Here is a 56,467-nt window from a genome sequence, read left to right on the forward strand (position 1 = left end):
TAGGTATAGAAAGTTATGCAAAAAAGCATTGTTATTACGGGCAGTTCCAGCGGCATTGGCCTGGTCGCAGCCAACGATCTGCTGCGCCGTGGCTACCATGTTATCGCTGCCTGCCGTAAACCGCAGGATGTGGATCGCATGAACCAACTGGGTTTCAGCGGTGTGTTGCTGGACCTGGATGACGCCGCCAGCGTCGAACAGGCCGCCGGGGAGATCCTGACGCTGTGTGATGGCCGCCTGGCAGGTCTGTTTAACAACGGCGGCTTCGGCGTCTATGGTCCGTTGCAGTCGGTATCGCGCCAGCAGTTGGAACAGCAGTTTTCTACCAACCTGTTCGGCACCCACCAGCTCACCATCCTGCTGCTGCCAGCGCTGATCGCCTCATGTGGCCGCATTGTGAATACCAGCTCGGTGATGGGGCTGATCTCAACACCTGGGCGCGGTGCCTATGCCGCCAGTAAATACGCGCTGGAGGCCTGGTCCGATGCCCTGCGGATGGAGCTGCACAGCAGCGGCGTGCGCGTCAGCCTGATTGAGCCAGGGCCGATTCATACCCGCTTTACCGATAACGTTCAGCAGGCACAGCAGGATAAACCGGTGAAAAACCCGGGGATCGCCGCCCGCTTTACGCTGCCGCCGGAAGCGATATTGCCGAAACTGCGCCATGCGCTGGAGAGCCGCCACCCGCGTTTGCGCTATCCTGTAACGATGGTAACCCATGTCATTACCCTGTTACGTCGTATACTACCGGGCTGGATGATGGATCGGTTTTTACGCCAGAATTAGGCGCTGGACCTTGAAGCACCGCCCCCCGCCCCAATAGAGTAAGAAACTTACGTGAAAAGAGACGAATTCATGTCACCACAAGCCGCAATTGTCGAAATTAATGAAGCTAATCTGCAACAGACGCTGGAACAGTCGATGCAGATCCCGGTGCTGTTCTACTTCTGGTCAGAGCGCAGCCAGCACTGTCAGCATCTGACGCCGCTGCTGGAACGTCTGGCGCAGGAGTATGCCGGTCAGTTTGTTCTGGCAAGGCTGGACTGTGACGCGGAACACGCTGTTGCACAGCAGTTTGGGCTGCGCTCTATCCCGACGGTTTACCTGTTCCAAAATGGTCAGCCGGTGGACGGTTTCCAGGGACCGCAGCCGGAAGAAGCCGTGCGCGCACTACTGGAAAAAGTATTGCCGAAAGAAGAAGAGCTGAAAGCCCAACAGGCGATGCAGTTGATGGATGAAGGCAAGCTGATTGAGGCTCTGCCACTGCTGAAAGATGCGTGGGCACTGAGCAATCAGCGCAGCGATATCGGTTTTCTGCTGGCCGAAGTGCTGATTGGGCTGACACGCAGCGAAGAGGCCGAAGCCGTACTAAAAGTTGTGCCGTTGCAGGATCAGGACACGCGCTATCAGGGCCTGGTTGCACAGATCGAGCTGCTAAAGCAGGCTGCGGATACGCCGGAAATTCAGCAGTTGCAACAGCAGATCGAAGCCGATCCTGACAATGCCGAACTGGCCACCCAGCTGGCACTGCAATACCACCAGGTCGGGCGCAATGAAGAAGCGCTGGAACTGCTGTTCTCCCATCTGAAGAAAGATCTCGCTGCGGCCAACGGCCAGGCGCGTAAAATTTTGCAGGACATTCTCGCGGCGCTGGGTACCGGCGATGCACTGGCAGCGAAATATCGCCGTCAGCTCTATTCTCTGCTGTACTAATAGAGATAGTGTGAACAACGGGCGATCGGGAAAATGATCGCCCCAAAAGCATTGCTTAATAATAACAATCTGGAGGTTATTTTTTTATGTTGACTGTGATTCCCGTCATTATCATTCTGGCCCTGATCCTCGTCTGGTCAGGTATCAAAATCGTCCCACAGGGTTACCAGTGGACCGTTGAACGCTTCGGCCGCTACACCAATACACTCCAGCCAGGCCTGAATCTCGTGATCCCCTTTATGGATCGCGTTGGCCGCAAAATCAATATGATGGAACAAGTGCTGGATATCCCCTCGCAGGAGATCATCTCTAAAGATAACGCCAGCGTCACCATCGATGCCGTGTGCTTTATTCAGGTGGTTGATCCGGCGCGTGCCGCGTATGAAGTCAGCAATCTTGAGCTGGCGATCATCAACCTGACGATGACCAATATGCGTACCGTTCTGGGGTCAATGGAGCTGGATGAAATGCTGTCGCAACGTGACAACATCAATACCCGCCTGCTGCACATTGTCGATGAAGCCACCAACCCGTGGGGCATCAAAATTACCCGTATTGAGATCCGTGATGTCCGCCCGCCGGCGGAACTGATTGCCTCAATGAACGCGCAGATGAAGGCTGAACGAACCAAGCGTGCTGATATTCTGGAAGCCGAGGGGGTTCGCCAGGCGGCGATCCTGCGCGCTGAAGGGGAAAAACAGTCGCAGATCCTGAAAGCAGAAGGTGAACGTCAGTCGGCATTCCTTGCTGCGGAAGCGCGTGAGCGTAGTGCAGAAGCCGAAGCGCAGGCGACCAAAATGGTGTCTGAAGCGATTGCCGCCGGGGATATTCAGGCGATTAACTACTTTATTGCTCAGAAATATACCGATGCTTTGCAAAACATCGGCTCCTCCAGCAACAGTAAAGTGGTGATGATGCCGCTGGAAGCCAGCAGCCTGATGGGTTCCATCGCCGGCATTAGCGAACTGCTGGGCGAAAGCAAAGCGGAGCGTAACCGCCGATGATCGATGAACTGCTTGCCAATCCGTGGTGGCTGTGGCTGACCTTCGGCGGCCTGCTGCTGGTGGCGGAAATGCTGGGTGCCAGTGGTTATCTGCTGTGGAGCGGTGTTGCTGCCGTGCTGGTCAGCCTGCTGGTGTGGCTGGTGCCGATGCCGTGGGAGTGGCAGGGGCTGAGTTTTGCCGTGCTGACCATTCTCGCTGCACTGTGGTGGTATCGCTGGCTTAAGCACCGTGACCGACGTCATCCGCCTTCGACGTTAAATCAGCGGGGTCAGCAGATGATTGGCCGCCAGCTGACGCTGGATGCCGGGCTGATCAATGGCTTCGGCCATGTGCGTATTGGTGACGGTAACTGGCGCGTCCAGGCAGATGACGATCTGCCCGCCGGAACGCAGATCACCGTAGTGGCGGTGGAAGGGATCACGCTGCGCATTGTCCGCCGCGAGGTTTAACCCTGCTTAGCGCTGTGGCAGTATCCGGCCAGGTGATTGATTATCGGGCATTCGGCGCTGTCATCACCCGGGCAACTGTCGGCGAGATCGAGCAATGTCTGACGCATCAGCTGGAGTTCGCTGATATGGGTTTCGATCTCCCGCACTTTACTGAGCGTCCGCGCTTTCACATCGGCGCTGTGGCGTTCAGGATTGTTAAACAGGCTGACCATCTCCCGGCACTCATCCAGATTAAATCCGACCTGGCGGGCCTGGCGTAATAGCGTCAGCTCTTCCAGGTGTTTTGCACTGTAGCTACGATAGCCGTTCTCCGTGCGCAGCGGCGGCGTCACCAGCCCTTTCTCTTCATAAAAACGGATCGCCTTACTGGTTAATCCGGTTTTTTTTGCCACGTCGCTGATATTCATTCTTCCTCCTTGACCTTCCCCTTGATGGAAGGTTTAACCTCCATAACTAATGTAAAAACAGCTCCGGGTCAAACCGGATCAACAGGAGTAATGATATGACGCAAGTCACAACCCTGGCTCTGGATGGATTGTCCTGCGGCCACTGTGTTAAACGGGTTAAAGAGACGCTGGAACAGCGTGGCGATGTCACACTGGCGGAAGTCAGTATCACGGAAGCACGCATTACCGGCGATGCCAGTGCTGATGCGCTGATCGCGGCCGTTGAACAGGCTGGTTATCACGCCAGCCTCGCTGTGGACGCTACTCACCCAAAGCCTGATACGCTGACAGAATCAGAACCTCAGCCGGAAGCGCTGACAGCGTCCCTCCCTGAGCTTCCGGCACAAACCACGATTGATACGCCCGACAGCTATCAGCTCCTGATCGAGGGTATGAGCTGTGCCAGCTGTGTCAGCCGCGTACAGAGCGCGCTGCAAAACGTGGCCGGTGTCAATCAGGCCCGGGTTAACCTTGCCGAGCGCAGCGCTCTGGTGACGGGTTCTGCGTTGCCCGAGGCGCTGATTGATGCCGTTAGCCGTGCTGGCTACGGTGCTGAAATCATCGAAGATGATGTCAAACGTCGGGAAAAACAGCAGCAAACCGCGCAGTCTGCGGTAAAACGTTTTCGCTGGCAGGCCATCCTGGCACTGGCACTGGGCATTCCGCTAATGGGATGGGGGATGATCGGCGACAATATGATGCTGACCGCCGACAACCGCAGCGCATGGCTGGTGGTCGGTGTGCTGACATTGCTGGTGATGATCATCGCCGGGGGGCATTTTTACCGCAGCGCATGGCGCAGCTTGCTGAACCGCAGCGCCACTATGGATACGCTGGTGGCGCTGGGAACGGCCGCCGCCTGGCTCTATTCGATCACTGTCAATGTGTGGCCGGACCTGTTCCCGATGGCGGCCCGTCACCTCTATTACGAAGCCAGCGCCATGATTATCGGCCTGATTAATCTTGGCCATATGCTGGAACAGCGCGCCCGCCAGCGTTCGTCAAAAGCGCTGGAAAAATTGCTGGATCTGACGCCGCCGACGGCGCGTGTCGTGACGGGAAATGGTGAGCAGATCCTGCCGCTGAGTGAGGTACAGCTGGGGATGACGCTGCGCGTTACCACCGGCGATCGGGTGCCGGTCGATGGCACCATTCTGCGCGGTGAAGCCTGGCTGGATGAAGCGATGCTAACCGGCGAAGCAATCCCGCAACAGAAGTCATCGGGTGATGCTCTGCACGCCGGGACAGTATTACAGGATGGCAGCGTGCTGTTCAGCGCCACCGCCATTGGTAAAAACACCACCCTGTCGCGCATTATTCAGTTAGTGCGTCAGGCGCAAAGCAGTAAGCCGGAGATCGGCCAGCTGGCGGATAAAATTTCTGCGGTGTTTGTCCCGCTGGTCGTTGCCATTGCCCTGTTCAGCGCGGCCGTGTGGTATCTGGTCGGCCCGGCACCGCAGATGATTTACACCCTGGTGATTGCCACCACCGTGCTGATTATTGCCTGCCCTTGTGCTCTGGGGCTGGCCACGCCGATGTCAATTATCGCCGGGGTCGGGCGTGCCGCCGAGTTTGGTGTACTGGTGCGTGATGCCGATGCGCTGCAACGCGCCAGTACCCTGAGCACCTTAGTCTTTGATAAAACCGGCACCCTGACAGAAGGGGCACCGCGTGTCGTTGAAGTCCTGCTCTTTAACGGAGCTGACAGGCAAACCGTGTTGCGCCAGGCTGCAGCACTGGAGCAGGGTTCCAGTCATCCGCTGGCGCGCGCCATCATTGAGTACGCCGCCCTGGCGACGCTGCCTGAGATTGAGCAATTTCGTACAATACCGGGGCTGGGCGTCAGCGGCATACTCGCTGGCACTCCGCTGCTGCTGGGTAACCCACCGTTGATGGCACAGCAACAGATTGCGACCGGGGCGATCGCACTGCAGGTGGAACAGCAGGCGGAAAGTGGTGCTACGCCGGTCCTGCTGGCAGCCGGAGGGGAAATTGTCGCGCTGTTTGCCATTCGTGATCCTCTGCGTAAAGAGAGTGTTAGTGCGCTGCAACGGCTGCATAAACGGGGTTATCAGCTGGTGATGCTGACGGGCGATAATACGATTACAGCCAACGCGATTGCGCATGAAGCCGGTATCGATCATGTTATTGCCGGGGTTCTGCCGGAAGGGAAAGCCGATGCGATCCGCGCCCTGCAACAACAGGGCCAGCAGGTGGCGATGATTGGTGATGGCATCAATGATGCTCCGGCCCTTGCACAGGCTGATGTCGGGATCGCCATGGGTGGCGGCAGCGATGTGGCCATCGAGACAGCAGCGATCACCCTGATGCGTCAGGATCTGAATGCGGTAGCCGATGCACTGGCGATTTCCCAGGCGACCCTACGCAATATGAAGCAAAATCTGCTTGGGGCATTTATCTATAACGCCTTTGGCATCCCGATTGCGGCCGGAGTTCTGTATCCCCTGACGGGAACCCTGCTCAGTCCAGTGGTGGCGGGTGCAGCGATGGCACTTTCATCAATTACCGTGGTGAGTAATGCTAATCGCCTGATTCGCTACCGCCCACCGCAATCGTAAATCGGCCAGTGAGTGCTGCGTTTTGCCCTGTTCGTCAGCGACTTATCACGCTAGCATAGTGTGATTGACAGCATGAGGCAGAAAGCAATGGCGAATCTTATACATGGGCTTCAGACGTTGTGGCGCAGACTGTGGTCGGTCAGTTACCGCTATCCAGCCCTTGATATCACACTGGGCCAGCGCCATCTGCACCTGGTGGGCAGTATTCATATGGGGACCCGCAATATGATGCCGCTGCCAGCAGTGCTGCATGAGCGGCTTCAGCAGGCTGATGCACTCATTGTTGAGGCGGACATTACCGCCGGTGCCTCCCCCTTCAGTGAAAGTGAGCTTTGCTCGCCGCTGGCGGAACGCCTTTCCGCTGAGCAGTGGCAGCAACTGCAACGCCGCTGTGAAGAGCTAAGTATCGACCTGGAGCGCGTTGATACGCTGCCCGCCTGGCAGGTGGCGCTGATGCTTCAGGCGCAGCAGGCACAGCGTCTTGGGCTGCGTGCCGACTGCGGTATTGACTACCAGCTGTTGCAGGCGGCACGTGAACGTCAGAAAAAAGTCATTGAGCTGGAAGGACCAGAAACCCAGCTGGCATTATTGAAATCACTGCCGGAGAACGGCCTGCCGTTGCTGGAAGATACGCTACAACACTGGCAAACCAATGCGCGCCTGCTGCAAACCATGGTGAGCTGGTGGCTGGAAGCCCCGCCGGGAAACATCGGCAAACTGGCGTTGCCCAGCACCTTCAGCAGTAATCTGAACGACCTGTTAATGCACCAGCGCAATCAGCAGTGGTGCCAGTTTTTACACCAGCTGCCAGCCGGGCGCTACGTGGTTGCGGTGGGTGCGCTGCATCTTTACGGCGAGGGAAATCTGCCGGGCCTGCTGATTCAGCGATAAAAAAAGGCCGATATCTCTATCGGCCCGTCAATAAGGACATATTTATGATTTTTGTTATCGTCTCAGCGGTTAAGCTGACGCGGGCAAGATTGTCGCTCAAAGTGTAATATTTCGCCAGCATTTTTGTTCATCAATTGTTCACTCTTTCCTGGAAAATACGACAGAAGGTTAGTGGTTATGACACCTGCGGTAAAACTGCTGGAAAAACAAAAAGTCGCCTTTACGCTCCATCCTTATGAGCATGACAGCAGCGAAACCCACTTCGGTGACGAAGCGGTACGCAAGCTGAATCTGGATGCAGATCAGGTGTATAAAACCCTGCTGGTAGCAATGAATGGCGATAATAAAACCCTGGCCGTGGCGGTGACGCCGGTTGCCGGTCAGCTCGATTTGAAGAAAGTCGCTAAAGCGCTGGGGGCGAAAAAGGTCGAGATGGCTGACCCGCAGTTTGCCCAACGCAGCACCGGTTATCTGCTGGGCGGCATCAGTCCGTTAGGGCAAAAGAAGCGGCTGCCAACGGTGATTGACCACCTTGCGCAGCAGTTTGACACGATCTTCGTCTCCGGCGGCAAGCGCGGGCTGGATCTTGAACTAAAGCCGCAGGATCTGGCGCAACTGCTCAATGCCAGCTTTGCCGATATCGCTAAACGTAGCGATTAACCCTTCTTTACGCGGAGCGCTGGGCCAGCAACTGATCGATCATCCAGCGCCCTGCCGGGCCGGGTGGCGTGCGGCGCGACCAGATCACATCCACCTGAATGCTCTGCGGCCAGCCTTCTACCGGTAGCTCACGCAGCGTCTGGTGGCCAAACTGCTGGGTCAGCCAGCGCGGCAAAATACTCCAGCCAAATCCCTGTTCAGCCATTTCCAGCAGTAAGAGATAAGATGGCGCCAGCCACACTTTTCCGGTCGGCGCAGGCGAGTGATCCACCCAGGTATTCAGCCGCAGCTGCCGCAGCGCTTTCAGCTCCTGCTCAGTCACCTTATCCTGCTGCGCCAGTGGATGATCCTGATGGAGAAAAATAGCCATCTGTACTTCCACTTGCAGGCGTTTCACGCAGATATCCGACGGATAATGATCCTGTACCCGCACCACGCCAATATGTGCACGCTGGCTGTGTAACAGATCAATCACGTCGGCATCTTCTGCGATCATGCACTCGAATTCAATATCCGGGTAGCGACTGTCAAAGCGTTGTAGCAGTGACTCATGATAATCAGCCTGCCAAAAATCGGAGATCGCCAGTCGCAGGCAGGGTTCGATCTCACCGGAAAGACGAATGGCCAACTCGTCCAGCTTCGCTGATGCGTTAAGGATCTCTTTTACCTGCGCGAGCGCACGCTGCCCGTTTTCGGTTAATACCGGATTACGCTGCTCGCGGCTGAACAGCGTAAATCCCAGATCGTTTTCAAGATTCGCTATCGCTGTGCTGATGGTTGACTGGCTTTTGCGCAGCGCACGCGCCGCTGCGGAGAAGGATCCGCTTTCCACAGTTTGCACAAAAGCTTCCAGTGATTCCGGTGAGTAACGCAAAGAAGTATCGCTTTTATCGATGGATAGTCATTTTATTTTAGCAAATAAAACGTGGAAAATAGCGCCCATAGAAAATTAAGGAGGATGTATGTCTGGTCGTACGCTAAAAGAACGTTTTTTCCATGCCGCTGGTTTCGAAGTGCTGGCGATTGCACTGGTGTCACCCTTAGCCGCGTGGATTATGAATAAGCCCCTGTTTCAGATGGGCGCGCTGGCCATCCCATCATGCTGTCGACGCTGGCGATGATATGGAACATGGTTTACAACGCCGGATTTGACCGCTTGTGGCCACGCGAAAAAGTGACTCGCGGCCTCGGCCTGCGCATCATGCACGCACTGGGTTTTGAAGGGGGCTTTATTCTGATTGGTTTGCCACCCGCCGCCTGGATGCTGGGTGTCAGCCTGTGGCAGGCGCTGATGATTGAAATCGTCTTCTTCCTGTTCTTCCTGCCCTACACCATGGCGTATAACTGGATCTATGACAAAGTGCGTGAACGTATAGTGAACTCACGCCAGCAGCATCCAGTGAACAAACACGGTTAACGTCACTGCGCAGGTGTTATTGTTGGGGTCGACCGGAAAAACGTCGACCCCAGGGTAAAGCCGTTAGTGCTTCGCTGTATCCACTTTCACCGGACGCTAGTGCTTAGGTTCTGCTGGTTTCTCACTTTCTGCAGCTTTCTCCGGTGCCTTCTCTTCTGCTTTACCGTCTGCTTTCTGATAGACAATCTCCCCGGCTGGCTGATATTTCGCCACGTCGAGCGGTGAGTGGCTCTGGATATACTGTTTCAGCACTTCGGCATCCACAAAGCCGGTATTCACGTAGCCTGGCAGTTTATCCACCAGCGGATAACCGTCGCCGCCCGTGGCATTAAAACTTAGGGTCGCCATGCGATAGGTTTTATCCGCTTCAAGTGGCTTGCCGTTGATCAGGATATTGCTGACACCGGTGCCATCTGCCGTCAGGCTGATGCGCGCAAACTGTGCATAGGCACCTGAATCAACCTGCTTATTGGCCACAACACTGAGGTACTTCTCAACTTCGCTGCCTTTCATATCGACATATACCAGCGTATTACCGAAAGGCTGCACTTTCAGGACATCCTTATAAGTGATGGCGCCCCCATCAATCGAGTCACGCACACCGCCGCCACTCATGATGGCAAAGTCAGCTTTCGTCCGTTCGATCTGTCCTTCGAGGATCAGACGCGCCATGCTGGTCTGCACGAAACGCACTTTGCTGCGATCGCCCTCCAGCCGTCCGTTAACGCTGCCGATTTTCACGCCCAATTGTGCCTCACCCTTTTTCTGGAACGGGGTCAGCAGTTTTTGCATCGCCGGATTTTTGGCGATTTCAGGGGTGTAATTCACCCAGGTGGTGCTGCCGTCAGCATTCTTCACTTTATGCTTCAGGTTAATCGGCACCAGCTCATAGTGATCCAGCGTCAGCTTGCCGTTCAGGAAGGTGAAGTCAGCACGACCGATATATTTGCCCCACTCGTGGGCCTGAACAATCCAGGTACCATTCTGGCGATCTGGCGTGCAGGGCATGCCTGGCACATAGTCAGCCTGCTTCACATTCTCTTTCGCCATGCATACCGGGTCCTGCGAGTGCCCCCCCACGATCATATCGAGGTAACCTGCTGGCAGTTCACGCGCCATTTCCACATCACCCGGCGCATTAGATCCGTGATGACCGTTATCGTAATGGCCCATATGCGTGGCGGCGATAATCACATCCGGCTTCTCTTTCGCCCGCAGTTGCTCGACCACCGCTTTTGCTTCGGTTGCCGGTTTATGGAACTGGATGTCGGTGAAATTTTCCGGGTTGCCGATTTTCGCCGTATCGTCGGTGGTGAGGCCGATAACGGCGATTTTCAGTCCCATGCGGTTAAACAGGGCGTAAGGCTGGAACAGCCGATTTCCGGTGCTTTTCTGATAAATATTGGCGGAGAGCAGCGGGAATTTGGCCCACTTCTGCTGCTGACGCAGAACGGAGAGTGGATTATCAAACTCATGGTTACCAATCGCCATCGCGTCATAACCAATCAGATTCATACCGCGAAAATCGGGTTCCGCATCCTGCAGGTCAGATTCCGGTACACCGGTATTAATGTCGCCGCCGGAGAGGATCAGCACAGCACCGCCGTGAGCCTGCACCTCATAACGGATCTGGTCCATCATGGTTTTTTGTGCTGCCAGGCCATATTCGCCCTGTTCGTTATTCCAGAAACGCCCGTGATGATCGTTGGTGTGAAGCACCGTAAACTTATAGGTCCGGTCTTTCACCCACGCCTGGGCCATCAATGGGGTGCTTAATAACGCCACCGTCAGCACGCTGGCGAGACTTCTTTTAAATAATGGCACTCTGACCCTCCTTGTTGAACAACTCTGCAACGGAAAAATGATTGGCTGATACCCAGAATATTTGACGGGTATGATAATGCCGCAGGCTTAACGCTAAAAGATAATTACTGTACCTTATGTTATTAGCAAGCTAAGGGCTTTCTGCACCCTATAAAAACACAAGACAATGACAGGTTAACTTAATGGCAAGCGATCACACCCTTTCCTCCTCAAAGACGCCGGTCCGGCGCACTGCATTCGGCATACTTGGCGCGATCAGCGTGGCTCATTTGCTTAATGATATGATTCAGTCGCTGATTCTGGCGATTTATCCGCTGTTACGCGAAGACTTTTCACTCAGCTTCGTGCAAATCGGCATGATCACCCTGACCTATCAGATGACGGCTTCACTGCTACAGCCACTGATTGGCCACTTTACCGATAAACACCCGCAGCCCTGGTCGCTGCCTGTTGGTATGGGGTTCACCCTTTGCGGGCTGGTGCTGCTGTCGATGGCCACTACCTTCCCGATGATCCTGGTCGCAGCGGCGCTGGTGGGCACCGGCTCCTCGGTGTTCCATCCTGAATCTTCGCGTGTGGCACGCATGGCCTCCGGCGGACGACATGGGCTTGCGCAGTCACTGTTTCAGGTAGGTGGCAACTTTGGCAGCTCTCTTGGGCCGCTGCTGGCTGCGCTGATTATCGCCCCTTACGGTCGCGGTAATGTCGCCTGGTTCTCGCTGGCCGCCCTGTTGGGAATTGTCGTGCTGTTGCAGATCAGCCGCTGGTATCAGAACCAGAACCGCGTTGCCAAAAGCCAGACGGCTCCGGCCGTGAACCTGCTGCCCCGCCGTCAGGTAGCCTTTGCCATCACGATTTTGTTGGTGCTGGTTTTCTCGAAATACTTCTATCTCACCAGCCTGAGCAGCTACTACACCTTCTATCTGATGCACAAATTCGGGCTTTCCGTGCAGAATGCCCAGTTGCATCTGTTTATGTTCCTGTTTGCGGTGGCGGCAGGCACGGTCATCGGCGGCCCGATTGGCGATAAAATCGGTCGAAAAAGAGTGATTTGGGTGTCTATTCTTGGCGTTGCCCCGTTTACGCTGATGTTACCTTACGTCAACTTATGGTGGACCGGTGCGCTGTCCGTAGTGATTGGTTTTGTGCTCGCCTCCGCGTTTTCCGCCATTCTGGTCTACGCACAGGAATTGATGCCGGGCCGTATAGGTATGGTTTCCGGGCTATTTTTCGGTTTTTCCTTCGGGATGGGTGGGCTGGGTGCCGCCATTCTGGGCGTGGTCGCCGATCACCAGGGTATTGAACTGGTCTATCAAATCTGCGCTTATCTACCACTTCTCGGTATTTTGACGGCTTTCCTGCCTGATAACCGACATAAATAGTCCCATCCCGGTGCTGATGAATGCATTTAGCACCGGGTCATGCTCCTGTAACGTCTGCCCTGCAATCTGATAACTGTCTAAAATCGCACTCTTTGACAAATTCCCCTCAATGATTCAGTTTTTTGCCATTTTTGATAATAATGACAAGCGTCATCCGGTAATATGCCATACACTGAAAACTTACAACTGGACACATATACACTCTGGATAATTTAAGTTGCTGGAAAACGGCAAACCTGCGGGCCTCCTGGAGCATCGTCAGCCCTGTGAGCCAGCACTGCCGACATCTTTACAACTTGAAGTCTCTTGGGTATATACACAAAAGGAGACAGGCATGCCCCACACCACCCCGCTTATCACTACCATTGTAGGAGGCTTAGTTCTCGCCTTCCTCTTCGGTATGCTGGCTAATCGCCTGCGCATTTCTCCCCTTGTTGGTTATCTGTTAGCTGGCGTGCTCGCCGGGCCTTTTACCCCAGGTTTTGTTGCTGATACCAATCTGGCACTTGAACTGGCCGAACTGGGGGTGATCCTGCTGATGTTTGGCGTGGGTCTGCACTTCTCTCTGAAAGATCTGATGGCCGTAAAGTCCATCGCCATCCCGGGTGCCATTGCACAAATCGCCGCTGCCACACTGTTAGGCATGGGGCTGTCGTGGGCGCTGGGATGGCCAATGATGACGGGTCTGGTATTCGGACTCTGCCTTTCAACCGCCAGTACCGTGGTGCTGCTGCGTGCGTTGGAAGAGCGACAGTTAATTGACAGTCAGCGCGGTCAGATTGCTATCGGCTGGCTGATTGTGGAAGACCTGATGATGGTGCTGGCGCTGGTGCTGCTGCCTGCGATTGCCGGGCTATTCGAAGAAGGTAAAGCCAGCGTCACGATGGTGCTGTTCGACCTGCTGATTACCATCGGCAAGGTGGCGGCGTTTATGGTACTGATGATGGTGGTGGGGAAACGCGTGGTGCCGTGGATCCTTGCGCGCAGTGCGGCGACCGGTTCGCGCGAACTGTTCACCCTTTCCGTGCTGGCACTGGCGCTGGGTATTGCCTTCGGTGCCGTCGAGTTATTCGATGTCTCCTTCGCACTGGGGGCTTTCTTTGCCGGTATGGTGCTGAACGAATCGGAACTGAGCCACCGGGCCGCGCACGATACCTTGCCACTGCGCGATGCTTTCGCAGTGCTGTTCTTCGTGTCCGTCGGCATGTTGTTTGACCCGATGATCCTTATCCAGCAGCCGCTGGCGGTACTGGGTGCGCTGGCGATTATCGTCTTTGGTAAGTCACTGGTGGCACTGTTCCTGGTGATGCTGTTCGGCCACTCCAAACGTACCGCATTGACTATCTCCGTCAGCCTGGCGCAGATCGGTGAATTCGCCTTTATTCTCGCGGGCCTGGGCATCTCCCTGAATCTGCTGCCTGACAGTGGACGTAATCTGGTACTGGCGGGGGCGATCCTGTCGATTATGCTGAATCCGATTCTGTTTGCGGTGCTGGAACGCTATCTGGAAAAAACCGAAACCATCGAAGAGCAGACGATGGAAGAAGCCATCGAAGAAGAGAAGCAGATCCCGGTGGATCTGTGTAATCACGCGGTGATTGTCGGCTTTGGTCGCGTGGGCAGCCTGCTGGGCAGCCGTCTGATGGAAGCCGGTATTCCGATTGTGGTGGTGGAGAACAGCCGTCCACGTGTCGAGGCCCTACGTGAGCAGGGGATCAAATCGGTCCTGGGCAACGCCGCACGCGGCGACATTATGGAACTGGCGCGCCTGGACTGCGCACGCTGGCTGCTGCTGACCATTCCTAACGGTTATGAAGCCGGAGAGATTGTTATTGCTGCTCGCGAAACGCGCCCGAACATTGAGATTATTGCCCGTGCGCATTATGACGATGAAGTGGATTATATTATGGAGCGCGGTGCGGATCGTGTGGTGATGGGCGAGCGGGAAATTGCCAACAGTATGCTGAACTTGCTGCTGTTGAGTCCGGTGGAAACCCCGGCGGAATGCCCGATTTAAGCCTGATACGAATGCAATTACGGGCTGGCCAAAAAAGAAGGTCAGCCCCTACGTCAATCGAGACAACCCGCACAACCGTGGATGCGGCGGCGATACGTAGGGGGCGACCCTTTTTTCCGGTCGCCCCGTGCCAATGATTAGCACAACCTGACATCCTGTCCCTTACCGCTCCCAGTATGACTCTTCCAGACTGTCTTCCCGTTCCGGCAATCCGCGCGTTAAACGCGGTGAATGCTGATTAAGCACCTGATAACTCACTCGATTCGCATACTTGCACACCTGCGCCAGCGAGGAGTAGGTGAGATAATTGCGCCCGTGCTTACTGGAGTTCGGCACGTTCGAGCGATGGAAGTTGTTGGCGGTAATATCGTGCAGCAGCGCCGCCAGTGCGCCATCCCCTGCCCCATTGGTATTCATGATCTTTTCCGGCCCGCCCATATAAGGTGCGATATGGGAGAAAATACGCAGCGGCTGGGTGCAGTCCTGCTGGCGCATGGCACGGCTGAACTCATACTGGTTAAACTCCGGGATCGCCCCCGGCAACAGCGGATGCTGCGTGATACGTTTGCCGGACTCTTCAGTGAAGGCCGCCATATACAGACCGTTTGGCCCGGCAGTACACAGCACCAGATCGACCCAGTCGAGGGCAATATTCGCGGCCTGCAACGGATCGCGCTCACCGGTCAGCTCGAAAGCTTCATCTTCATTCATTGCCACCACAGAAACGTGCTCACGCAGGAAATCACGCCAGAACTGTGGATTATCGGCAATCACATACTTGGTCCCCAGCGTCAGGACGACCGGGACGTTGTGCTTCTTCGCCCAGTGAATCGCCTGCATGGTCGCCTCAGGCATCGGTTCACCCGGCTTACAGCGCACCAGGTAAGAGGTCAGCACCAGTGCCGATGCCCCGGCAATCACCTCTTCAGGGATACTCTGAGGGCGTAACTGGTTCATCATCCCCGGACTGATGGCGAAGGTACGTTCACCGTTATCACCGATCAGCGTGAAACAGCGGCCAATCGCCCCGTCCACACCCTGCAAATAGTTCAAATCGGTTCGGCTGGAGGTATTACACAGGTAACGGTAAGCGTAACCACCAATCTGCACGTTATTACACATCACGCCCAGCAGCACTGAACGGTCATCCGCCAGTACCGAATAGTTGTGCAGCGTATTGCCGATGGTGCCGCCCGCGAACTGATGAGTAATCAGTTGATTATCGAGCAGCTCGGCATACAACGCCTCTGCAATGTCATCCTCAATGACCAGCGAGTGCCCGAGACTCAGGCCATAACGCGCCACAAAGTCATCATCCACTTTCGCTTCAATGTCGACGAGGATCTGATCGATACCAACAATCCAGCTGTTAGCCGCATCGTTTTCCGGCTGAACCGGCTGTAGTAAGGGATCACGCGCACTGACGGGGAAATAGTGTTTGGATTTACGTTTACCGGGGAATTTCATCATTGCAGGCTACAGAAGGGGTTCAGAGCGCAATTATAGCACAATTGCGCTCTGTGACGACGACCAGGAGACGTCGCCTCCCGGTGTTTTAGCGGTACTGGTTTACCAGCTCCAGCATCATGGTGATGTGTTCTTCATCATCATTCAGCGCCGGAATGTATTCAAAACGCGTCCCCCCCGCGTGGAGGAAAATCTCACGGTTCTCACCGTTAATCTCCTCCAGCGTCTCCAGGCAGTCAGATGAAAAGCCCGGGCTCATAATCTGCACATGCTTCACGCCTTTGGCCGGCAGGGATTTCATGGTTTCATCGGTGTAAGGCATCAGCCACGGCTCACGTCCAAAACGTGACTGGAACGTCAGCATCGCTTCACTGCTGCCCAGCCCCAGTGAGGCCGTTAGCGCGTTAAAGGTGTCATAGCAGCGCACAGGATAGTCATCGCCTTCATCGGCGAAGCGTTGCGGGATGCCGTGGAAAGAGGTGACCAGCAGGTCGGGCTTGCCGTGCTGCGCAAAAGAACGTTCAACCGACGCTTTCAACGCCGCAATATAGGCCGGATGCTCAGCATAATCACGGATAAACTGCACAGACGGCAGGCTGCGGTAACCGGCGAACACGTCGGTAATACCGTCCCATACCGCCGCGACGGTCGAGCAGGAGAACTGCGGATAAAGCGGCAGGACGATGAGGCGATTAACGCCCTGCTGCATCAGGTCATCGATAGCACTTTTCAGGCTCGGATTACCGTAGCTCATCCCCAGTGCCACCGGCATATCCAGCCGGGCGGCCAACGCAGCGCGCTGACGCTGACTGTAAACCATCAACGGGGAACCTTCGTCCATCCATACGGAAGCATACAGTTTTGCCACACGCGGAGATCGCAGCGGCAGAATGCCGATATTCAGGATCGGCCACCACAACCAGCGCGCGGTATCGACCACGCGTTTGTCGCTAAGAAACTGTTTAAGATAACGTTTTACGGCAGGTGTGGTAGGTGCATCGGGTGTGCCTAAGTTAACCAGTAACACGCCGGGCTTGTCTTGCCTCATTGTTATTCCTTTTTACGGCATCATCGGGGATGAAAACGAGACTTATTCTAGCGGAAAAAAGCGGGGGATAAACCAATTGCTGTCATTGAGCCAGGGTATCACCTGGCTCAAAAAGCACTAACCGAGGATTTTAGCCAGCTCTGCGCTAACTTCAGTCACTTTACGGGTGCCGTCGATCTTGTGGTAAGCCGTATGACCTTCGGCGGCTTCTTTGCTGTAGTAAGCAATCAGCGGAGCCGTCATCTCATGGTATTCCACCAGACGTTTACGTACGGTAGCTTCCTGGTCATCTTTACGGATGGTCAGCTCTTCACCGGTCACATCGTCTTTACCTTCCACTTTCGGCGGATTGTAAGTGACGTGGTACACACGGCCAGACGGCGCATGTACACGACGGCCAACGATGCGATCAACGATCAGTTCATCAGGCACGGCGAATTCCAGCACATTGTCTACTTTAATGCCCGCTTCCTTCATGGCATCCGCCTGAGGAATGGTACGTGGGAAGCCATCCAGCAGGAAACCGTTACGGCAGTCTTCCTGAGCGATACGCTCTTTGACCAGCGCGATAACCAGTTCGTCAGTCACCAGTTTACCGTCATCCATAATCTGTTTGGCTTTCTGACCCAACTCCGAACCTGCTTTAACAGCGGCGCGTAACATGTCACCCGTGGAGATCTGCGGAATACCGTATTTCTCCATAATGAACTGAGCCTGAGTCCCTTTACCTGCACCCGGAGCTCCGAGCAGAATAATACGCATTGCGTAAATCCCCTTGCGAATCGCTTAATTGATCACTTTATCTGAGGGCAAGAACATACCATTTTGGCCCGCTGTCCACAAGGAAGGGCACGGTTATCCTGCATCGGCGTAACGTTGTAGCGATACCTGACGGCGGGCATACAGCGTTTGAGAAATCACCGCAACGATGATGATTGCACCACCAATAACTGCCTGAATTGTCGGGATTTCATCCATAAACAGAAACATCCACAGCGGAGCCAGCGCGGTTTCAAGCAGTAAAAACAGCCCGGCATTGGCCGGAGAGACAAAACGCGTTGATAACGTGATTAAACCCATTGCCAGCGGCATAATCAGTGCCCCTTCCGCAATCACCCAACCATATTGCGCAGCCGACAACACTTTCAGATTATCGACCATGTTGGAATCTGGCCACAGCATAATCAGCACCGATGCCAGCACCGCCCCCAGTGAAGGTAATCCCGCCGTGCCACCGCTCACGCGTGAGGTAAAGATAAACGCCAGCGCCATCGATACTGCCGTGCCCAGCGCATAGACATTGGCGATGCCATTATGGCCGAGGCCACGACCTGACATCACAATCACCACGCCGACAATACCCGCCAGCGAGGCCAGCATCACGCTGCGATCGATAGCCACTTTAAAGAACAGGCGGGTAATCAGGGCCGAAATAAATGGTGTGGACGAGATAATCACCAGTACCGTCGCCACATTGCCACGGTTAAGCGCATTGACAAAACAGGCGGAAGCGATGCAGAAAAACAGCGCCGACAGAATATTGTCTTTGGTCAGCCACGGCGTGCCAAGAGTAGAGCGGCTCTGGCGCCAAAAGGCCCACATCAGCAGGCAGACACCCCACATGCACAGCCCGCGCAGGGCCACGATCAGCCACGAGTTTTCAATGCCCATCATGCGGATAAAGACTGAATCCGTGCTGAGGATCACGCCACCCATGATGCCAATCATATTGCCATTGACGGCAAAGGTATTTTTCATTTCGCCTCCCACAGAGTGCTCAGTTTGTGTTCTACCTGCTCCGTCATATCGACCGGCTCACTGCCGTCACCACGTACCCAGCACGACAAACGCAGGGTGTTAGCATGAGGGAAATAGCTGGCCCCTGCCGCTTTTACCTGCTGTTGCAGACTCTCGCTGAGCGCAGGTACAGGGAAACAACTAAAGGGCAAACCCGGTGCGCTGATTGAGGTGAAGTCCCTACCCGCGACATCTTTCAGCTGCACAGGCCGGACCTGAGCCACGTTATACGGCTGCCAGTGGGTACTGCGTACGTTTTGCAGGGCTTCTTCCAGCGGTTTTACCGATGATGTGGACTCTTCAAACAAACGCAGTTCGCTGCGCATCAAGGTACTGAAGTCCTCAGGGCGCAGGGCGATAATCGCCAGACCGATGGTTAACGAAGCATGTTTATGGAGAGGAGCGACGAAAATGGAACTGTCCGCAATCAGCTCGCCGTGGCGGTTGGTGGCAAAACTGTGTGAAGCATCCACCACACCTTTACCTTTACTGCCCTTCAGACTGTTCAGTTCACCAGTATACGGGTTGACGTGAGTCATGATCGGCACACTGCCCGGTTCGGTTAAATGCGAGGCCGGTGGGCTAAACAGCTCAGTGATGGGTTGATAGTGCGCATGTTTCGCCAGGCACAGCGTGGTTTCCTGCTTATGAAACAGATGCGACAAGATCACCAGACCGACGCGTACCGACTGAACAAAAAACAGATCGTACTCTTGCAGTTGGTATATGCGGGTTAGCTCTTCCCGGAGTTCGTCTTTCAGCATAGAAGCTCGCTTATAAAACCGATCGCCATGGATCTGCTGTAACTGAGGGGAAAGTGAGGATGCGTCCATTAATTTATCAACTCTTGCTGGAAAAGCAGTGGCATAACGTTGTCACGGAAGATCGACCCGACCGCGATTTCACAGGGAGGCCGGCGGTAATTCACCCACGCAATCTCTTCGATTTCGTTACCCGCGCGTGGCTGCCCGTCGATTTCAACGTGGTAAACATGGTTCTCGATGGCCATCGCTTCAAATTCGGCCTGACCGTGAAACAGGCCAAAAGGCCGGAAACCTTTGATCTGTACACCCAGTTCCTCCTGCAGCTCACGCTTCAGGCAACTCAGATGGTCCTCTCCGGCCAGCGGCTTACCGCCAGGTGAGATAAAAATCTCGGTGCCGCGTTTACGGGTCAGTAACAGCGAACGCTGATAAATAATAATGGCCGCGCATTTAACGATTATTTTCATCTCAGGCTCCGGGTGACATAACCCGCAGGTTACGCCACCTCTGACGTTCAGATTCAGGCAGCGGCGCTGGTTTTCAGCACAGGCGTCATCAGGGTTTCACCTGACAGGAAACGGACGATGTTGTGTGCCAGTGGCGCTTTGTCATGCAGGTAAGCGAGGATCACATCATCATTCGGCGTGGAGAAGCTGTCGGCGAAAATGCTGATCCCTTCCAGCGATTTGGTCGAAATACCCAGTTGCAGCAGGCGATATTTCACGTCATCCGCTGACTGAGCAAACTCATAAATCGGCGACTGATAGTTGATGTCATACTGCGCCATCATCTCCATCAGGAAGGTTTTCGCGACCTGACGCTGCTCCGGGAACTCCATCTGATAATGGGTGATGCCATCATTAATGGTGTTGATATCGTTACGGTGGCAGAAATCGACCAGGTGGGCATGGATTGCCAGTTTCTCTCCCAGCAGCACCAGATTTTTACGATATTTCAGAATGTCACTTTCCAGATGTTCAATCGCAATTGAGCGGAAAGCGCCGCTGATATCGGCAATGGTGTGGGCGACGACTAAGTCACCAAACCGGCTTTTCAATTCATCAACACGGTGCGACAAAATGCCACGATGCAGTGAACATCCGCTGTTTCCTGACCAGAGGTGTACAGGAATACCCTGTAACATCAGATAACACGCTGCCAGGGTGCTATCACGACCGCCGGTAAACATGACGAGCTGTGTTTTTACAGAATGCTGATTTGTCATTTTCCTTTCCTTCGCATAGATGATGAATGTAATCGTGGGCTGACAAGGGGAAAATACGGCTGTGTAACGAGAGAAACCAGAAGGGGGTGTTTGCTGGTGGCTGACAGGACAGCACCCCGACCAGGAAGCCAGAGTAGGGAAATTATGCTGGACTTGAAAATGATATAAACAGACACTACTTGTTAGTTTTTCTAACAAGGTATGATTATGTCTGGTCTTCCTTCACTGCGCGCCCTGCGCTATTTCCATCAGGCGGCAGAGCATCAAAGCTTCAGTCTGGCGGCACAATCGCTGAATGTGACTCACAGTGCTGTCAGTCATCAAATCAAGCAGTTAGAAGAGTGGCTGGGTAAACCACTGTTTCTGCGCGTGAGTGGCCGGGTGCAGCTGACCCCGGACGGAGAACGTCTGAAAGTGTGCTGTATACAGACCTTTCGTGACATCGAATTGACCTGTGAGAAAATCCGCGCGCGCAATCTGCACAGCCTGACCATTTCATGTGCCCCCAGTTTTCTCGCGCAGTGGCTGATCCCTCGCATCAGTCGTTTCTCTGAACGACATAGCGATATTGCCCTCACCTTTCAGACCCATGTGGATATTGAGCGGGTACGCAGCGAGCACACCGATGTGCTGATCGTCAGCCACGAGCAGCCGTTGCAGGAGGATATTACCGCCACGCTGATTACCGTCGACTACATTGGCCCGGTATGCGCCCCGAAGTTCAGCCACCGCTTTACCTACGAAACAGACTTCTCCACCCTGCCGCTGCTGCATGCCGATACCAAACTGCACGCCTGGGCGGAGTGGGCGAAGAAAACCGGGGCGCGGGGCGATTTCTGGGCGGGACGTCATTTCGACAATCTGACGCTGGCGATTCAGGCGGCACGTAACGGGATGGGGATTATTATGACGCCGCAGATCCTGGTCAAAAAAGAGATCCGTGACGGATCGTTGATTGCTCCGCTGGGGTTTGCAGAGGTGGATCGCGCAACATGGATGATGGCTAAGACTGCACGCAAAGAAGAAGCGGAGATTGAGCTGTTTCGGCGGTGGTTGCTGGAAGAGGCGTCAATTGCAGGATAAAACGGGTCGGGCATGCCCGACCCCTACAGATTATTGCAGCATAATGCAGGGGTGAGGCACGCCTCGCCCGGTACAGCATCACGGTATATCGTAGGGGTGAGGCACGCCTCGCCCGTTGTTTTTTGCGAGCCGCGCTGACAATATTTAGGCCGAAAATACGCAACATATCCGGTACTGATATGCTCCTAAAAAAGGAGGATGTCATGCAACGAAGGAAATCTCTGCGCCTTAAACACTATGATTATCACCAGCCCGGATACTACTACCTGACACTGTGCTGCCAGCAAAGAAGGCCACTGTTCGGCCACTGCCTGGATTATCGCAGCTATCTCAATCCATTCGGTATCATCGCCCGAGACTATCTTTACGCATTACCTCACCATTTTCCCGGTTGCCAGATCGACAGCAGTATCATTATGCCCGACCATCTGCACTGTATCTTAGTGATACCGGAGAGATACCTGTTTTCGGTCGCGACGCTCGTGGGCAGCTATAAATCGGCAGTGACGAATAGAGTACGTCGCATACATGCGGGGTTAACTGTATGGCAGCGAGGATATTGGGATCGGGTGATTCGCGACGAGGATGAGTTGTATAACGTGCGGGAGTATATGTTGAATAACCCATTGCGTTGGTGTTTACGGGAATAAAACAGGGTCGGGCATGCCCGACCCCTACAGATTATTGTGGCATAACGCAGGGGCGAGGCACGCCTCGCCCGTGACCCGTTAGCCCAGCAGAAGCTGGTTCATGCGGCGAATAAACTGGTTTGGATCTTCCAGAGATCCTTTCTCAGCCAGTAAAGCCTGATCCAGCAGCAGCTCGATCCATTCAGCGAAGCGGCCTTCGTCTTCAGTATCGGCTGCACGTTTCACCAGCGCGTGGTCCGGGTTAAGCTCAAACAGGTATTTCACCTCCGGCACGTCCTGGCCCGCAGCGGCAAATAGCTTCGCCATCTGGGTGGTCATTTCGTTCGCTTCGGTGGTGACGATGGCTGGAGTATCGGTCAGACGATGTGTCAGACGCACCTCTTTGACGCGCTCACCCAGCAGCGTTTTCACACGTTCCACGAACGGCTCCAGCGCTTTTTCCGCTTCTTTCTGCTCTTCGGTCTCTTCGTCAGCCAGCTTGCTTAACGCATCATCCGCTTTGCTCACTGACTGGAAGGTTTTCCCGTCAAACTCGGTCAGGTAGCTCATCATCCATTCGTCGATGCGATCGGAGAGCAGCAGAACCTCGATACCTTTCTTACGGAACAGCTCCAGGTGCGGGCTGCTTTTCGCGGCGGCATAGCTGTCGGCAGTGATGTAGTAAATCTTCTCCTGCCCTTCCACCATGCGGCTGACATAGTCTTCCAGCGACACGGTTTGCGCCGGGCCTTCGCTGCTGGTGCTGGCAAAGCGCAGCAGTTTCGCGATGGTTTCGGCATTGCTGCTGTCTTCTGCCGGGCCTTCTTTCAGGACCAGACCAAACTGCTGCCAGAATGACTGGTATTTTTCCTCGTCATCCTTCGCGACTTTTTCCAGCATTTGCAGGGAACGCTTGGTCAGCGCACCGCGCAGGCTCTGAGTAATGCGGCTGTCCTGCAGGATCTCACGCGAGACGTTCAATGGCAGATCGTTAGAGTCAATCAGCCCTTTAACGAAGCGCAGGTAATTCGGCATAAACTGTTCAGCATCATCCATGATAAACACGCGCTGCACGTACAGTTTCAGGCCGTGTTTGTGGTCACGGTTCCACATATCCCACGGCGCCTGGGCCGGGATATACAGCAGGCTGGTGTACTCCTGCTTGCCTTCTACCCGGTTGTGGCTCCACGTCAGCGGATCGGTGAAGTCATGAGCGACATGCTTGTAGAACTCATTATATTCTTCTGCGCTGATCTCAGATTTGTTACGCGTCCACAGCGCCTGCGCCTTGTTGATTTTTTCCCACGTGGTGGTGTTGTCTTCTTCGTTGTGGGTTTCGATCTCAACCGGCAGTGCAATGTGATCTGAGTATTTGCTGATAATGCTGCGCACACGCCAGGCATCGAGGAACTCGTCTTCGCCTTCGCGCAGATGCAGCGTAATTTCGGTACCGCGATCGGCTTTTTCAATGTCGGCGATGGTGTATTCACCCTCACCGGCGGACTCCCAGAATACGCCTTCTGAGGCCGCAGCACCTGCGGCACGGGTACGCACGGACACTTTATCTGCGACGATAAACGCCGAGTAGAAGCCGACGCCGAACTGACCGATCAGCTGGCTGTCTTTTGCCTGGTCAGAACCCAGCGATTCGAGGAAAGATTTGGTGCCGGATTTCGCAATGGTACCGAGGTTTTCAATGACTTCATCGCGACGCATACCGATGCCGTTATCACTCAGCGTCAGCGTACGATTTTCCTTGTCTACTGCGACGCGCACACGCAGATCGCCATCGCCTTCATAGAGATCCGGGGTGGATAACGCACGGAAACGCAGCTTGTCAGCGGCATCTGAGGCGTTAGAGATTAACTCACGCAGGAAGATTTCTTTATTTGAATAGAGTGAGTGGATCATCAGATGCAGAAGCTGTTTTACCTCTGACTGGAAGCCACGTGTCTCTTGTCCTTTCATGGTCATTGCTACCTCAACTAAAAACAGATGATGAACGTTGAGGTATTAAATGGGGGTGACCTGGAGGATTTCAAGACGGCACGAAGGACTCGTGCCGTTGATTGTTCAGAATTTAAACTTTTGACGCCCGGCAAGCGAATGTGAAAGCGTCGTACCGTCAACCATCTCCAGCTCACCACCCACCGGAACACCGTGAGCAATACGACTGGCTTCCACGCCATACTGTTCACACAGGCTGGCAATGTAATTGGCGGTCGCTTCTCCTTCCACTGTCGGGTTGGTCGCAAGGATAACTTCAACAATGGTCTCTTTTTCCAGCCGCTGTTCCAGACGGTCAAGGCCAATATCATTCGGTCCAATGCCATCCAGCGGTGACAGATGCCCCATCAGTACAAAGTACCGGCCGGAAAACTGCCCGGTCTGTTCGATGGCATGGATATCCGCCGGGCTTTCTACGACACAAATCAGTCCATTCTGCCGACGCCGTGGGTTGGCGCAGATGGTGCAGATTTCCTGTTCGGTGAAGGTGCGGCAATCAGAACAGTGACCGATTTCCGACATCGCCCGCGTCAGCGCCTGCGCCAGGCGCATCCCGCCACTGCGGTCACGCTGTAACAGCTGGAATGCCATGCGCTGCGCCGACTTCGGCCCAACGCCTGGCAGGCAACGCAGCGACTCCATTAATGCTTCAAGGAGCGGGCTGGTTTGCATCAGAATGGCATCTTGAAGCCAGGCGGCAATTGCATACCGCTTGATACTGCTGCCATTTTCTCTTTCTGGGTCTCTGCCACACGGCGCGCTGCGTCGTTGAAGGCCGCTGCTACCAGATCTTCCAGCATGTCTTTGTCATCTTCCAGCAGGCTTGGATCCACTTCCACGCGACGGCAGTTGTGAGCACCGTTAATGGTGACCTTCACCAGGCCAGCGCCAGATTCACCGGTCACTTCCATTGCAGCAATTTCTTCCTGCACCTGGGCCATTTTGTCCTGCATTTGCTGGGCCTGCTTCATCAGGTTGCCCAATCCGGCTTTACCAAACATAAGTTCTCTCTCTTCAGCTCAGGCCGCATCAACGTAGCTGCGATGCGGCGGGTTAAACAGGTCGGATACTTTCTTCATCCACATCAGCATCGAAAAACCGACGCAATGTCTGAATATGAGTATCAGAGATAATAGACTGACGCGCCTGCGCCAGCTTCTCTTCATAGATTTTTTGCCGCCATTCCAACGGCGTCAGCACAGCAGGATTATCATCTTCCACCACGGTTAATTCAATGGGGTGTCCGGCAGTCGCATTCAAGGCTTCGCTCAGCGCTTTTTGCGCTGACGGGGAGTTCAGGTGGCGCTGACTTGTGCGTAAATGCAGGCATATACCGCTATCAGTCTGCTCTTTCCAGGCATTCAGTGCCAGTTGCTGCACCAGCTTTGGGATGGTCAGCAAGGCAATTTCAGCGGCCCAGGGATCGCGTTCCAGCGACTCAGCCACCAGCTTGACCATCAGCTCCGGGTTTTTTTCATGCTCCAACGCGGTACGTAATGCTTTTGGCGTAGCGACCGACTCCGTCTTCACTTCTGTTGGGTTTTGTGCTTTCCAACGATACGCTTCTTCCTTTACAGGAACCACTTCAGCTGCGGCCTGTTGCAGGCGTTGCTGCCCGCGTTCGGTAACCGCAGCAAGGCGCTCCAGTGCCGAACTCGCCGGCCGCGCGCCCTGCGCTGCCGGCTCAGTCTTTTTTGGCTTACTCGCCCCCTGGTGGCGCAACAGTTGCGTTCGCGCCTGAAGGAGCTGGCTGGTGGAGTCGGGTAATGCCTGGGAAGGTGGCGCATCTTGAACCGGTGACGATGCAACCGAGTGGGGTACAGGCTCTATTGTAGGTTCTGCCTGGGTCTGCAATGTCATGGTCGGGCGCGCGACCGGATCGGCGATCACCGCTTTAGGGTGAAAAGCCAGTGCACGCAGCAGCGTCATTTCCACGCCCATCCGGCGGTCCGGTGCCAGAGGCAGCTCTTTTCGGCCAACTAACAACGTCTGATAGTAGAGCTGAACATCAGCAGGCGGCAATACCCGCGCCAGCTCACGCAGCCGCTGTTCAATGGCGGCCATATCGTCGCCCAGTGCAGAAGGTAACAGTTGAATCATTGCCACACGGTGCAGCAGCACCAGCATTTCTACCAGTAGCGCTTCCCACTCAACACCGCGCGCAGCGGCCTGGTTAAGTAACGCCATAACCTGCGCACCATCGGCATGGACCAATGCTTCGATCATCGCCAGCGGCTGCTCATCGTCAAGCGTACCCAGCATGTCATTGACCGTGGAGGTGGTGACCTGCCCCTGCCCCATCGCAATAGCCTGATCGGTCAGGCTCAGTGCATCACGCATACTGCCGTCGGCGGCACGCGCCAGCAATTGTAATGCGCGGGTTTCAGCACTGATTTGCTCGGCGTGCAACACGTGCTCAAGCTGACCACGGATCTGCTCCTGATCCAGCGCTTTCAGATGGAATTGCAGACAGCGCGATAAAATCGTTACCGGCAGTTTTTGCGGATCGGTGGTCGCCAGTAAAAATTTGACGTGTTCAGGGGGTTCTTCCAGCGTTTTCAACAGCGCGTTAAAGCTGTGACGCGAGAGCATGTGGACTTCATCGATCAGATAAACTTTAAAACGACCGCGTGCCGGGGCGTATTGCACGTTATCCAACAGATCGCGCGTGTCTTCCACTTTCGTTCGCGAGGCGGCGTCGATTTCAATCAGATCGACAAAACGGCCCTGTTCGATCTCCCTGCAATTATCACACTGTCCGCAAGGGGTAGCCGTGATGCCCGTTTCACAGTTCAGTCCCTTTGCCAGTAGACGGGCGATGCTGGTCTTTCCGACGCCACGAGTGCCAGAAAAAAGATACGCGTGATGGATGCGGCCAAGGGACAAACCATTAGCCAACGCGGTCAGAACATGTTGCTGACCGACTACCTCAGTAAACGCTTGTGGACGCCACTTGCGGGCCAGTACCTGATAGCTCATTAAGACTTCATCATTATTTTAAAAATTACTTACCCAAACCTTGAGAAACCGCAGTTTAGCCTGTTGACGGGTATCAGCAAAATCAACCGAGTTCACGGCAGATTAGCGGATTAAGGGAGTGTACTATAACAGAAGGTCTATCTGTCGCCATGCTGTTACACGCTTTATTTTGCCGTACAAGCCCGCTCATTTTCAGTGCAAACGGGCGAAAAAAGCCCATCAATTAACAATAAATCCAAAATTCGTTTTACCACTAAAATTAACACTAAGTGCTAACTCCCCCGCCGAAGGATGTGGCAGATTGTCCCTGATTTTTGCTTCCAAAGCACAGGATGTGCTTTCCCCCTGACGTTTAAAGGATTAACAGTGCACCAACACTTCCACACCTCTGATAACGCAATCCTTCGGTATTCCATGCTGCTGGAGAATAGGTGCTGCCTTTCTTTCAAAAAGTCGCCGCACCACAAGGATCTCTACTTATTAACGGATTAATTTATGAAACCTACAACAGCTAAACAGCTCACCGATTTTCCACTTAAAAAACATAGCCTGCTTTCCTCCCTTTCTACGCTGGCACTTCTGTCGCTGCCAGTATTTAGCACCCTCTCTGTTACATCAGTCACCGCAGCTGAGATCCATCTTGGCGTAGCCGGAACTGCGGGAGCCAAAGGAGAAGAAGGGGTAGCTGGTGTGACGGGCAGTAAACGTAAGAGTGCAGCGCCAGGAACGAATGAAACCCAGACCATCAGTCAAATGACAGGAAGTCACACGATTACGCTAGGTGGTAAAGGTGGCAACGGCGGTGATGGGGGGGATGCCGGCCTGAGCGGAAGTGCAGGTAACGGGAGTCACGGAGCCAAGGGTGATGATGGCCAGAATGGCGATCACGGTGAAGACTATAACGAGAATAATGGCAAAAATGGCAGTTCAGGTAGCAATGCCAACCCAGTCAGTAACGGCACCAGCGGTACCCGCGGCACTAAGGGGGGCAACGGTACTTCCGGACAGACTGGTGGTAGTGGGACACTAACCGTTGAGGGTGGCAATGCCTCGTTTAACTCGATCACTGTGGGCAGCAACGGTGGAAATGGGGGGACAGCGGGTAAGTCCTCCGTTGGCAGTCCCGGAGGCACCGGTGGCGATGGCGGTAAAGGGGGTAACGCTGGCAATGGCGGTAACGGCGGCGACGGGAGTAATCAAGAGCACATTAATGGTGGCGATGGTGGCAACGGTGGCAATGGTGGCGCAGGCAGCGCGGGGGGTATCGGTGCTGATGGGTCACACGGTTCACAAGGTGGCAACGGAGGCCAGGCTGCCGGAGGCGGTGACGGCAAGCTCACGCTAAATAACGGTAATTTTTCTGCTGATAAGATCATCTTAGGGGGGGCAGGTGGTCATGCTGGCGCTGCCAGTGACGGTTCTTCTGGTGGTCAGGGCGGCAACGGTGGGCAAAGTACTGGTGCTGGCAGCGCCGGGGCCGACGGCCAGAAGGGTAAGGATGGTTACAATGAGTTTTCTGGCCATACACACCCAGGCGGTTCTGGTGGTACAGGTGGTACCGGAGGCAGCGGTGGTAAAGGGGGCAACGGTGGTCAGGGCGGTGCCGGTTCAATGGGAAATGGAGGTGGCAACGGCGCTCAGGGTGGGCATGCCGAATTGACACTAAACCAAACTCACTTGACGGTAAAAAATCCTCTACAGGCTGGCGGTGCTGGGGGCAAAGGTTCTCGCGGTGGTGACGGCGCGGCAACGGGCATAAAGGGTATCTCACCATCCGGTATCGGTGGTATCGGTGGTATCGGTGGTATCGGTGGAGATGGCGGCGTTGGTGCCATTGGCGGCAATGGTGGCAATGCCGCAATCAACGTCAAAGCCAGTAACCTCACGCTTAACTCGATGACCCTCGGAGCTGACGGGGCCAGCGGTGGCGCTGGCGGAAATGGCGCATCAGATGCTATCGGTGGTCAAGGCGGTGCAGGCGGTCACGGCGGCAGCGCCACCTTGAATGTTGAGGATAGTCAAATTACTAACAGCGGCTTCCTCCAATTGGGGGCAAACGGCAACCTGGCCGGCAATGGTGGCACCGCGACCGACAGTACTGATGCAGGTCTGGGTGGCAACGGTGGCAACGGTGGCAATGGGTCCGCTCTGTTAAAAAACAGTAGCGGCCAGATCGCCACTGACATCGTGCTCGGTGGCAAAGAGGGTGGACAGAACGCTGAATCCGGTCTTGCGGGCAGTGGCCAGCTCACCATCGAAAGCGGTAACTACACCGCAGACAGCTTAACCATTGGCCAGGCGGACACTCGCTACGGCAGTGAAAACCAGTACCTGCAAACTGGTGGCATCTTCACGACCGAACACACCGGGTTGCACTCCGGAGCGCTACGCGTTAACGGCGGGATGTTAGCCAGTACGCATCTTGACGCCTCACAGGGGCAGCTGGATGTCACGGGCCAGGGAACAGCGATTATCGGAACACGTGAACTGAACGCTGAACGCTGGCAGCGAGGTGCCGGGTGGATGGCACAACAACAGTCCGCACCGTTTGCCGGCACGCTAGCTATCGCGGCAGGTGAAACTGTCGATTTGTCCAGCCCGGATCTTCACTGGAGCATTGGCAGCAACAGCCATCTGAATCGATTCGATGATGCATCGCTGACTATTGTTTCCGCGAAACCCTATGTGGACCAGGGTTCATCCGCCCTCCTGATCGGAGACGGTAGCGTGGCCTCCGGTGCGAAGATGCTGGTCATTGCAGATGACAATCTAAAAACTGGGGAAAGTTTCATTGCCAGCGAAGGAGGCAATGCGACTGATGGTTTCTGGCAACAACAGAATATTACCAGCAGCAGCCGCCTGTTCAATATGGGCAGTAATGCGGAAGGTAACGCCCACCATCTGACCGCTGAACGGAACAGCCAGACGCTTCTGCCGCAGGATACACAGGACCTGATGGCCAATATGGCTAAAACACAAGGTGTGAATACTCACTCTGATGATGCGAGCCAGCGTTTCATCTCTCAGACAATGGATATCCGCTATATCAGCGAAGATGTTATCGCCAGCAAAATTGTGCAGTCCGCATTGCATATCGCCTCTATCGTTGGCGTTCAGCACAGCACCTTTATGGCGCTGTCAGCTGCTGGCCAGGCGGTTGAGCATCATCTTTCTGGCATTGCACTGATGCCAGAGGCGCAGGCAGCGACTGGCGCTACTCTGTGGGCAACGCTGCTGTCCGATAACAGCAGTTCACGAGGGTTCTCTTCAGGACGTTGGCAGGCTCGCTCTTCCGCGAATCTCGGTGGACTGGCATTAGGGAGTGATTACCGCTTTGATGCTAGTGATTTTGGCATGGTGACCACCGGTCTGGCGCTGAATGCGGGCGGGGGTAAAAGTACCAGTCACGGCAACGTCAGTCCGACGCGCAATGACTTCAACTTCTGGGGAGGCTCGCTGTATGGCAGCTGGCAGCAGGGTGCGCTGAATGTAATGGCAGATGTCAGCTACACCGGCAGCCGTAACAGAATGAAGCAGCAAAGTTCAGCAGAGGTGGATGGTGGGTCACTGCGAGCCAGCATGAACAGCTGGGCGATGAGCAGTGGCATCAGGGCCAGTTATCAGTGGAATAACGAACTGGCCGATGTGACACCGCATGTGGGCATACGTTATACGCGCCTGAAAAGCGAGGGGTTCACTACGCATAACCAACTGGGAAGCTTGTTTGAAACGGCGGGCGACGCGCAGGATATCTGGTCATTCCCGCTGGGCGTTTCACTGTCTAAAACGTTCACAACCAAAACAGGCTATCAGGTTAAGCCTTTACTGGACCTGACATGGACCGGCAACAGCGGTGATGTCAGAGCAAAAAGCCGCAGCTGGCTACCGGGTGAGGAAGCAAGTTACTCAATGACCGATTCAAGCATCACCGATCATTCGGTGTTCACCGGTAACATTGGCGTTGAGCTGTCTCACAACCAATTGTCTTACCGCCTTAACTACCAGTTGAATGAGTCATCGCACATCACCGATAACATCATTCATGCCGGGATCAGGGTCACATTCTAATGGTTCCCAGGGGCAGCTTCGCTGCCCTTTTTTGCGCTTTTCGTATTCAAATCAGAAGCGATACCCCACCCCAACATTAAACCCGTTGCTGGACGTCCTCTGCACGTGCCCGGCCTGGTAACCGACATCCACCACTACGTTATCTATCAGGTTAAACTGCACTCCTGTTCCCCAGGCAAAGCGCGCATCAAAAATTTTATAGCGCCCGGAACTGTCCCCGCCAGGGTTATGGTAGTCAGTCCTGTTAGTGCTGCTTTCCCAGCCCGCCCCTCCCAGCAGGTAAAGGCTGGCCCAGTTCGTCGCCCGCCACGCAGGCCCGATCATCAGGCTGTAGTAACGCACGCGGTGGTGCTTTACCTCTCGGATGTCTCCTACCCCGACACTCTGGCTCCCCCTACCGCTCATGCCGCTAAAAGAGACCATCGCACTCAGAGGCAATTCCGGGATTTCATAACGATACTTGGCGTTGGCCCCTTTCATTGTGCTGAAATGTGAGATGTGGCTTTCGGTGTAACCCAACGTGAAAGAATGCCGCCCACTGACGCTTTCTGGTGGGTAGTCCTGCTGTAACGTGTTGTGTAGTGTACTGGCAGCAACCTCTTCAGCCCCGGCAAGCAGGGGAAAAAGCAGCAATGCAGTGGTGATTTTTTTCATTTCACTCTTCCCTGAACCCTGTGAATTCACAGCCTGATGATGATAGCTGTCGTATTTTAAAGCAGGGAATCAGTCGATCGCCGCGAATCGTGCCGAACTGCGGGCCAGCGCATTTATGGTATTGGGAATGTTGGCTGATGGATATGGAAGCGGGAAACAGAAGGAGTGGTAACAAGGCCGGGTTAACCCGACCTCATCAAGCTTAGTGACCGGGGAAGTTCACCAGACTGTAGCTTTCGATACCCTGCGCTTTCAGGCGAGATTCGCCCGTCAAATCAAACAGGTTAATGATAAATGCAGCATCTTTCACGCTGCCACCGGCGCGACGAATCAGCTTCACCGTTGCATCAATGGTGCCACCGGTTGCCAGCAGGTCATCAATAACCAGCACAATATCGCCCGGCTGAATCGCATCACAGTGCAGTTCCAGCGTATCCGTGCCGTATTCCAGCTCATAGGTTTCAGCAAAGGTTTTACGTGGCAGTTTGCCCGGCTTACGCACCGGCACAAAACCTACGCCCAGTCCAAGCGCAACCGGGGCGCCGAACAAGAACCCTCGCGCTTCAGTGCCCACTACTTTGGTGATGCCAGCGTCACGATAGCGTTCAACCAACAGTTCAATGCTCAATGCAAACGCTTTCGGGTCTTCCAGCAGGCTGGTCACGTCACGAAAGAGAATACCCGGCTTAGGATAATCCGGGATGCTTTTGATACTGTTTTTAATCAATTCAAGCTGCTGCGCAGTCGCGGTCATAATGTTATGCCTGGTAAATACAAATCTGACTCGCGCAGCTTCATTTCACTCTGCGGCAGGGTTGCCGGGTGAAATTCAGACGTTGAGGGGAAGCCGCGCACGAAAACGACCAAATCTATGCAAACCGCCGGACAATTGCAACCGCGTTAAGCAAAATCACAACTTTTCTTGCCCTTCGTCAACCACCGGTAAACAAATCATAAACACCAGCAGTGCGCAGAGGATCGCCAACAGTAAGAGGCGCACCCAAAGGATCTTGACCATCCATAGCGAAAAAGCAAAGGTGAGCAACGTAAACAGGATCGCCCTGCCCTTGGCGCCTGGAGGCATCGCCCGGTGCTGCTGCCAGTGGCGCAAATATCGACCAAATACTGAGCGGTGCAGCAGCCAGTAATGAAAACGCGGTGAAGAACGGGCAAAGCACCAGGCGGCCAGCAGCAAAAATGGCGTGGTTGGCAGCAACGGCAACACCACGCCCAACGTGGCTAACACCACGGCGAGCCAGCCCAAAACAATAAGAATGTAACGTTGCATGGCACACCCGGAAAAATGTCTCAGAATCAGAGTATCATACAGCGCATTACCACCACGGAGAATAAGATGAAAAGCGCAGGTTTACTGCAACAACTCGATATGCAACTCGAACAACTTGCGCGTGCCGTGGAACCTCATGCCAATAATCGCACTGCGCAGGCGCGCTTCGATATCAAATTATTTCACTGCCACACCACGCGACTGGGCGATTACTTACTGGAAGTCCGCCAGACGATGGAACAGCTCAAACAAAGCGTACGTGATAACCGCATGGAGAGCGTGGCCTGGATGGCAGAACGGGTGGTAATGCAGATGAGCGCCCTGCAACGTGAGCTGGCGACGCAGAAAATGCGTCGCAGCGAATCACGCCCGGTTCCGGTCAAAGAGAATTTGTATGAAAAACTGGCAGAGCATCAGGATTTTGAACGTCGCTTACGTGCCATGATCATCGACCGTGAAAGCCTGCTGGCCGTGCAGGAAACGCTGGCGCAACAGCAACAGTTACAGCGTGAAGTGGCTGCTCTGGAGGGACGGTTACAACGCTGCTTGCAAGCCATCAAGCGAATTGAACACAACATTGAAAATCGCGAACGTAGCAGTTAGCCTCGTCTTATCCCTTGCCAGATCGGGAACTATAATAATCATATTCTATGTCGCTGGAGAGCAGAAATGGGTCTGATTTCCTGGATAATCATCGGTCTTCTGGTGGGCTTTGTTGCTCGCTATTTTTTTCCTGGCCGCCCGGGTGGTCTGGTGCCCACATTGGTGCTTGCCGCTGTGGGGGCATTGATTGGCGGCTATATCAGTACTTATATTCATGGCGGAACGCTTGCCACCCTCGACCCGCGTACAATGCTGACGGCGCTGGTGGGGGCACTGCTGATGACGGGCATCGTCAAAATTTTACGTATCTGACCACTCATGGTGCGGGTTCAGAAATAAAGGAGAAAGTATGTCGCTGGAAACCGCGTCGGAAGAAGTCAAACTCGCCGTTGATTTGATTATGCTGCTGGAAGAAAATCACGTCGCACCAGAAATCGTACTGGCTGCGCTGGCGATCGTAAGGCGGGATTTTGAACAGAAAGTCGCCAGCCAGTCATAATCAGCGATTATATTGGCTTACGTAGCGTTGGGCAGAGCGCCAGCATATCAATAAGCGTCGATACTAACTGTGGCGCATCCTTTGCCAAATCAAAGCTGTCTGGCATAAATAACCAGTTCTCCATGATGCCACTGATGTAGCCACGCATCACAACGGCAGCACGTCGAGTGTCCAGATTTTCGGGTAGTTGTTTTGCATCAATGCACTGAGCTAAAACCTCTTCTATCTTTTCATAACATTCCAGATAGAGATTTTGTTGCATCAGTTGTAGGGTAGTCATTTCTCCAACAAACTCACATTTATGGTAAATAATTTCCATAAGTGCACGTCTTCTTGGGTCACTGGCCGTTGCGTCAAGGACATACAGCAACATTGCACGCATAACAGAAAGTGGATCAGAAGGATATTTTGATTGATACTCAAGCTCCAGGTCCGCCATTCCGGATTCGGATTGCGCCCAGATTTCATTCAGCAAATCAGTTTTATTTTTGAAATGCCAGTAGATTGCACCCCGCGTCACGCCAGCACTTGAGGCAATATCCGCCAGTGACGTTTTGGAAACGCCATGTTCAGAAAAACGTTCGATAGCCGCATCGATGATGTGATTGCGCGTTTCCTGCGCCTGTTGTTTGGTATTTCGTGCCATGAGGGTGTGATTTACAAAGAGTTAGACTTACATACATTTCCGAATGTATGTACCATATCACGACCATAATTTAAACGCAGCAATGGGTTTATGGGTTTGTAATCCATTGAACAATCGATATCGAACACTCGAGGTTTATTTATGAACAAAAACAGAGGGTTAACGCCTCTGGCGGCCGTTCTGATGCTCTCAGGCAGCTTAGTGCTAACGGGTTGTGACAACAAAGAATCACAGCAGGCCGGACAGCAACAACAGGCACCTGAAGTGGGTATCACAACGTTGAAAAGCGCCCCGCTTAAAATTACTACCGACCTGCCAGGTCGAACCTCATCGTTCCGTATTGCAGAAGTTCGCCCACAGGTATCTGGCATTATTCTGAAACGTAACTTCGTTGAGGGTAGCGATATCAAGGCCGGCGAGTCTTTATATCAAATTGACCCCGCCACGTATCAAGCGGCTTACAGCAGCGCAAAAGGTGATCTGGCACAGGCACAAGCCAATGCACAAATTGCCGCATTAACGGTAAAACGCTACAAACCGCTGTTAGGCACCAAGTACATCAGCCAGCAGGACTATGACACGGCAATGGCAACGCAAAGCCAGACCGCCGCTGCCGTTCAGGCTGCTCAGGCCACAGTAGAAACTGCACGCATCAACCTCGCCTATACTCGAGTGACCTCGCCTATCAGCGGTCGCATCGGTAAATCGTCGGTGACGGAAGGCGCGTTAGTCGCCAGTGCGCAAACCACTGCGCTGGCAACCGTACAGCAGCTTGACCCTATCTATGTTGATGTGACCCAATCCAGCGAAGATTTCATGCGCCTGCGTGATGAGCTGAATGCCGGCAAACTTCAGCAAGCCGACGGTAAAGCTGAAGTCAAACTACTGATGCAAAATGGTAGCGAATACGCCCAGAGCGGAACATTAGAATTCTCTGATGTCACTGTAGATGAAACCACCGGTTCCATCACATTACGTGCCGTGTTCCCGAACCCTGATCACAGCCTGCTGCCAGGTATGTTCGTGCGCGCCCGTCTGGATGAAGGCACCAACCCGAATGCGCTGTTGGTTCCTCAACAGGGTGTTACCCGTACGCCAACCGGTCAGGCAACTGCTATGGTCGTGGGCGCGGACAACAAGGTTGAAGTCCGTAATCTGACTGCCGACCAGGCATTTGGTGACAAATGGCTGGTATCTGCTGGTCTGAAAGATGGCGATCGTGTGATTGTAACCGGTCTGCAACGCGTGAAACCTGGCGCAGCGGTAACGCCTCAGGAAGTCAGCAATGACAGCGCCAAAGCAGGTTCCGAGTCTCAGGCGAAGTCTGAACAACCGAAGTCTTAACAGGAGCCACTGAGACATGGCTAAGTTTTTTATCGATCGCCCCATCTTTGCCTGGGTAATCGCCATCATTATTATGTTGGCGGGTGCGCTGTCGATTCTTAAACTACCGATCGAGCAATATCCAAACGTTGCTCCAACGGCAATTGAGGTCACAGCAACCTACCCAGGTGCTGATGCGAAAACACTGCAAGACTCCGTCACGCAGGTTATCGAACAAAACATGAACGGCATCGACGGCCTGATGTATATGGGCTCCAGCAGTGACTCCTCCGGGACGCTGCAGCTGACGCTGACCTTCGAATCAGGGACTAATGCTGACATCGCCCAGGTACAGGTGCAGAACAAACTGCAACTGGCGATGCCGCTACTGCCGCAGGAAGTGCAACAACAGGGGATTAAGGTTCAAAAATCCTCCAGCAGCTTCCTGATGGTCGCCGGTTTCATCAATGACAACGGCACCATGACGCAGAACGACCTCTCCGACTATGTCGGGTCGAATATTAAAGACCCTATCAGTCGAGTGTCAGGCGTGGGTGATACTCAGCTGTTCGGTGCACAGTACGCTATGCGCATCTGGATGGATCCCCACAAGCTCAATAACTACTCACTCACTCCCGTTGATGTCATTAGTGCCATCAACACTCAGAACGCCCAGGTGGCAGCAGGTCAGCTAGGTGGTTCACCTCCGGTGAAAGGCCAGCAGCTTAACGCCTCCATCATTGCGCAGACGCGTCTGACATCAGCAGAAGAGTTCGGTAAGATTCTGCTGAAGGTTAACAGTGACGGTTCACGCGTACGTTTGAGTGATGTCGCGCACATTGAGCTGGGTGGTGAAAACTACGAGATTATTGCCCGTTATAATGGACAACCGGCTTCCGGTCTCGGGATTAAGCTGGCGACCGGTGCTAACGCCCTGGATACTGCCGCTGCGGTTAAAGCCGAACTCACCAAGCTGGAACCTTTCTTCCCTGCCGGGATGAAAATCGTTTACCCGTATGACACCACGCCGTTCGTTAAGATTTCGATTAACGAAGTAGTGAAGACGCTGATCGAAGCTATCGTGCTGGTGTTCCTGGTGATGTATCTGTTCCTGCAAAACTTCCGCGCCACGCTGATCCCTACGATCGCCGTGCCAGTCGTACTGCTGGGGACGTTTGCCATTATCAGCGCCTTCGGGTATTCGATAAACACACTGACGATGTTCGGGCTGGTGCTTGCCATCGGCCTGCTGGTGGATGACGCCATCGTGGTGGTGGAAAACGTCGAGCGTGTCATGGCCGAAGAGGGCCTGCCGCCGAAAGAAGCTACCCGTAAATCGATGGATCAAATCCAGGGGGCGCTGGTTGGTATTGCCCTTGTGCTGTCTGCCGTATTTATCCCGATGGCGTTCTTCGGCGGTTCTACCGGCGTTATCTACCGTCAGTTCTCAATTACCATTGTTTCTGCGATGGTGCTGTCGGTAGTGGTTGCGCTGATTCTGACCCCTGCACTGTGTGCCACGATGCTGAAACCGATTGCGAAAGGCGATCACGGTAAGACGACTGGATTCTTCGGCTGGTTTAACCGCCTGTTCGACAAGACTACCAATCACTATACCGATAGCGTTGGCCACATCGTTCGTAGCACCGGTCGTTATCTGGTGATTTATCTGCTGATTTTCGTGGGCATGGCCTTCCTGTTCCTGCGCTTGCCGACCTCCTTCCTGCCGGAAGAAGATCAGGGTGTGTTCCTCACAATGGCTCAGCTCCCTGCCGGTGCGACTCAGGAACGTACTCAGAAAGTGCTGGATCAGGTGACGGATTACTACCTGAATAAAGAGAAAGCCACGGTTAACTCAGTGTTTACCGTAAACGGCTTTGGCTTTGCAGGTCGTGGTCAGAACACCGGTATTGCCTTCGTGAGTCTGAAGCCTTGGGAAGATCGCCCTGGTGCCGATAATAAGGTTCCGGCGATTGCCGGGCGGGCAATGGGCGCGCTTTCCGTCATTAAAGATGCGATGGTGATCCCGTTCAACCTGCCAGCAATTGTTGAACTGGGTCAGGCAACAGGCTTTGACTTCCAGCTGATTGATCAGGGCGGTTTGGGTCATGAAAAACTGACTGCCGCACGTAACCAGTTGCTAGGTATGATTGCCCAACATCCCGATGTACTGGTTGGTGTTCGTCCTAACGGATTGGAAGACACACCGCAGTACAAACTGACTATCGACCAGGAAAAAGCACAGGCGCTGGGGGTATCGCTGTCTGATATCAACACCACACTGGCAGCAGCCTGGGGTGGTTCCTACGTCAATGACTTCATTGACCGTGGCCGCGTTAAGAAAGTCTACGTGATGGGTGAAGCACCTTACCGTATGTTGCCTGGCGATATCAGCAGCTGGTATGTGCGTTCTACCAGCGGCGAGATGGTGTCATTTAACGCCTTCGCGTCGGCTAACTGGGTTTATGGTTCGCCACGTCTGGAACGTTATAACGGCCTTCCATCAATGGAGCTGTTGGGGCAACCAGCACCGGGCAAAAGCTCGGGTGAAGCAATGGACCTGATGCAGGATCTGGCTTCGAAGCTGCCAACCGGGATTGGTTATGACTGGACGGGTATGTCTTATCAGGAACGTTTGTCTGGTAACCAGGCCCCGGCGCTGTATGCCATATCTCTGATTGTGGTGTTCTTGTGTCTGGCAGCGCTGTATGAGAGCTGGTCAATTCCATTCTCTGTCATGCTGGTGGTGCCATTGGGTGTGGTCGGTGCGCTGATCTTCACCACCCTGCGCGGGTTAAGTAATGACGTTTACTTTGTCGTGGGGCTGCTAACAACCATAGGGTTGTCGGCGAAGAACGCCATCCTGATTGTCGAGTTTGCTAAAGACCTGATGGAAAAAGAAGGCAAAGGGCTGGTTGAGGCCACACTGGAAGCGGTGCGTATGCGTTTACGTCCAATTCTGATGACCTCTCTGGCCTTTATCCTGGGTGTTCTCCCGCTGGCAATCAGTAGCGGTGCAGGCTCCGGTGCCCAGAACGCCGTGGGTACGGGCGTAATGGGTGGTATGGTTACTGCAACCGTCCTGGCGATCTTCTTCGTTCCTGTGTTCTTCGTGGTGGTTCGCCGCCGCTTCAGTAAGGACAAAGAGGATCTGGAACACAGTCATCCGGTTGATTCACAGCATCACTGATCAACGCTGAGTTGATATGAATGAGAGGCTGCCTTCGGGTGGCCTCTTTTTTTTGCTCTTTCTCTGCCCTTTCTGCGGTTGCAATTTAACAATCAGCGGCGCATACTGATGTTATATTATAACATTACATTAGAGGTAGAAAATGAAACAGGGTATTCATCCTGCTTACCGCAAGGTGGTATTCCATGACACCACGGCTGATGCTTACTTTGTGGTGGGTTCCACCATCAAAACTGACCGTACGATCGAACACGAAGGCAAACAGATGCCATACGTCCTGCTGGACGTATCTTCTGCCTCGCACGTTTATTACACCGGTAAACAGAAAGATTTTGCTAAAGAAGGCAGCGCAGCACGCTTCAGTCAGCGTTTTGGCGGTTTCCTTGGCGCGATGAAAAAATAAGGAGCCATAATGCAGGTATTAAGTTCACTGGCTTCGGCCAAAAAACGTCACAAAGATTGCAAGATTGTTCGCCGTCACGGCCGTGTATTTGTTATTTGTAAGAGTAACCCACGCTTCAAAGCCGTACAGGGCCGGGGCGGGAAGAAACGCTGATAACTGTCACCATGTCGTCATGCCAAAGGGGATTGCTTATGCAATCCCCTTTTTTAGCTCTTAAACCGGCAGTCTCAGCCAGCCTCTTTAAAACAGTGGCCGGGCGAACCCGGCACACGGTTTACTTCATGCTGCTGACCATCGCATTCACATTATGTTTAAACGCTGCAACGTAACTGTCAGCAGGCCCACCCTTTGCAGACAACGCCTCTGGATAAAGCTCTCCGCCCGATTTAGCGCCACCCGAGGACGCAATCTGTTTCACCAGACGCGGGTCGGTCTGGTTTTCAATAAAGTACACGTGGATTTTTTCGTGCTTCAGCTGGGTAATTAACCCGGCAACGTCAGAGGCGCTGGCTTCTGACTCCGTAGAGAAACCCACCGGTGACAGGAACTTCACACCATAACGCTGGCCGAAATAACCAAACGCATCATGGCTGGTGAGTACCTTACGTTTCTCCTGCGGGATTGTACTGAATGCCTTCTGCGCCCAGCTATCCAGCTGCTTCAATTGTTCAATATACGCGCTCCCGTGCTGACGGAAATAATCCGCATCCTCCGGGTCTGCGGCAATCAGCGCATTCATCACATTGGTGGCATAAGTCACACCATTCTGCATACTGTTCCAGGCATGTGGATCAGTAATGGTCTGGCCATCCTCCTCCATCTTACGGGTATTGATCCCACTGGACGCAATCACCGTCTGGCCTTTGTAGCCAGATGCGGTAATCAGGCGGTCCATCCACCCTTCCATCCCCAAACCACTGACAAAAACCACATCGGCATGAGCCAGCGCCTGGCTGTCTTTCGGCGTGGGTTCAAAGCTGTGCGGATCGCCATTTGGCCCTACCAGACTTTTGACAGCGACATGCTCACCACCAACATTTTTCACGATGTCTGCCAGCACGGTAAAGCTGGCGACTGCCTCTACTGTTTTTGCCATCGCCAACGGGGCGGCCATTAATGCTGATAACGCCAGCGCTACAGGTAACTTCTTCATGCTTACTCCTTCGCCATAGACAATGTTTTGCGTGAGGAAAAAATTCCGCCGCAAGGTCCGATTAAAATAGAAATAAAGAATAAAATTGCCGCGCTGAGCACCACAGCAGGCCCGGCGGGTAATGAGAGATAAAATGAGGCGTAAAGACCACCAAAGCTGGCGGCCGTCGCCAGTAGCATTGCCGCCACCAACGTGCCGGAGAGGTGCCGACTCCAGAAACGTGCGCTGGCCGCTGGCAGCATCATCAGCCCTACGCTCATCAGCGTACCGAGTACCTGAAAACCTGCCACCAGATTCACCACGACCAGCACAAGGAAAATGCCGTGTACAAGTGGTGAAGCCCAACGGTTCTGGGCACGTAAAAAAGTGGGGTCAAACGCGTCAATAACCAGCGGTCGATAGATCAGAGAAAAAATAAGCAGCGAAACGCCACTGATGGTGCTGACCAGCACAATAGAGGGAACATCCACTGCCAGCAGCGAGCCAAATAGCACGTGCAACAGATCCACGCTGGAACCTCGCAATGACACCAGCGTGACGCCCAGCGCCAGTGAGCCGAGGTAGAAACCGGCAAAACTGGCATCCTCGCGCAAAGGGGTATAACGACTCACTGCACCGGACAAAAGTGCAACCGTCAGCCCGGCGATGGCACCACCAATGCCCATCGCCACCAGTGAGAGACCGGAAAGCAAATAGCCAATCGCCGCACCGGGCAGAACCGCATGGGATAACGCATCCCCTACCAGACTCATGCGGCGCAGTAGAAGAAAGACGCCCAGTGGAGTGGCACTGAGCGACAACGCCACGCAGGCAACCAGCGCACGGCGCATAAAACCAAATTCAATAAAAGGTTGCAGCAGCATCATGCGCTGGCGCCTCCACTGCGGCCGAAGTTCAGCCCGGTTACCCCGCAGTCGCGGCATGACCACTCGCTGTGTTGCTCTTTCAGACGCAGTACCTGTGGGAAATGCTGTGCCACCGTCGCCATATCATGCAGAACAACAATCATTGTGCAGCCCGCCCGATGGCGCTCTGCCAGCAACGCCAGCAGCAGCGCAATGGTGTCGCTATCAACGCCGCTGAAGGGTTCGTCCAGCAACAGTAATTCAGCATCCTGCACCAGCAGTCGGGCAAACAGCACGCGCTGGAGTTGACCTCCTGATAACGTGCCCGGAGCCGCTTCCGCAAAGGGAAGCATGTTAACGCGATCCAACGCAGACAGAGCCTGTTGACGCTGTTGACGGGTGATCCCTCTGAACCAGCCGCAGTGCCGCCAGAACCCCATGACCACCAGATCAAACACGGTAAGCGGAAAGCTTTTTTCAATGTCAGAGTGTTGTGGCAGCCAGGCAATGGAGGGGCGCGGCGTGGTGAAACTGACCGATCCACTAACAGCAGGCAACATCCCACATAAGGTTTTCAATAGTGTTGACTTGCCACAACCGTTTGCACCGACCAGCGCCGTCATGCTGCCATGAGAAAATCCCCCCTCCAGCACCGGGGTTACTGCACGGTGCTGATAGCCAACAACAAGTTGATTGAGTACGATCATCAGATAATTGCCCACCAGGTGAGTAGGAACAGCAGGCTCACCAGCAGCACGGTAAGGACCATGCGCAGCCACGCCGGGCAACTCAGCAGCGTGCCAAGGCGTAAAAACAGGGGAGAGGAATTCATAGGAGTAACACTATAATGTTATAACATAACAACAAAATAGCGCGAATCGGGCAGTAACGGTAAAGTAAAAATGTATCTAAGTATTTCACCTCAAGATAAGGAACGCGCTCATATATATATTAATAAAACTCAACAAGTCATTACATCTTTCACCACGAAAGCATTTAGCGATAAAATAATTAACTGACAAATCATAACCATAGACTACACTTCATTTATACAGTGGTGTATTTTACCGTCAGCGACAATTACCCTGATTAGTAAACATTAACTCTGTGGAGAAAAAATGCGCAAAACCGTACTGTTAAAATATCGTCAAGATGAGATTGATCCACTAGAATTAACGCAAGAGATACAACAGATAATTCCCAAAATAGAAGATGACCTTGTGGGATCTCTTGAATGGTATTCATCAAATGCGCGATATGTTCCCGGCAGTATCAGAATTATTTCCCTGGAACATTTGGAGCAATCGCGTTATAAACTTAACTATAGTTTTCACTGGAACGTGTTCAATGCCTGCCTGGATATTGATGCATTTGAAACAATCCACCAGTCGGTCAATTTTAGCGTTAACGCAGATGCGCTGGTGTTTGATTTCATTGATAACGAGCGTAATGCCATGTCTGATGAATTGTAATAATGAGTCAAATGCTTAACGTTTATTTTAAAATTAGTTATATTTTGTATAGATAACCTTAGTTGAGTTTTATTTATCACTTCCTGGCACACCATGTTTAAAAGTGCGGTCAAATAGCATGTTTCGCAAGCTTAGGAGGGGAAAAAGATGGACGAATACTCGCCGAGAAGGCATGATATTGCCCAGCTTAAATTCTTGAGTGAAAGCCTGTACGATGAAAGCCTTGCGACTTTAGGCGATAGCCATCATGGCTGGGTTAATGATCCTACCTCTGCTGCCAATCTACAGCTTAACGATCTGATTGAGCATATTGCAGCATTCACGATGAATTACAAAATTAAGCACATTGAGGATAGTGATCTGATAACTCAGGTTGATGAATACCTTGATGACACCTTCATGTTGTTCAGCAATTACGGCATTAATGCTCAGGACTTACAGCGCTGGCAGAAATCAGCAAAGAGACTGTTCAACATTTTCGCAGAAGAATGTGCAACGAGTCGAACGCAGACCAGCCATTCCTTTTAGCAACCCATTACTTTTTCTACGGTTTAATAATGACAGACAAACTTTTAACGAAAACTGATTATCTTATGCGCCTCAGGCGTTGTCGTTCTATCGACACGCTTGAGCGCGTGATTGAAAAGAACAAGTACGAATTATCTGATGACGAATTAGCCATATTTTATTCTGCTGCCGATCACCGTCTGGCTGAACTCACCATGAATAAACTTTATGACAAGATACCGGTAGCGGTATGGAAGTTTGTTCGCTAATGAGTCTGTGGCTGGGCTGATTTGAGTAGGGCGGGAAAAGCTGGCAAGGGCAGAATTGGGTGGGGGCCCTGCCAGCTACATCCCGGCACACGCGTCATCTGTTACGGCTGCTTCCTTCCGGATCTGACCGAGTTCACAAATTAGCATTGCGGGAGAACCAACCGGGCCCCCATTGAGTGCCCTGGGTAACCAGAGCGCAGGCATTATCAATGATGCCCCTGCCAATTGCAAGCCACCTCGGGATGAACGTTGGTTTCTTGCACGATCTGCAGTTTATTTCCCCGCTATGGAACACCATGACCTTCGAAGACGATAGCTTTCAACAACGCATCTATCACATTGTCGCTGCCATTCCTTTTGGCCACGTGACCACTTACGGCGAAATCGCGCAGTTAGCGGGGTCTCCGCGTGCCGCACGGCAGGTGGGAGGCATACTGAAACGTTTACCTGCGGGTAGTAAACTTCCCTGGTACCGAGTGATTAACCGCAAAGGCGAGATCTCACTGGTAGGTGACGATCTGGGTCGACAGCGTAGTGCATTAATGAGCGAAGGGATTGACGTCTCCCCGGAAGGAAAAATCGATCTCAAACGCTACCGCTGGCAACCGTAGTAACGCCCCTTTCGGGGCGTTCAGACGTTACAGTGAGGTCGGTGCCGGTACGGCAGAAGAAGGGGAAACCTGCGTTGGTGACGTTAACGGCACCGTTGTGCTGGCTCCGCTCTGCGCTGGTACAGCCATGGAAGGCACAGGCACCAGGGTCAGATCCTGATGTGTCCCACCGGTGGTCACGACCTGCTTCACCGTATCGGTAATAAACAGCATTTTACCATCGACCGTCACAGCGGCACTCAGCAGAATGCGCGCCTTGGGTTGGATGTCTGCCGGATTAAACGGCAAGGTAAACTTGAAAGGCGCCTGCTTGCCTTCGGTGCGCACGGCACGCTGCGACAGCACTTTCGATGGTGCATCCGCCAGCGAAGCATCGGACAGTGTCACGGTGAGTACCGCATCCGGTGGCAGAGCCACTCTTTGGCGGATCCAGACCGTACCGCTCACGTTAGGCTGTTGCATGGTCGTCTGCTGGCCCGCCACCTGGGAGCCGAGCGTCGGCGTCGGCACATCTTTGCTTTTATCAGCACAGCCTGAAATCGCTACAACCAGCGCCGCACCACTTAATACATGCCAAAATTTCATTGATAGTTTCTCCTTTCGATCAATGCTTACGGCAGTCACTCCACCGTCAAAAGACAGTTTTTACTGTCAGCGTAGCTTTAATTCTGGCACAAGTTGCCGATTTTTTCCTGGAAGCACTGCCAGTCTGGCTTTATCGGCTTTCCACACAGATCGCAGAAACAGTCGTTGACGCTAACTGGTCGGATCTCGCAAACTGGTTAAGGTAAAACTATTGAGGAACCGAATATGGGCCAGGCGCTACAAAACTTGTTAAATCTTCTGGACCTGGAGACGCTGGAAGAGGGGCTGTTTCGTGGGCAAAGCGAAGATCTGGGCTTGCGCCAGGTGTTTGGTGGGCAGGTGGTCGGCCAGGCACTGTATGCGGCGAAACAAACCGTCCCGCAGGATCGCATTATCCACTCCTTCCATAGCTATTTCCTGCGTCCGGGCGATAGCCAGAAAGCGATCATTTATGATGTGGAAAACCTGCGTGATGGTCAGAGCTTTAGCGCACGCCGGGTAAAAGCCGTGCAGAATGGCAAGCCCATTTTTTACATGACGGCCTCATTCCAGGGGCCAGAAAGCGGCTTTGAACATCAGAAAACGATGCCTGAGGTTCCAGGGCCGGGCAACCTCCCCTGTGAAACAGACATTGCCCGCCAACTGGCGCATTACATTCCCGAAAAGGCACGTGATAAGTTTTTATCCGAAAAACCCTTCGAGATCCGCCCGGTGGAGTTCCACAACCCACTCAAAGGTCATGTCAGTGAACCCGTACGCTATACCTGGCTGCGCGCCAACGGCACCATGCCGGAGGATAAACGCATTCATCAGTATCTGCTGGGCTATGCGTCTGACTTCAACTTCCTGCCGGTATCTTTGCAGCCGCACGGAAAAGGGTTTCTGGAGCCGGGTATGCAGGTTGCGACCATCGACCACTCGATGTGGTTCCATCGCCCCTTTGACCTCAACGAATGGCTGCTGTACAGCGTAGAGAGCACTTCCGCCTCCAGTGCCCGTGGTTTTGTGCGCGGTGAGTTCTGGAACCAGCAGGGCATACTGGTGGCATCAACGGTGCAGGAAGGCGTTATCCGCCAGCGCTCGTAACCAGAGGCATAAAAAAAGCGGGCCATCATGGCCCGCTTCGTCTTTTATTGTATTTTAACGCACGACTTTTCTTCAGGCTTCAGCCCGGGAATTTCTTACTGGTTGTAAGCATTCTCACCGTGGCTGTTAACATCCAGACCTTCACGTTCCTGATCTTCCGGAACACGCAGACCAACAATCATATCCGCCACTTTGAAACCGATGAAGGCGACAACCGCAGTCCAGACGATGGTCAGACCTACGCTGAACAGCTGTACCCAGACCTGATGGCCCATGGTGACGCCTTCAGCATAACCCACGCCGCCCAGTGAAGAGGAGGCGAATACACCGGTCAGGATGCAGCCTACGATACCGCACACACCGTGAACACCGAACACATCACATGGGTCATCAACACGCAGCCATTTCTTCAGGATGGTGACACCCCAGAGACCGGCTAATCCACCCACCAGTCCTATAATCAGTGCACCGCCCACACCCACATAGCCGCAGGCTGGGGTGATAGCCACCAGGCCAGCAATCACGCCAGAGCTGACGCCCAGCAGAGATGGCTTACCGCGCAGCGCCCACTCACCGAAGGTCCAGCTTAGCATCGCACCGGCTGTAGCAATCACAGTATTAAGGAAGGCCAGACCTGCGATTTCGTTCGCCGCACTGGCAGAACCGGCGTTAAAGCCGAACCAGCCAAAGTACAGGATAGCCGTACCGGTGAACACCATTGGCAGGTTGTGTGGTTTGAAGGCTTCTTTGCCGAAACCAGCACGTTTGCCCACCAGGTAAGCACCTACCAGACCCGCTACCGCGGCATTAATGTGAACAACCGTACCGCCCGCGAAGTCCAGCGCGCCATCCTGAGCCAGGAAGCCGCCTGCCCATACCATGTGTGCAATCGGCAGGTAAGCGAAGGTCAGCCAGATCACAGCAAAGATCAGCAATGCTGAGAAGCGAATACGTTCTGCGATGGAACCGACAATCAGGCCCACGGTGATACAGGCGAAAGATGCCTGGAACGCGACGTGGATATACTGATAGTAGGAGCCCATCACCGCTGTAGGTGCAATGCCCTTGAGCATTGCCCAGTCAAAACTACCGAAGAAGGCATTACCTTCGCTGAACGCCACTGAGTAGCCGTAAACCATCCACAGCACACAAACCATGGCGAAGGTCATAGCAACCTGAGTCAGCATCGACAGCACGTTCTTGGCACGAATCAGGCCGCCGTAGAACAGTGCGATACCCGGGATAGTCATAAACAGCACCAACGCGGTGCAGATCATCATAAAGGCGTTATCAGCTTTGTCAGCTACTGCAGGGGCAGCGGCCATTGCCAGCGACGGTAAAAGAGCAACACCGGCGAGGCCAAACTTAGCGAGTTTTTTCATTTTGTCCCATCCCATCACAATTCTGAGCCCCGAATTACAGTGCTGCTTCGTCAGTTTCGCCGGTGCGAATACGGATGACACGTTGCAGTTCTGCAACGAAGATCTTCCCGTCACCAATTTTGCCTGTGTAGGCCGCTTTACTAATCACATCAACCACTTCATCAAGCTGGTCGTCTGCAATCGCAATATCAATTTTTACTTTTGGCAGGAAGTTCACGCTGTATTCAGCACCGCGATACAGTTCTGCATGCCCTTTCTGGCGGCCGAAGCCTTTGACTTCAGTGACGGTCAGACCCTGAATGCCGATTGACGACAGTGCTTCACGCACGTCTTCCAGTTTGAACGGTTTGATTACCACGGTAACCAGCTTCATACGATCCCCTCCAGGTAAAAAAATAGGTTGTTTCAGCGACACGAAATGATTAAAGCAAAGGCTGTGCCAGAGTTTAAAAAACTGAATTTTTCAGACGATTAGTCAGGGCTGGTCTGAGTCCTGGCTGAGACGCAGATCACAAAGAAAGGGAAGGCACAGAAATGAGTATAGAAAAAACGCACCAGAAAGGTGCGCTATGCGTTAAGGCGGTGCATTTGTAGGGCTATTGCGTGTTTATTCGCCTGAATTTGGTGCAGCGTAACGCAAGAGATTCAGCTGCCCTCTGCCACTGCCAGCTCCTCACCCGCAAGTTGCAGCTGATACATCTGCCAGTAGCGCCCTTGCGCAGCCAGCAGTTGCTGATGGCTACCCCGTTCCACTGCCTGCCCACGGTGCAATACCAGAATGGTGTCGGCTTCGGTGATGGTTGACAGTCGGTGAGCAATCACCACCAGCGTGGTGCGCTGACGCACGGCCTGAAGCGCTTTCTGGATGGCCTGTTCCGTACCAGAGTCGATATTCGCGGTCGCTTCATCCAGGATCAGGATCTGAGGGGTTGCCACCAGCACCCGCGCCATTGCCAGCAACTGTTTCTGTCCGACGGAGAGAGTATTGCCCTGCTCACCTAAACGCGTATGGATCCCTTCCGGCAGCTCACGCGCCAGTGCCGCCAGCTGTACTGTTTCCAGCGCCTGCCAGACGGCATCTTCGCTAATATCCCGCCCCAGCGTGACATTGGCAAAGAAGGTATCAGCCAGCACCACCGGGTCCTGCTGCACCATCGCTACGCTACCTCGCAGCGCTGCATGGCTGAGGGAAGCGAGCGGGCGGCCATCCAGTTTGATCTCGCCCTGACTGAGCGGGTAGTAGCCCATCAGCAGGTTAGCGAGCGTACTTTTTCCACTGCCGGTGTGCCCGACCAGCGCGACAAAATGGCGCGAGGGCACAGACAGATTAATATCGGTCAACACCGGGCGGCCCGTGCGATAAGCGAAGGTCACATCACGGATATCGATGCTGCCGCTGGCAAGTGGCCTGTCGTCATCGCCATACGGCTGACGTGGTGCATCCATCAGTTCAAAAATACGCTCACCCGCGACCACTGCCTGCTGCAACATCGATTGCTGGGTTGTCAGTTCGATTAGCGGCTCATTCAGGCGCCCGAGGTAATTGATAAAGGCATATAACACGCCGACTTCAATCGATCCTACCGAGGAAAAACCGAACAGCATCATCAATCCGCACAGGATCATGGCAGAAAACAGACTGAGCAGCGGACGCAGGAGAAAACCATCCAATCTTAGCGTCTGCATGCGCGCCAGATAGTGAGAGCGACTGGCCTCCCCCATACGTTCGCCAAAACGCGCCTGCTGGCGGAACTGCTGGATCACGCTCATGCCATTGATGACTTCGTTGAAACCGTTATTGATCTCTGCCAGATAACTGCGCACCCGGCGCACAATCGGCGTGCTGTAACGCTGGTAAATCAGCATCACGATCAGTACCGCTGGGAAAATGGTGATGGCAACCAGCGCCATGCGCCAGTCAAGACTAAACATGGCCACCAGCATCGCCCCCACCAGCGCTGCACTGCGCAGTACGGTGGCAACCACGGTCACGTAGAGGTCACGTACCACTTCGGTGTCATTGGTGACACGCGAAATAATCTGCCCGACCGGCTGGGTATCGAATGCGCCCAACGGCTGGCGCAGCGCGGCATCCATCACATCAGTACGCAGGCGCTGTACCACGCCAACGGCGGCCTGATTAAACAACAATGCCTGGCAATAATGCAGTGCCGCCGCCAGCAGTTGTAACAGCAGGAAGCTGACCACCAGGCCGACAGCCAGCCCGACAGGCATGCGGTGTTTCGCGACCATATTGTCGATAAAGTAGCTGACCAACACCGGCCCCAGTACTTCGGCAGCGGCAGCCACCCACAGCATCAGCACGGCCAGGCTCAGAGATTTACGCCATGGCGCGCCGTAGGAGAGCAGCCGTTTAATGGTTGGCCACAATTGAGTGACATTAGCCATGCGCAGCTCCCTGTTCTGTTTCATCGTCGTCCAGTGCCGCTTCCAGCTGTTGGTAACGGTACATATCGCGATACCAGCCCGCGCTGGCGGCCAGCTGCTCATGATCGCCACGCTGCGCAACCTGCCCGTGCTGCAGCACCAGAATTTCACTGGCCTCGGTCAGGGCAGAGAGACGATGAGCGCTGATAATAATCGTACGCCCTTCCCCCCAGCTGCGCAGGTTATGCAGGATCTGGTGTTCGGTGCGGCCGTCTACCGCTGAGAGGGCATCATCCAGGACTAAAATCTCAGCATTCAGCAGCAATGCCCGTGCAATGGAAATACGTTGTTTCTGCCCACCTGACAGCATCACGCCACGCTCGCCCACTTCTGTTTGATAACCCTCGGGCAGTCGTAAAATATCGTCATGGACGAAGGCAAGCTGTGCGGCGTGCTCAATCTCACTTTGCGTGGCGCCAGGGCGCCCCAGCGCAATGTTGTTAGCCACGCTGTCGGAGAACAGGAACGGCGTCTGGCTGACCACCGCCAGTCGGCTGCGCCAGCCATCGAGCTGCAACTGCGGCAGAGGGATATCGTGGTAACGAATGTCACCCTGATCAATATCGAAATGGCGCTGGATAAGACTGAGTAAGGTGCTTTTACCCGATCCCGTCGGGCCACACAGCCCCAGCATTTGTCCCGGCTGAACCTGAACCTTCAGGTTGCGCAACGCAGGTTGCTGCGCCCCTGGGTAACAAAACTCTTGCACCGAAATCTGCAACAGACCGCGCCCCTCTGGCAACGGCTTGTCACCGTCAACCACGGCAGGCGCTTCAGCTAACATGGCCTGGATTCGGGTCCAGGCGGCGCTGCCACGCTCGACGATATTAAACATCCACGCCAGCGCCAGCATGGGCCAGATCATCAGCCCCAGATACATCACAAAGCTGGTGAGCTGCCCGAGGGTCATGGTGCCGTGCCAGACCATCCAGCTGCCGCCACCAATCGCCAGCAGGTTCGACATGCCGATAGCGATGTAGATCGTCGGGTCGAAGCGGGCATCCACCCGCGCCACGCGCAGGTTTTTCTCTCCGGTGTCTTTGGCAATCGCCGCAAACTGGCCTGACTGATGATCTTCCAGGCCGAAGGCTTTAATCATACGGATACTGCTCAGGCTCTCCTGCGTCTGGTCGTTGAGTGAGGAGAAGGCCGCCTGTGCCAGTTTAAAGCGCTGATGCAACTGGTCGCCGTAACGTTTGATCACCAGCGCCATGATCGGCATCGGTAACAGGGCAAGCAGGGTTAAGGTGCCGCTAATCTGGGTACTCATCACGATCAGTACGGCCATGCCCATTACCAGCGAATCCACCAGTGTCAGCACGCCTTCCCCTGCGGCAAACACCACGCGGTCAACGTCGTTAGTGGCACGGGCGATCAGGTCACCGGTACGGTGACGTAAATAGAATCCGGGATGCTGGCGACTGAGCTGGCGGTAAAAATCTTCGCGCAGTTCCACCGCCAGCTGATAGGAGGCACCAAACAGCAGCACGCGCCAGACATAACGCAATAAATAGACGACGACTGCCGTAGCCAGCATCACGCCAACCCACATCATCAGCTGGCTATTGCTCATGCCATCGCGGCTGACACCATCGACGATCTTTCCCACCACGTGTGGCGGCAGGAGTTGCAGCAAGGCAATCACGATTAACAGCAAAACCGCACCGAGATAGCGGCGCCATTCGCGCAAAAAATACCAGCTTAGTTGGCTAAAAAGTCGCACAAAAATGTCCTGATTATCGGCTGGTTAAAGGGCAACCGGCAAAGCGGTGGTGTATTTTATCTCTTCCATCGCAAAACTCGAAGTGACATCGATCAGACCCGGTACGCCGTTTACCAGCCGTTTGTAAAAACCATCGTAGCTTTTCATATCAGCCACCTGCACGCGCAGCAGGTAGTCATACTCACCGGCCATGCGGTAGAAGCCCATGACTTCCGGCATCGCCTGTACCACATCGACAAACTGCTGAAACCACAGGCTGCTGTGCTGCTGAGTTTTGATCAGAACAAAGGCGGTAAGGCCCAGCCCGAGCTTTTCACCGTCGAGTAACGCAACCCGGCCGCGAATATAGCCTTCATCCTCCAGCCTTTTCAAGCGCTTCCAGCAGGGGGTGGTCGTCAGGCTGACAGCATCAGCCAGCGCCTGCAGAGAGAGCGTGCAATCCTGCTGGAGCAGGTTTAACAGCAAGCGATCTTTTTTATCCAGCGGTGTTGGTAGCAAAACTTTCTCCTACAGGCCAAAAATACAGCACTATTATAGCAACCTTTTCCCCCGCCGTTTGGTTAATCTGTTGACTCACCACAACGACCCTCAGGGATGACCAGGATGAATACCAACATTTACCGTAACCTGTTGATCATAGGTTTATTCAGTGCCGTAGCCCTGACCTGGGGCACCACCTGGATGGCGATGAAAATTACCGTCACCACCATTCCCCCGGTCTTTGCCACCGGCCTGCGCTTTCTCTGTGCCGCTCCGCTGCTGCTGCTGCTGGCACGTTATAATAAAGCCCCGCTACTGTTTCCGGCAGGCCAGCGCGGTTTTCAGCTCTGCGTCATGCTGTTCTATTTTGCCATTCCGTTTACGCTGATGATTTATGGCGAACGCTATACCTCTTCCAGCCTGGCGGCGATTATCTTTGCCACCATGCCTGCCGCTGTTCTGGCCGCTTCCCTGCTGTTTCTGCGCGAAAGAACCTCGCTGCAGCAGCTACTGGGGCTGGCTATCAGCCTTGGCGCATTAAGCACGATCCTGTGGCACGAAACCCGCGACAGCGGCGAAAGCCAGATTCAGGGGATTCTGGCGCTGATCGCTGCCGTGCTGATCCACGCCGTGATGTACGTTCAGTGTAAAAAACGCTGTGCCGGCATTTCAGTGCTGAGCTACAACGCACTGCCCTGCCTCGGTGCGGGCGTCCTGCTGACGCTGGCAGGGCTGACGGAAGCCCCCGATGTCACGACTTTTGCCCCGCAGGCGCTGATGGCGATTGCTTATCTGGGTGTAGTAGCAGGCGTGGGCGGTATTCTGGCCTACTTTGCTTTACAGCAGGCGGCCAAACCCTTTCAGGCATCGCTGGTCTTTTTGGTGTTCCCGCTGATCGCCATCACGCTGGAAAGCGCCGTCAATGGCAGTAGTATCAGCCGCGAATCCTTACTGCTGCTGTTGCCATTTCTGCTGGGAATTTTACTGACACTGTATCGTGGTGCGACTAGTCACCAGCCTGCGCTAGTGGCCAAACCCATCTTGCGCCGTTAAAAACGAAAAAGCCGGACATCCCTGTCCGGCACACTGACCAATGAGCTGATTATTCGGGGGAATAAACCAGGTGTGGTGTGGTAAGCCAGTGGTTGAGGTAATGAGACACGCCCTGTGTCGCACAATCGCCAATAACCGGTAAATGAGACAGCTGTGATTTGAGTTCATGCATCGCATTGTGCATAACGAAACCGTGGCCCACGCGCCCCAGCATCTCCAGATCGTTCATCGCATCACCAAACGCCATACACTCCGCCATCGACACGCCGAGTCTCGTCGTCAGATGTGCCAGCGCAGCCCCTTTGTTACAGTCCAGCGGCAGCACTTCGAGACAATCCTGCGCGGAAAAACAGAGGTGTGCGCTATCCCCCAGCACCTCTCTCAGCTGAACTTTCAACGCACAAAGTTCCTGATAATCAGCAACAAAGCAGACTTTAGTCACCTGGTGTTCGGGAAGGGTACGCAGGTCGGTGACCTGATAACGGAAATCAGAAAGCTGATGGGCCTGTAAAATCTCAGGCAGCTCATCGTGAGTAAACCAGCCATTGTCATTAAAAACGTGCAGGCTGGCACGCGTATCCCAGTGGCTGTGGATCACCAGCCTTGCCACCTCCGGTGGAAGATCGCTGGCATAAAGCAGCTCACCAAAGGGATCATGAATACGTGTGCCGTTGCCACTGATAAGAAAAGCAGACAGATCGTAATCCCTCATTAGCGGTTGCATCTCCATAAAGTGACGACCGGTGGCGAAGGTGAGCTGTACCGGATGCGCCTGGAGCGCGCGCAGACTGAGCAGGGTTTGATGCCCCAACTTATGGTCAGGCATCAGCAACGTACCATCCATATCAAATGCAGCAAGACGCACCATTTTCTCTCCGGTTGATGGGTTTTTCATCTGCACTGAGTATCCTCTGGCATTTGCGGAACTAATAGTGAATACTTTTTTTAAACTGTTCCGGGTTTAAGGTGAAATGAGACAACTCAATCGTTTGAACCAGTACCAGCGTCTGTGGCAACACAGCGCCGGACAACCTCAGTCCACCAATGTCGCTGATATCGCCCGCTGCTGTTTTTGCAGTGAACGGCATATACGCACCCTGTTGCGCCAGTGGCAGGCATGCGGCTGGGTTGAGTGGCAGGCATCATCGGGGCGCGGCAAACGCGGGCTGCTGACCTTCCTGCAATCTCCCTCCACGCTGCGCAGTGAACTGATGTTGCAGCAGCTCGACAACGGTCATCCACAGCACGCACTGCAGCTGGTGCCGCTGGCCCCGGAGCAACTCAGCCAGCTACTACAGCCTTTTATGGGCGGCCAGTGGCAGAACAACCAGCCCACGCTACGTATTCCCTATTACCGTTCTCTTGATCCCCTGCGCCCGCTCATGCAGCCCGGCCGTGCAGAGCAGCATCTGGCCCAGCAGGTCTTCGCCGGATTAAGCCGCCTGTCAGGCGATGACGCCGTACCGGATCTGGCTCACCACTGGCAGGTGAGCGATGATGGCCTGAGCTGGTTCTTCTTTTTGCGTCCACAGTTGCGCTGGCATCACGGTGAAGTCGTCACTGCCGGGCAACTGCAACAACGGCTGCTAATGATCCTTGCCAGCCCGATCGGTCAGCGTCTGTTGTCCAGCGTCAAGACGGTCATCCAGGCCCATGCATTGTGCCTGCGCATCGATCTGCATACCCAGGATAACTGGCTGGCACATCGACTGGCGAGTGTCCCCTGCCTGCTGCCGCACCCGGATAACCCGGATATTGGCGCCGGGCCGTGGCGGTTGATGGTCAACTCGCCTGCTTTGCTGCGTCTGGAGAGCCACGGCTGGTATCACGCCACGCATCCCCTGATGCAGGCGATTGAATACTGGATTGCACCACAGCTTTTTGATCCTGGACTGGGCACCAGCTGCCGCCATCCCGTTCAAATCGCGATTGGCGCGCAGCAGGATTTAACCGCCCTTCAGCCGGTCAGCCAGCGCATCAGCCTCGGCTTCTGTTACCTGGCGATAGGTGAGCGCGCCGGGCTTTCGCCCGCTCAGGCACGGCATATTATGTCGCTGGTACATCAGTCCGGCATCATTGAACAACTGCCATTAGAAGAAGGGTTAATCACGCCGAGCCGTGAAATGCTGCCGGGCTGGCACATTCCTGACTGGCAGCCCGATCCCGATATCATCCTGCCTGGACAACTCAGTCTGCACTACCACCTGCCGGTGGAGCTGCACGCTATGGCGGCAAAACTTCAGCAACTGCTGGCCACTCAGGGATGTGAACTGACGCTTCATTTTCACCCGGAGAAAAACTGGCAGGATTATCCGTCGCTGGCACAGGCTGACCTGATGATGGGCGACAGGCTGATCGGGGAAGCACCGATGTTTACTCTGGAGACATGGCTGCGGCTCGACCCGATGTGGCCGATACTCTCCGGCACCGCAGGCTGGAAAGCGTTGCTGGCACAGTTAAATGACTTGCAGCACCACCCGGTTCTGGAGCAACGCCATCAGCAGTTAAAAGCGTTGTACCAGCAGCTGATGCTGGATGCGGTCATCACCCCACTGTTTAACTATCGTTATCAGGTCAGCGCACCGCCTGATGTTGAAGGCATCCGGTTGAATGCCTGGGGCTGGTTTGATTTTTCCCGTGCATGGATACCGCCGCCCGTAGACATCCTCTGAAGAGGGGATACCTTTCTGTACGGCAAGGTATTACCATAGCCAGCAGAAACTAACCGGGAAAGATTAAGTATGAAACGTGCAGTGGTGGTATTCAGCGGTGGACAGGATTCAACAACCTGTCTGATT

At 54.1% G+C, this 56,467-nt stretch carries 56 protein-coding genes, 1 other RNA gene, 1 pseudogene and 1 other annotated feature (1 of these 59 cut by a window edge); of the genes and pseudogenes, 28 read left to right on the forward strand and 30 right to left on the reverse strand.

Going from position 1 to position 56,467, the window contains the following annotated elements:
- Window positions 1–15: 15 nt before the first annotated feature.
- From ACFL9S_RS16455 to ACFL9S_RS16470, 4 genes are all read left to right on the forward strand, one after another.
- Window positions 16–786: an SDR family oxidoreductase gene (locus ACFL9S_RS16455; RefSeq protein WP_405262973.1), complete on the forward strand. Its 771-nt coding sequence runs from the start codon at window positions 16–18 to the stop codon at window positions 784–786.
- Between the two features lie 69 nt (window positions 787–855).
- On the forward strand, window positions 856–1,713 hold the full coding sequence (locus tag ACFL9S_RS16460; RefSeq protein WP_405262974.1) for a co-chaperone YbbN: 858 nt from the start codon (window positions 856–858) through the stop codon (window positions 1,711–1,713).
- A gap of 86 nt (window positions 1,714–1,799) precedes the next feature.
- Window positions 1,800–2,717: an SPFH domain-containing protein gene (locus ACFL9S_RS16465; protein ID WP_405262975.1), complete on the forward strand. Its 918-nt coding sequence runs from the start codon at window positions 1,800–1,802 to the stop codon at window positions 2,715–2,717.
- Window positions 2,714–3,166, forward strand: coding sequence for an NfeD family protein (locus tag ACFL9S_RS16470; RefSeq protein WP_405262976.1), 453 nt, complete (start codon window positions 2,714–2,716; stop codon window positions 3,164–3,166). The genes ACFL9S_RS16465 and ACFL9S_RS16470 overlap by 4 nt, the downstream gene beginning before the upstream one ends.
- Here the strand turns inward: ACFL9S_RS16470 and cueR are convergent.
- Complete coding sequence (cueR, locus tag ACFL9S_RS16475; RefSeq protein WP_405262977.1) at window positions 3,163–3,573, reverse strand: Cu(I)-responsive transcriptional regulator; 411 nt, start codon at window positions 3,571–3,573, stop codon at window positions 3,163–3,165. The two genes, ACFL9S_RS16470 and cueR, sit on opposite strands and share 4 nt — an antisense overlap.
- A 95-nt stretch (window positions 3,574–3,668) precedes the next feature.
- Here cueR and copA point away from each other — a divergent pair, with 95 nt between their 5' ends.
- From copA to ybaK, 3 genes are all read left to right on the forward strand, one after another.
- The gene (gene copA / locus ACFL9S_RS16480; RefSeq protein ID WP_405262978.1) at window positions 3,669–6,191 is read left to right on the forward strand and encodes a copper-exporting P-type ATPase CopA; all 2,523 of its coding nucleotides are present in this window, start codon (window positions 3,669–3,671) and stop codon (window positions 6,189–6,191) included.
- 87 nt (window positions 6,192–6,278) lie between these two features.
- Window positions 6,279–7,082 carry a TraB/GumN family protein gene (locus ACFL9S_RS16485; protein ID WP_405262979.1) on the forward strand — a complete coding sequence of 268 codons (804 nt, stop codon included), beginning with the start codon at window positions 6,279–6,281 and terminating at the stop codon, window positions 7,080–7,082.
- A gap of 177 nt (window positions 7,083–7,259) precedes the next feature.
- Window positions 7,260–7,742: a Cys-tRNA(Pro)/Cys-tRNA(Cys) deacylase YbaK gene (gene ybaK / locus ACFL9S_RS16490; protein ID WP_405262980.1), complete on the forward strand. Its 483-nt coding sequence runs from the start codon at window positions 7,260–7,262 to the stop codon at window positions 7,740–7,742.
- A 7-nt stretch (window positions 7,743–7,749) separates the two neighbouring features.
- Here ybaK and ACFL9S_RS16495 read toward each other — a convergent pair whose 3' ends face one another.
- The gene (locus ACFL9S_RS16495) at window positions 7,750–8,616 is read right to left on the reverse strand and encodes a LysR family transcriptional regulator (protein ID WP_405262981.1); all 867 of its coding nucleotides are present in this window, start codon (window positions 8,614–8,616) and stop codon (window positions 7,750–7,752) included.
- Between the two features lie 88 nt (window positions 8,617–8,704).
- Here ACFL9S_RS16495 and ACFL9S_RS16500 point away from each other — a divergent pair.
- Window positions 8,705–9,159 (forward strand): annotated as a pseudogene (locus ACFL9S_RS16500) (multidrug/biocide efflux PACE transporter).
- 96 nt (window positions 9,160–9,255) lie between these two features.
- Here the strand turns inward: ACFL9S_RS16500 and ushA are convergent.
- Window positions 9,256–10,983, reverse strand: coding sequence for a bifunctional UDP-sugar hydrolase/5'-nucleotidase UshA (ushA, locus tag ACFL9S_RS16505; protein ID WP_405262982.1), 1,728 nt, complete (start codon window positions 10,981–10,983; stop codon window positions 9,256–9,258).
- 182 nt (window positions 10,984–11,165) lie between these two features.
- Between ushA and ACFL9S_RS16510 the strand changes: the two genes are divergently transcribed.
- A complete protein-coding gene (locus ACFL9S_RS16510; protein ID WP_405262983.1) occupies window positions 11,166–12,365 on the forward strand; it encodes an MFS transporter in 1,200 nt (399 codons plus the stop codon).
- A gap of 334 nt (window positions 12,366–12,699) precedes the next feature.
- On the forward strand, window positions 12,700–14,382 hold the full coding sequence (ybaL, locus tag ACFL9S_RS16515) for a YbaL family putative K(+) efflux transporter (RefSeq protein WP_405262984.1): 1,683 nt from the start codon (window positions 12,700–12,702) through the stop codon (window positions 14,380–14,382).
- A gap of 162 nt (window positions 14,383–14,544) precedes the next feature.
- Here ybaL and ACFL9S_RS16520 read toward each other — a convergent pair whose 3' ends face one another.
- The 7 genes from ACFL9S_RS16520 to ACFL9S_RS16550 all read right to left on the reverse strand — a co-directional run bounded on the left by ACFL9S_RS16520 (window position 14,545) and on the right by ACFL9S_RS16550 (window position 20,683).
- A complete protein-coding gene (locus ACFL9S_RS16520) occupies window positions 14,545–15,849 on the reverse strand; it encodes an inosine/guanosine kinase (RefSeq protein ID WP_405263026.1) in 1,305 nt (434 codons plus the stop codon).
- Window positions 15,850–15,937: 88 nt separating this feature from the next.
- Window positions 15,938–16,897, reverse strand: a complete 960-nt coding sequence (gene hemH / locus ACFL9S_RS16525) for a ferrochelatase (RefSeq protein WP_405262985.1) — start codon at window positions 16,895–16,897, stop codon at window positions 15,938–15,940.
- Window positions 16,898–17,014: 117 nt separating this feature from the next.
- Entirely contained in the window at window positions 17,015–17,659 is a 645-nt protein-coding gene (gene adk / locus ACFL9S_RS16530; protein WP_405262986.1) for an adenylate kinase, read from the reverse strand.
- Between the two features lie 93 nt (window positions 17,660–17,752).
- Entirely contained in the window at window positions 17,753–18,655 is a 903-nt protein-coding gene (locus tag ACFL9S_RS16535) for a DMT family transporter (protein ID WP_405262987.1), read from the reverse strand.
- Window positions 18,652–19,527: a DUF6024 family protein gene (locus ACFL9S_RS16540; RefSeq protein ID WP_405262988.1), complete on the reverse strand. Its 876-nt coding sequence runs from the start codon at window positions 19,525–19,527 to the stop codon at window positions 18,652–18,654. Before ACFL9S_RS16540 ends, ACFL9S_RS16535 begins: the two co-directional genes overlap by 4 nt.
- Window positions 19,527–19,925 carry an NUDIX domain-containing protein gene (locus tag ACFL9S_RS16545; RefSeq protein ID WP_405262989.1) on the reverse strand — a complete coding sequence of 133 codons (399 nt, stop codon included), beginning with the start codon at window positions 19,923–19,925 and terminating at the stop codon, window positions 19,527–19,529. The genes ACFL9S_RS16540 and ACFL9S_RS16545 overlap by 1 nt, the downstream gene beginning before the upstream one ends.
- A gap of 53 nt (window positions 19,926–19,978) precedes the next feature.
- Window positions 19,979–20,683: a hypothetical protein gene (locus tag ACFL9S_RS16550; RefSeq protein WP_133845738.1), complete on the reverse strand. Its 705-nt coding sequence runs from the start codon at window positions 20,681–20,683 to the stop codon at window positions 19,979–19,981.
- Window positions 20,684–20,890: 207 nt separating this feature from the next.
- Between ACFL9S_RS16550 and ACFL9S_RS16555 the strand changes: the two genes are divergently transcribed.
- Both ACFL9S_RS16555 and ACFL9S_RS16560 read left to right on the forward strand, forming a co-directional pair.
- Entirely contained in the window at window positions 20,891–21,766 is an 876-nt protein-coding gene (locus ACFL9S_RS16555) for a LysR family transcriptional regulator (RefSeq protein ID WP_405262990.1), read from the forward strand.
- A gap of 203 nt (window positions 21,767–21,969) precedes the next feature.
- A complete protein-coding gene (locus ACFL9S_RS16560; RefSeq protein WP_405262991.1) occupies window positions 21,970–22,416 on the forward strand; it encodes a transposase in 447 nt (148 codons plus the stop codon).
- A 78-nt stretch (window positions 22,417–22,494) separates the two neighbouring features.
- On the opposite strand, the gene htpG is transcribed toward ACFL9S_RS16560, so the two are convergent.
- The 4 genes from htpG to dnaX all read right to left on the reverse strand — a co-directional run bounded on the left by htpG (window position 22,495) and on the right by dnaX (window position 27,381).
- On the reverse strand, window positions 22,495–24,369 hold the full coding sequence (htpG, locus tag ACFL9S_RS16565; RefSeq protein ID WP_405262992.1) for a molecular chaperone HtpG: 1,875 nt from the start codon (window positions 24,367–24,369) through the stop codon (window positions 22,495–22,497).
- Between the two features lie 99 nt (window positions 24,370–24,468).
- Window positions 24,469–25,074, reverse strand: a complete 606-nt coding sequence (gene recR / locus ACFL9S_RS16570; RefSeq protein ID WP_405262993.1) for a recombination mediator RecR — start codon at window positions 25,072–25,074, stop codon at window positions 24,469–24,471.
- Window positions 25,074–25,403, reverse strand: a complete 330-nt coding sequence (locus ACFL9S_RS16575; RefSeq protein WP_017799391.1) for a YbaB/EbfC family nucleoid-associated protein — start codon at window positions 25,401–25,403, stop codon at window positions 25,074–25,076. Before ACFL9S_RS16575 ends, recR begins: the two co-directional genes overlap by 1 nt.
- A gap of 52 nt (window positions 25,404–25,455) precedes the next feature.
- Complete coding sequence (gene dnaX, locus ACFL9S_RS16580; RefSeq protein ID WP_405262994.1) at window positions 25,456–27,381, reverse strand: DNA polymerase III subunit gamma/tau; 1,926 nt, start codon at window positions 27,379–27,381, stop codon at window positions 25,456–25,458.
- Window positions 26,056–26,117: a sequence feature (DnaX frameshifting element), on the reverse strand. Its footprint overlaps the gene before it by 62 nt.
- A gap of 495 nt (window positions 27,382–27,876) precedes the next feature.
- Here dnaX and ACFL9S_RS16585 point away from each other — a divergent pair.
- On the forward strand, window positions 27,877–31,449 hold the full coding sequence (locus ACFL9S_RS16585) for an autotransporter outer membrane beta-barrel domain-containing protein (protein WP_405262995.1): 3,573 nt from the start codon (window positions 27,877–27,879) through the stop codon (window positions 31,447–31,449).
- Between the two features lie 51 nt (window positions 31,450–31,500).
- Here the strand turns inward: ACFL9S_RS16585 and ACFL9S_RS16590 are convergent, their stop codons facing one another.
- From ACFL9S_RS16590 to ACFL9S_RS16600, 3 genes are all read right to left on the reverse strand, one after another.
- Entirely contained in the window at window positions 31,501–32,103 is a 603-nt protein-coding gene (locus ACFL9S_RS16590; RefSeq protein WP_405262997.1) for an Ail/Lom family outer membrane beta-barrel protein, read from the reverse strand.
- Between the two features lie 202 nt (window positions 32,104–32,305).
- Window positions 32,306–32,857: an adenine phosphoribosyltransferase gene (gene apt, locus ACFL9S_RS16595; RefSeq protein WP_405262998.1), complete on the reverse strand. Its 552-nt coding sequence runs from the start codon at window positions 32,855–32,857 to the stop codon at window positions 32,306–32,308.
- 156 nt (window positions 32,858–33,013) lie between these two features.
- Entirely contained in the window at window positions 33,014–33,391 is a 378-nt protein-coding gene (locus ACFL9S_RS16600) for a DUF454 family protein (RefSeq protein WP_405262999.1), read from the reverse strand.
- A gap of 66 nt (window positions 33,392–33,457) precedes the next feature.
- On the opposite strand from ACFL9S_RS16600, the gene priC reads away from it, so the two are divergent.
- The 3 genes from priC to rsmS all read left to right on the forward strand — a co-directional run bounded on the left by priC (window position 33,458) and on the right by rsmS (window position 34,493).
- The gene (priC, locus tag ACFL9S_RS16605) at window positions 33,458–33,994 is read left to right on the forward strand and encodes a primosomal replication protein PriC (RefSeq protein ID WP_405263000.1); all 537 of its coding nucleotides are present in this window, start codon (window positions 33,458–33,460) and stop codon (window positions 33,992–33,994) included.
- Between the two features lie 66 nt (window positions 33,995–34,060).
- Window positions 34,061–34,306 carry a GlsB/YeaQ/YmgE family stress response membrane protein gene (locus ACFL9S_RS16610; protein ID WP_405263001.1) on the forward strand — a complete coding sequence of 82 codons (246 nt, stop codon included), beginning with the start codon at window positions 34,061–34,063 and terminating at the stop codon, window positions 34,304–34,306.
- A gap of 37 nt (window positions 34,307–34,343) precedes the next feature.
- Window positions 34,344–34,493, forward strand: a complete 150-nt coding sequence (rsmS, locus tag ACFL9S_RS16615; protein ID WP_405263002.1) for a pleiotropic regulatory protein RsmS — start codon at window positions 34,344–34,346, stop codon at window positions 34,491–34,493.
- A gap of 7 nt (window positions 34,494–34,500) precedes the next feature.
- Here the strand turns inward: rsmS and acrR are convergent, their stop codons facing one another.
- Window positions 34,501–35,139 carry a multidrug efflux transporter transcriptional repressor AcrR gene (gene acrR, locus ACFL9S_RS16620; protein ID WP_405263003.1) on the reverse strand — a complete coding sequence of 213 codons (639 nt, stop codon included), beginning with the start codon at window positions 35,137–35,139 and terminating at the stop codon, window positions 34,501–34,503.
- A gap of 141 nt (window positions 35,140–35,280) precedes the next feature.
- Between acrR and ACFL9S_RS16625 the strand changes: the two genes are divergently transcribed.
- The 4 genes from ACFL9S_RS16625 to ykgO all read left to right on the forward strand — a co-directional run bounded on the left by ACFL9S_RS16625 (window position 35,281) and on the right by ykgO (window position 40,208).
- On the forward strand, window positions 35,281–36,483 hold the full coding sequence (locus ACFL9S_RS16625; protein WP_405263004.1) for an efflux RND transporter periplasmic adaptor subunit: 1,203 nt from the start codon (window positions 35,281–35,283) through the stop codon (window positions 36,481–36,483).
- A gap of 16 nt (window positions 36,484–36,499) precedes the next feature.
- Window positions 36,500–39,652, forward strand: coding sequence for a multidrug efflux RND transporter permease subunit AcrB (gene acrB / locus ACFL9S_RS16630; RefSeq protein ID WP_405263005.1), 3,153 nt, complete (start codon window positions 36,500–36,502; stop codon window positions 39,650–39,652).
- 142 nt (window positions 39,653–39,794) lie between these two features.
- The gene (locus ACFL9S_RS16635; protein ID WP_405263006.1) at window positions 39,795–40,055 is read left to right on the forward strand and encodes a type B 50S ribosomal protein L31; all 261 of its coding nucleotides are present in this window, start codon (window positions 39,795–39,797) and stop codon (window positions 40,053–40,055) included.
- A gap of 9 nt (window positions 40,056–40,064) precedes the next feature.
- The gene (gene ykgO / locus ACFL9S_RS16640; RefSeq protein WP_012442195.1) at window positions 40,065–40,208 is read left to right on the forward strand and encodes a type B 50S ribosomal protein L36; all 144 of its coding nucleotides are present in this window, start codon (window positions 40,065–40,067) and stop codon (window positions 40,206–40,208) included.
- A gap of 121 nt (window positions 40,209–40,329) precedes the next feature.
- Here the strand turns inward: ykgO and ACFL9S_RS16645 are convergent, their stop codons facing one another.
- The 4 genes from ACFL9S_RS16645 to ACFL9S_RS16660 are packed head-to-tail and all read right to left on the reverse strand — an operon-like array spanning window position 40,330 to window position 42,885.
- A complete protein-coding gene (locus tag ACFL9S_RS16645; protein WP_405263007.1) occupies window positions 40,330–41,208 on the reverse strand; it encodes a metal ABC transporter substrate-binding protein in 879 nt (292 codons plus the stop codon).
- A gap of 2 nt (window positions 41,209–41,210) precedes the next feature.
- On the reverse strand, window positions 41,211–42,074 hold the full coding sequence (locus ACFL9S_RS16650) for a metal ABC transporter permease (protein ID WP_405263008.1): 864 nt from the start codon (window positions 42,072–42,074) through the stop codon (window positions 41,211–41,213).
- On the reverse strand, window positions 42,071–42,760 hold the full coding sequence (locus ACFL9S_RS16655) for a metal ABC transporter ATP-binding protein (RefSeq protein WP_405263009.1): 690 nt from the start codon (window positions 42,758–42,760) through the stop codon (window positions 42,071–42,073). Before ACFL9S_RS16655 ends, ACFL9S_RS16650 begins: the two co-directional genes overlap by 4 nt.
- Window positions 42,760–42,885, reverse strand: coding sequence for a hypothetical protein (locus ACFL9S_RS16660; protein WP_405263010.1), 126 nt, complete (start codon window positions 42,883–42,885; stop codon window positions 42,760–42,762). The genes ACFL9S_RS16655 and ACFL9S_RS16660 overlap by 1 nt, the downstream gene beginning before the upstream one ends.
- A gap of 286 nt (window positions 42,886–43,171) precedes the next feature.
- On the opposite strand from ACFL9S_RS16660, the gene ACFL9S_RS16665 reads away from it, so the two are divergent.
- From ACFL9S_RS16665 to ACFL9S_RS16675, 3 genes are all read left to right on the forward strand, one after another.
- The gene (locus ACFL9S_RS16665; protein ID WP_405263011.1) at window positions 43,172–43,525 is read left to right on the forward strand and encodes a hypothetical protein; all 354 of its coding nucleotides are present in this window, start codon (window positions 43,172–43,174) and stop codon (window positions 43,523–43,525) included.
- Window positions 43,526–43,672: 147 nt separating this feature from the next.
- Entirely contained in the window at window positions 43,673–44,053 is a 381-nt protein-coding gene (gene tomB / locus ACFL9S_RS16670; protein WP_405263012.1) for an Hha toxicity modulator TomB, read from the forward strand.
- Window positions 44,054–44,082: 29 nt separating this feature from the next.
- Window positions 44,083–44,301, forward strand: a complete 219-nt coding sequence (locus ACFL9S_RS16675) for an HHA domain-containing protein (protein ID WP_133845760.1) — start codon at window positions 44,083–44,085, stop codon at window positions 44,299–44,301.
- A 66-nt stretch (window positions 44,302–44,367) separates the two neighbouring features.
- Here ACFL9S_RS16675 and ffs read toward each other — a convergent pair.
- An RNA gene (gene ffs / locus ACFL9S_RS16680) (signal recognition particle sRNA small type) lies at window positions 44,368–44,464 on the reverse strand.
- 133 nt (window positions 44,465–44,597) lie between these two features.
- On the opposite strand from ffs, the gene ACFL9S_RS16685 reads away from it, so the two are divergent.
- Window positions 44,598–44,912: an MGMT family protein gene (locus ACFL9S_RS16685; protein ID WP_405263027.1), complete on the forward strand. Its 315-nt coding sequence runs from the start codon at window positions 44,598–44,600 to the stop codon at window positions 44,910–44,912.
- Between the two features lie 27 nt (window positions 44,913–44,939).
- On the opposite strand, the gene ACFL9S_RS16690 is transcribed toward ACFL9S_RS16685, so the two are convergent.
- Window positions 44,940–45,497: a YbaY family lipoprotein gene (locus tag ACFL9S_RS16690; RefSeq protein ID WP_405263013.1), complete on the reverse strand. Its 558-nt coding sequence runs from the start codon at window positions 45,495–45,497 to the stop codon at window positions 44,940–44,942.
- Window positions 45,498–45,722: 225 nt separating this feature from the next.
- Between ACFL9S_RS16690 and tesB the strand changes: the two genes are divergently transcribed.
- A complete protein-coding gene (gene tesB / locus ACFL9S_RS16695) occupies window positions 45,723–46,583 on the forward strand; it encodes an acyl-CoA thioesterase II (RefSeq protein ID WP_405263014.1) in 861 nt (286 codons plus the stop codon).
- A 95-nt stretch (window positions 46,584–46,678) separates the two neighbouring features.
- On the opposite strand, the gene amtB is transcribed toward tesB, so the two are convergent.
- From amtB to ACFL9S_RS16720, 5 genes are all read right to left on the reverse strand, one after another.
- Window positions 46,679–47,980 (reverse strand): ammonium transporter AmtB, encoded by a 1,302-nt coding sequence (gene amtB / locus ACFL9S_RS16700; RefSeq protein WP_405263015.1) that lies wholly within the window; start codon window positions 47,978–47,980, stop codon window positions 46,679–46,681.
- 19 nt (window positions 47,981–47,999) lie between these two features.
- Window positions 48,000–48,338: a P-II family nitrogen regulator gene (glnK, locus tag ACFL9S_RS16705; protein ID WP_007886947.1), complete on the reverse strand. Its 339-nt coding sequence runs from the start codon at window positions 48,336–48,338 to the stop codon at window positions 48,000–48,002.
- 272 nt (window positions 48,339–48,610) lie between these two features.
- Complete coding sequence (locus tag ACFL9S_RS16710) at window positions 48,611–50,374, reverse strand: SmdB family multidrug efflux ABC transporter permease/ATP-binding protein (protein ID WP_405263016.1); 1,764 nt, start codon at window positions 50,372–50,374, stop codon at window positions 48,611–48,613.
- Window positions 50,367–52,136: a SmdA family multidrug ABC transporter permease/ATP-binding protein gene (locus ACFL9S_RS16715; RefSeq protein WP_405263017.1), complete on the reverse strand. Its 1,770-nt coding sequence runs from the start codon at window positions 52,134–52,136 to the stop codon at window positions 50,367–50,369. Before ACFL9S_RS16715 ends, ACFL9S_RS16710 begins: the two co-directional genes overlap by 8 nt.
- A gap of 24 nt (window positions 52,137–52,160) precedes the next feature.
- Entirely contained in the window at window positions 52,161–52,634 is a 474-nt protein-coding gene (locus ACFL9S_RS16720) for an Lrp/AsnC family transcriptional regulator (RefSeq protein ID WP_405263018.1), read from the reverse strand.
- A 96-nt stretch (window positions 52,635–52,730) separates the two neighbouring features.
- Between ACFL9S_RS16720 and ACFL9S_RS16725 the strand changes: the two genes are divergently transcribed.
- Complete coding sequence (locus tag ACFL9S_RS16725; RefSeq protein WP_405263019.1) at window positions 52,731–53,669, forward strand: DMT family transporter; 939 nt, start codon at window positions 52,731–52,733, stop codon at window positions 53,667–53,669.
- A 49-nt stretch (window positions 53,670–53,718) separates the two neighbouring features.
- On the opposite strand, the gene cof is transcribed toward ACFL9S_RS16725, so the two are convergent.
- On the reverse strand, window positions 53,719–54,537 hold the full coding sequence (gene cof / locus ACFL9S_RS16730) for an HMP-PP phosphatase (RefSeq protein ID WP_405263028.1): 819 nt from the start codon (window positions 54,535–54,537) through the stop codon (window positions 53,719–53,721).
- 103 nt (window positions 54,538–54,640) lie between these two features.
- Here cof and ACFL9S_RS16735 point away from each other — a divergent pair, with 103 nt between their 5' ends.
- Together ACFL9S_RS16735 and queC are read left to right on the forward strand one after the other, a co-directional pair.
- Entirely contained in the window at window positions 54,641–56,341 is a 1,701-nt protein-coding gene (locus ACFL9S_RS16735) for an SgrR family transcriptional regulator (RefSeq protein WP_405263020.1), read from the forward strand.
- 69 nt (window positions 56,342–56,410) lie between these two features.
- On the forward strand, window positions 56,411–56,467 hold the 5' portion of the coding sequence (gene queC, locus ACFL9S_RS16740; protein WP_405263021.1) for a 7-cyano-7-deazaguanine synthase QueC. Its footprint extends 639 nt past the window's final position; 57 of the gene's 696 nt are visible here — the first part of the coding sequence; it begins with the start codon at window positions 56,411–56,413; its stop codon lies beyond the right edge, outside the window.

Source organism: Erwinia sp. AnSW2-5, assembly GCF_045107195.1.
Lineage (GTDB): Bacteria > Pseudomonadota > Gammaproteobacteria > Enterobacterales > Enterobacteriaceae > Erwinia.

Coding starts and splice junctions, on each gene's coding strand:
- ACFL9S_RS16485 (WP_405262979.1), top strand. CDS start 6,279: ATGGCGAATCTTATACATGGGCTTCAGACGTTGTGGCGCAGACTGTGG.
- ACFL9S_RS16685 (WP_405263027.1), top strand. CDS start 44,598: ATGACCTTCGAAGACGATAGCTTTCAACAACGCATCTATCACATTGTC.
- ACFL9S_RS16520 (WP_405263026.1), bottom strand. CDS start 15,849: ATGAAATTCCCCGGTAAACGTAAATCCAAACACTATTTCCCCGTCAGT.
- cof (WP_405263028.1), bottom strand. CDS start 54,537: ATGGTGCGTCTTGCTGCATTTGATATGGATGGTACGTTGCTGATGCCT.
- ACFL9S_RS16545 (WP_405262989.1), bottom strand. CDS start 19,925: ATGAAAATAATCGTTAAATGCGCGGCCATTATTATTTATCAGCGTTCG.
- ACFL9S_RS16555 (WP_405262990.1), top strand. CDS start 20,891: ATGTCTGGTCTTCCTTCACTGCGCGCCCTGCGCTATTTCCATCAGGCG.
- ACFL9S_RS16725 (WP_405263019.1), top strand. CDS start 52,731: ATGACCAGGATGAATACCAACATTTACCGTAACCTGTTGATCATAGGT.
- ACFL9S_RS16675 (WP_133845760.1), top strand. CDS start 44,083: ATGACAGACAAACTTTTAACGAAAACTGATTATCTTATGCGCCTCAGG.
- ACFL9S_RS16645 (WP_405263007.1), bottom strand. CDS start 41,208: ATGAAGAAGTTACCTGTAGCGCTGGCGTTATCAGCATTAATGGCCGCC.
- ACFL9S_RS16665 (WP_405263011.1), top strand. CDS start 43,172: ATGCGCAAAACCGTACTGTTAAAATATCGTCAAGATGAGATTGATCCA.
- dnaX (WP_405262994.1), bottom strand. CDS start 27,381: ATGAGCTATCAGGTACTGGCCCGCAAGTGGCGTCCACAAGCGTTTACT.
- ACFL9S_RS16585 (WP_405262995.1), top strand. CDS start 27,877: ATGAAACCTACAACAGCTAAACAGCTCACCGATTTTCCACTTAAAAAA.
- ACFL9S_RS16660 (WP_405263010.1), bottom strand. CDS start 42,885: ATGAATTCCTCTCCCCTGTTTTTACGCCTTGGCACGCTGCTGAGTTGC.
- ACFL9S_RS16635 (WP_405263006.1), top strand. CDS start 39,795: ATGAAACAGGGTATTCATCCTGCTTACCGCAAGGTGGTATTCCATGAC.
- ACFL9S_RS16590 (WP_405262997.1), bottom strand. CDS start 32,103: ATGAAAAAAATCACCACTGCATTGCTGCTTTTTCCCCTGCTTGCCGGG.
- amtB (WP_405263015.1), bottom strand. CDS start 47,980: ATGGGATGGGACAAAATGAAAAAACTCGCTAAGTTTGGCCTCGCCGGT.
- copA (WP_405262978.1), top strand. CDS start 3,669: ATGACGCAAGTCACAACCCTGGCTCTGGATGGATTGTCCTGCGGCCAC.
- apt (WP_405262998.1), bottom strand. CDS start 32,857: ATGACCGCGACTGCGCAGCAGCTTGAATTGATTAAAAACAGTATCAAA.
- ACFL9S_RS16735 (WP_405263020.1), top strand. CDS start 54,641: ATGAGACAACTCAATCGTTTGAACCAGTACCAGCGTCTGTGGCAACAC.
- hemH (WP_405262985.1), bottom strand. CDS start 16,897: ATGAGGCAAGACAAGCCCGGCGTGTTACTGGTTAACTTAGGCACACCC.
- ybaL (WP_405262984.1), top strand. CDS start 12,700: ATGCCCCACACCACCCCGCTTATCACTACCATTGTAGGAGGCTTAGTT.
- ykgO (WP_012442195.1), top strand. CDS start 40,065: ATGCAGGTATTAAGTTCACTGGCTTCGGCCAAAAAACGTCACAAAGAT.
- rsmS (WP_405263002.1), top strand. CDS start 34,344: ATGTCGCTGGAAACCGCGTCGGAAGAAGTCAAACTCGCCGTTGATTTG.
- acrR (WP_405263003.1), bottom strand. CDS start 35,139: ATGGCACGAAATACCAAACAACAGGCGCAGGAAACGCGCAATCACATC.
- ACFL9S_RS16625 (WP_405263004.1), top strand. CDS start 35,281: ATGAACAAAAACAGAGGGTTAACGCCTCTGGCGGCCGTTCTGATGCTC.
- ACFL9S_RS16560 (WP_405262991.1), top strand. CDS start 21,970: ATGCAACGAAGGAAATCTCTGCGCCTTAAACACTATGATTATCACCAG.
- ACFL9S_RS16710 (WP_405263016.1), bottom strand. CDS start 50,374: ATGGCTAATGTCACTCAATTGTGGCCAACCATTAAACGGCTGCTCTCC.
- ACFL9S_RS16465 (WP_405262975.1), top strand. CDS start 1,800: ATGTTGACTGTGATTCCCGTCATTATCATTCTGGCCCTGATCCTCGTC.
- ACFL9S_RS16600 (WP_405262999.1), bottom strand. CDS start 33,391: ATGCAACGTTACATTCTTATTGTTTTGGGCTGGCTCGCCGTGGTGTTA.
- tesB (WP_405263014.1), top strand. CDS start 45,723: ATGGGCCAGGCGCTACAAAACTTGTTAAATCTTCTGGACCTGGAGACG.
- ACFL9S_RS16470 (WP_405262976.1), top strand. CDS start 2,714: ATGATCGATGAACTGCTTGCCAATCCGTGGTGGCTGTGGCTGACCTTC.
- recR (WP_405262993.1), bottom strand. CDS start 25,074: ATGCAAACCAGCCCGCTCCTTGAAGCATTAATGGAGTCGCTGCGTTGC.
- ACFL9S_RS16510 (WP_405262983.1), top strand. CDS start 11,166: ATGGCAAGCGATCACACCCTTTCCTCCTCAAAGACGCCGGTCCGGCGC.
- acrB (WP_405263005.1), top strand. CDS start 36,500: ATGGCTAAGTTTTTTATCGATCGCCCCATCTTTGCCTGGGTAATCGCC.
- ACFL9S_RS16690 (WP_405263013.1), bottom strand. CDS start 45,497: ATGAAATTTTGGCATGTATTAAGTGGTGCGGCGCTGGTTGTAGCGATT.
- htpG (WP_405262992.1), bottom strand. CDS start 24,369: ATGACCATGAAAGGACAAGAGACACGTGGCTTCCAGTCAGAGGTAAAA.
- adk (WP_405262986.1), bottom strand. CDS start 17,659: ATGCGTATTATTCTGCTCGGAGCTCCGGGTGCAGGTAAAGGGACTCAG.
- ACFL9S_RS16455 (WP_405262973.1), top strand. CDS start 16: ATGCAAAAAAGCATTGTTATTACGGGCAGTTCCAGCGGCATTGGCCTG.
- tomB (WP_405263012.1), top strand. CDS start 43,673: ATGGACGAATACTCGCCGAGAAGGCATGATATTGCCCAGCTTAAATTC.
- ACFL9S_RS16610 (WP_405263001.1), top strand. CDS start 34,061: ATGGGTCTGATTTCCTGGATAATCATCGGTCTTCTGGTGGGCTTTGTT.
- ACFL9S_RS16460 (WP_405262974.1), top strand. CDS start 856: ATGTCACCACAAGCCGCAATTGTCGAAATTAATGAAGCTAATCTGCAA.
- ACFL9S_RS16535 (WP_405262987.1), bottom strand. CDS start 18,655: ATGAAAAATACCTTTGCCGTCAATGGCAATATGATTGGCATCATGGGT.
- cueR (WP_405262977.1), bottom strand. CDS start 3,573: ATGAATATCAGCGACGTGGCAAAAAAAACCGGATTAACCAGTAAGGCG.
- ACFL9S_RS16575 (WP_017799391.1), bottom strand. CDS start 25,403: ATGTTTGGTAAAGCCGGATTGGGCAACCTGATGAAGCAGGCCCAGCAA.
- ACFL9S_RS16655 (WP_405263009.1), bottom strand. CDS start 42,760: ATGATCGTACTCAATCAACTTGTTGTTGGCTATCAGCACCGTGCAGTA.
- priC (WP_405263000.1), top strand. CDS start 33,458: ATGAAAAGCGCAGGTTTACTGCAACAACTCGATATGCAACTCGAACAA.
- ACFL9S_RS16650 (WP_405263008.1), bottom strand. CDS start 42,074: ATGATGCTGCTGCAACCTTTTATTGAATTTGGTTTTATGCGCCGTGCG.
- glnK (WP_007886947.1), bottom strand. CDS start 48,338: ATGAAGCTGGTTACCGTGGTAATCAAACCGTTCAAACTGGAAGACGTG.
- ACFL9S_RS16540 (WP_405262988.1), bottom strand. CDS start 19,527: ATGGACGCATCCTCACTTTCCCCTCAGTTACAGCAGATCCATGGCGAT.
- ACFL9S_RS16550 (WP_133845738.1), bottom strand. CDS start 20,683: ATGACAAATCAGCATTCTGTAAAAACACAGCTCGTCATGTTTACCGGC.
- ybaK (WP_405262980.1), top strand. CDS start 7,260: ATGACACCTGCGGTAAAACTGCTGGAAAAACAAAAAGTCGCCTTTACG.